This is a genomic window from Anaerotruncus massiliensis (ex Togo et al. 2026), from assembly GCF_900199635.1.
GTDB classification, from domain to species: domain Bacteria; phylum Bacillota; class Clostridia; order Oscillospirales; family Ruminococcaceae; genus Anaerotruncus; species Anaerotruncus massiliensis.
The window spans coordinates 725,172-781,058 of sequence record NZ_LT962687.1 but is presented as its reverse complement, the minus strand read 5'-3'; the positions used below and the strand labels follow the sequence as shown (position 1 = coordinate 781,058).

The window sequence follows — 55,887 nt, the reverse complement described above, 5'->3', positions numbered from 1 at the left end:
GCCTTCTACCCGCGGCTGGCTGGACGCGAGCGGCGGGGGGATTCTCAAGGGGGGCGAGCTTTGCGCCCCCATCTTCTTCAAGTGAGCCCCCCTTGAGCGCCCTTCTTCCGCCGACTTCTTGGGCGCGCAAGAAGTCGGCCCGCCCGCCGGGGCGGGTCCCGGCAATCCCCGCCGCCGAAGGCGGCACATCTGGAGCGCCCCGGAGGGGCACGAAAAAAGCCTCGCCGGGCGAATCGCGGCAAACCCAAAACCATCCCCGGGACGGGCCCGGAAGCTCAAAGAAGCGGCCGCCCGGAAGGGCGGCCGCTTCTTCTCCCTCACGGGACGCGCCCGCGGCAAAACGCCGCGCGACGCCTGAACCAAAGGTTTTGAAAGGATTCTAAAGGAAACCTTTTTCAAAAGGGTTCCTTTAGTCGAGGAAGTCCTTCAGCTTTTTGCTGCGGGAGGGATGGCGGAGCTTGCGCAGGGCCTTGGCCTCGATCTGGCGGATGCGTTCGCGCGTGACGTTGAACTCCTTGCCGACCTCCTCGAGGGTACGGCTGCGGCCGTCCTCGAGGCCGAAGCGCAGGCGCAGCACCTTTTCCTCCCGCGGGGTGAGGGTCTGGAGCACCTCGGAGAGCTGCTCCTTGAGCAGGACGTGGGAGGCGGCGTCCGCCGGGGCGGGCGCGTCGTCGTCGGGGATGAAGTCACCGAGGTGGCTGTCCTCCTCCTCGCCGATCGGCGTTTCGAGCGACACCGGCTCCTGCGCCACCCGCATAATCTCGCGCACCTTGTCGACCGGCATGTCAAGCTCGGCCGCGATCTCGTCGGCAGTCGGCTCGTGGCCGTTCTTGTGCAGCAGCTGGGAGGAGACCTTCTTCACCTTGTTGATCGTCTCGACCATGTGCACCGGGATGCGGATGGTGCGCGCCTGATCGGCGATCGCGCGGGTGATCGCCTGGCGGATCCACCAGGTCGCATAGGTGGAGAATTTGAAGCCCTTGGTGTGGTCAAATTTTTCGACCGCCTTGATGAGGCCGAGGTTGCCCTCCTGGATGAGATCCAAAAACTGCATCCCGCGGCCGACATACCGCTTTGCGATGCTGACGACGAGGCGCAGGTTCGCCTCCGAGAGGCGCTTGCGCGCCTCGACGTCCCCCTGCCCCATGCGCACCGCGAGGTCGATCTCCTCGTCGGCGGAGAGGAGCGGCACCCGCCCGATCTCCTTGAGGTAGACCTTGACCGGGTCGTCGATGCTGATGCCCTCGGCGGCCAGCGCCACGTCGAGGTCTGCGCCCTTGCCGAGGTCCTTGAAGTCCTCCTCGACCGGCGTGACCATGTCCTCGATGATTTCAATATTGTTCTGTTCCAGCAGGTCGTACATCTTGTCGACCTGTTCGACGTCGTAATCCAGTTCCTCGAGCGCGTCGCTGATTTCCTTGGTGGTCAGCTTGCCCTTCGCCTTGCCGCTCTCCAGAAGTTCCTTCAAAACGGCTTTCTTTTCCTGTACACCCATTGCTGTATGTCCCCCTAAATCAGTTTGACTTCTTCTTGGACGCTAACGAGGCTATGTACGCCTTCAGGTCGTCATCCGTCATTGCCGCGACCTCGTCCTGCGACTTGATATTTTTATGGCTGAGGATGGTGTCGATATAACTGTCGACATCCTCCACGCCGAACATCATGCCCGATACGGCGTTGACCAGCTCGGACGCAACGCCCATCTGGTCGACCGTAAGCTGCGCCGACAGCAGGCTGAGCTCCACCGACTGCCCCGCCGCCAGCCGCTCGAAGATCACCTTTGCCAGCTCCCGGTTGCGGTCGGTGACAAAGTCTTCCAGCGTAATCCGGGACGCGGCATGCGCGTAATAATCCGGATTCTTCATGAGGATGCCGAGCAGCTTGTCCTCCGCCAGCGCGAACTTGATGTTGCGCGCCCGCTGGAAATCCTGCCGCTGGCTGGGCGCCTTGACCTCGCTGTAGACCTTGAGCTCGGAGGCGTCCCGCTTGCGGCGCTTGGACGCGCGCTTCTGCTCGAACTTGAGCTGCGTCTCGACCGCCTCCTTGGCCACCTCCAGCTCGGAGGCCACCTTGGAGAGGTAGACGTCCCGCTCGACCGCGTTGGGAATCCCCGCCATCAGCGCGACGAACTCCCGCAGAAAGGCGACCTTGCCGTCGGCGGTGTCGCAGTCGTATTTCTGCCTGAGCTTGGCGATCTCGAACTCGGTGGCGTTCGACGCGCCTTCAAGCAGCAGCGAAAACCGCTCGGCGCCGAATTTCTTGATGTATTCGTCGGGGTCCTTCGCCCCCGTGATGGAGAGCACCTTGATCTTCACGCCGACCTCCCCGAGCAGGCCGACCGCCCGCCGGGTCGCGGCCTGTCCCGCGCCGTCCGAGTCGTAGGAAAGGGTGACGCCCTGGGCATACTGCGCGATCAGCCGCGACTGCTCGGAGGTGAGCGCGGTGCCCAGCGTCGCGACGGCGTTGTCGAACCCCGCCTGGTGCATCGCGATCACGTCCATATATCCCTCGCAGAGGATGAGCCCTTCCCGCTTGGAGGCCTTTGCAAAGTTGAGCGCGAAGAGGTTGCGGCTCTTTTTAAAGACGGGCGTGTCGGACGAGTTGAGGTATTTGGGTCCCTTCGCGTCCCCCATGACCCGCCCGCCGAAGCCGACGACATTGCCCCGCAGGTCGATGATCGGGAAGATCGCCCGGTTGCGGAAGCTGTCGTAGAGGCCGCCGCTCTTCCCCCGGGCCGCCACGGCGGCGGAAACCATCTCGTCGTCGGTAAAGCCCCTGGAGCGCAGGTATTTGCAGGCGGTATCCCAGCTGTCGGGCGCGTAGCCGAGGCCGAACCGGATGATCGTCTGGTTGGTGAGCCCCCGCCCGTGCAGGTAGTCGAGCCCCGGCTTGCCCTGCGGGCCCCGCAGGCAGCTGTGGTAGAACCGCGCGAGGGTGCGGTTGAGTTCCAGCACGCGGGCCTTGAGGCGCGCCATGCCGTCGTCCCGCGTGTCCTCCGGCATCGCCATGCCCGCGCGCTGGGCCAGAAAGCGCACCGCCTCCACATACTCGAGGTTTTCGATGCGGCGGATGAAGGTGATCACATCGCCCCCCGCGCCGCAGCCGAAGCAGTAGAAGCTCTGGTTGTCGGGGTAGACGGTGAAGGAGGGGGTCTTTTCCGAGTGGAAGGGGCAGAGCCCGGTGGCCACCCGCCCCCGCCGCTTGAGGTGCACATAGGAGGAGACGACCTGTTCGATGTCGCTGTAGCTTTTGAGTTCCTGCAGGAAAAGTTCTGAAATCATCGGCGGCCGCCTCCTTTCCGGATTGTTCCAATCAATAGATTTCCCACGGGCGCGGGACGAACAGCCGTTCGTAGGTCGCGACCGCGTAGCGGTCGGACATGCCCGATATGTAATCACAGGCGGCGCGCGCGGCGTCCTCCCGCTCATAGATCGCCTGGTATTCGTCGGGCAGCTCCTGCGGGTGCTCCGCGAAGTGGCGGTAGAGGCTCTTGACGACCTCCTCCGCCTTGCCCTCCTCCCCCTTCGCCACGGGGTTGAGGTAGACCGCTTCATACATAAACGAGTTGAACTGGGCGAACGCTTCGGCGGTCGCTTTGTCCATCCCGACGTCCTCGCCGCTGTTTTCCACCAGCGAGGTGATGAGGGCGGTGATCCGCTGGGATTTGGTGCGCCCGAGCGCGTATTTGATCGTCCAAGGGATGTCGTCCTGCGTCAGCACCTTCGCGCGCAGCGCGTCCTCGAGGTCGTGGTTGAGGTAGGCGATCTTGTCCGCGAAATAGACGGCGCGTCCCTCGAGCGTCCTTGCCCGGCCCTCCGGGGAGGGGTTGGAGTAGGAGTGGCAGCCGATGCCGTTGCGAACCTCCCAGGTGAGGTTGAGGCCAGCGCCGTCGTTTTCGATCCGCTCGACGACCCGCACGCTCTGCTGCGCGTGGGAAAACCCGTGCGGACAGACCTGTGCGAGCGCGCGCTCCCCGGCATGTCCGAACGGCGTGTGCCCGAGGTCGTGGCCGAGCGCGATCGCCTCGGTGAGCTCCTCGTTGAGGCGCAGCGCGACGGCGATCGTCCGCGCGATCTGGCTCACCTCCAGCGTATGGGTCAGCCGGGTGCGGTAGTGGTCCCCCTCCGGGGAGAGAAATACCTGCGTCTTATGCATCAGCCGGCGGAACGACTTGCAGTGGAGGATCCGGTCGCGGTCGCGCGCGTAGGGCGTGCGCAGCGGGCAGTCCTCGACCGGGCGTTCGCGTCCGAGCGAGTTTTGGGAGAGGCTGGCGTATTTTGACAGGGTGCGCGCCTGGATTTCCTGCGTCTGCTCGCGGATCGTCATGCGGTGCCTCCCTCCCGTCAAGCGGCTTTCCATGCCGGTTTGCAGTTTGTTCTACTATATTATACTCCGCAGATAAAAAAATTCCTGCCTGATGCAGAAATTTCTTGCAAAAGGCAGGATGTTCCACCGTTCGACAGGATTCATTCGGGGATGCAGGCGTACCGGCGGTCGACCGCCCGCGGCGTCACCAGCGCGGAGGTGCCCTCCGCCAGCGCCTTTTCAAAGGACGGGACAAAGCAGTCCTTCACCAGCACCTGCAGCCGCACGACCGCCCCAAAGTCGGAAAACGTCGTCTGCGCGTGAAACTGCGGCAGCAGGTAGGAGATCTTCCCGTAGAGGTCGTAGCCGAATTCGAGCGCCAGCTCGGTGCACTCGCTCATCGTCATCCGCTCCGCCGCGTCGACCGCGAGCTTCGCGCCGTGGGAGTAGGCCCGCACCAGCCCGCCCGCGCCGAGCAGGACCCCGCCGAAATAGCGCGTCACCACGCAGACCAGATCGGTCAGCCCCTCCCGCTGGAGCACCTCGAGCACCGGCACGCCCCCCGTCCCCTGCGGCTCCCCGTCGTCCGAGTAGCGGCGGGTTTGGCCGTCGCGCAGGATGTAGGCGTAGACGTTGTGGCTTGCGTCCCAGTATTTGTCGCGGCACTCCGCGATGAAGGCCGCCGCCTCCGCCTCGCTCGCCGCCGGCTTCACATGCCCGATAAAACGGGAGCGCCGCTCGGTGAATTCGTCGCTCGCAAAAGCCTTTATCGTCGTGTATTCGTCCACTGGAGGGCTCCTCTCGGGTTTGCCGCTCGGGGAGCGGCATAGTTGCCGGTGGCCGACCGGCGGCGGTTTTGGGTTTGCCGCTCATCTAGCGGCGCAGCTGCCGGTGGCCGACCGGCGGCGGTTTTGGGTTTGCCGCGCTGCGACGGCCCGCAGGCCTAGTGCCGGAGGCGTGTCCCGCCGACGGCCGCCCGGCGGGGCGTAGACGGGAATTGCCGCTTTCCAAGCGGCAAGAATCACGAGCGCGTTCCGCCGCGCGCCACGGGTTCCTTTTCGGACGGACGAAAAGGAACCAAAAGTCCGCCTAAGAACCCTCCACCTTGGGCGGCCTGCCCGGGCTGCGCCCGGAGCGCGCTACGCGCGACGGCCGCTCGCGGGCGCTCCGCCCCGCGACCCCGGCTTGAGTCCGCTACGCGGACCCGGCCCTGCGGGCCGGAACTCTAAGCGGTATCTCCGGGAGTACCTTTCCATAACCCGCGAACTGCCGCCGCTCCCCGCAGGTGCACTAGCTGAGGGCTCAATTCAGGTTGCGGATGCTCCCAACAATGGAACAGCCCGGCTCGCAAAAAGTTCTTGACTTTTGACCCCAAAAATCTTATAATTGTTTTGGGGTCAAAAGTCAAAGGAGGTGACGCACCTGACCGCCGCAAAAATGGGGCGGCCGACGACCGATCCGAAACCGCATAAGGTTGGAGCGCGTATCAACGACGAGGACTTCAAAATCCTCCTTGATTACTGTACGCGACATCAGAAAACCCAGCCGGAAGCGATCCGGGACGGCATCAAAAGCCTCAAGGAAAAGTGAAGGAAACGGCGATCCCCCAACAAGAAGCCCGCCGTTTCCGACCCACGCACAGGACCTTGCGGACCTCACGCACAAATATTTTACCATGTGCGCATGATTTCTGCAAGTACCTGTGCGGCAATGACAGAAAGGGGCCGTCCATGACCGTCACCCATGACGACTTTGAAAGCTACCTCCACGGGCGTCTCACCGAACAGCGGGACGCACTGCACGATTCCGAAGCCTGTTCCCTGCTTGACGAGCAGGTTGAACAGCTCGAAGCCGCCCTGCCCGGCGGAGAAACATTCGACGATTACCGCCAGGTCCTTCGCACCCGCGCAAACTACGAGGTCGGCTGGGCCTACTGGCGCGGCTATCTCGACTGTGTTTCCCTGCTCAAGCGCCTCACCGTGCTGTAATAAGAAGCGGCCGCCCGATGGGTGGCCGCTTCTTGTTGCGCAGTAAAATTTTCGTTCATTGGGAGCGCCCGCAACCTGAATTGAGCCCTCAGCTGGTGTACCTGTGGGGAGCGGCGGTAGTCTGCGGGTTATGGCAAGGTACTCCCGGGGATTCCTAAGGGACTGGCGGAAGTCCCTTAGGCGGACTTTTGGTTCCTTTTCGTCCGTCCGAAAAGGAACCCGTGGTGCGCGGCGGAACGCGCAAGTAATTCTTGCCGCTTGGAAAGCGGCAATTCCCGCGATAGCCCCGCCGGGCGGCCGTCGGCGGGACACGCCTCCGGCACTAGGCCTGCGGGCCGTCGCAGCGCGGCAAACCCAAGAGGTCAGCAGCAGGGCGTGATCCACCCGAAGGGATCGGGGATGCGCCCCCACTGGATGTCGGTGATCGTATCGTAGAGCTTCTGGCTGATCTCGCCGATCCTGCCCTCGTTGATGATGGTGACGGTGCCGCCGCATTTGAGCTCGCCGATCGGCGAGATGACGGCGGCGGTGCCGGTGCCCCACGCCTCTTCGAGCTTGCCCGCCTTGGCGGCGCTTTCGAGCTCATCGATCGAGAGCTTGCGCTCGGAGACGTTCATGCCCCACGACCGGAGCAGCTGGATGACCGATTTGCGGGTGATGCCGGGCAGGATGCTGCCGTCGAGCTCCGGGGTGACGATCTCGCCGTCGATCTTGAAGAAGACGTTCATCGAGCCGACTTCCTCGACGTATTTGCGCTCGACCGCGTCGAGCCACAGCACCTGGGAATAGCCCTGCCTCTCGGCCTCCTCCTGCGCGATGAGGCTGGCGGCGTAGTTGCCGCCCGTCTTGTAGGCGCCCATGCCGCCCTGGGAGGCCGCGCGGACGTATTTTGTCTCGACGTAGATCTTGACCGGATCGATGCCGCCCGCGTAGTAGGCGCCCGAGGGTGAGAGGATGACGCAGTAGACGTAGTGCGCGGACGGATGCACGCCCAGCACCGCCTGCGTGGCGACGATGAAGGGGCGGATGTAGAGGGAGGTGTCCGGCGCGGAGGGGACCCAGTCCTTCTCGATGGTGACGAGCCGCTTGAGGCCCTCCATCAGCAGCTCCTCATCCATTTTCGGGATGACGAGGCGCTCGCAGGAGGTGTTCAGGCGCTTGAAGTTCTGGCCGGGACGGAAGAACTGGATCTTGCCGTCGGCGGTGCGGTAGGCCTTCATGCCCTCGAAGACCTCCTGCGCGTAGTGCAGGCAGGAGCAGGCCGGGTCCATCGGGATGGGGCCGTAGGGGACGACGCGCGGGTCGTGCCAGCCCTGTCCGTCGTCGTAGTCCATCAGGAACATGTGGTCGGTAAAGATATGGCCGAAGCCGAGGTTGTTCTCGTCGGGCTTCTGCTTCGGATGATCGGTCAGCGTGACCTTGATCTCCATCATAGGTAAACACTCCTTTTTTCTCCCCGGTGATACGGTTTTCTATATGGTTTCCATCATAGCACGGAAGCGGTTCCGTGTCAAAAAAAATCCGTTATTTTCGTCAGATGCCACAAACCTCCGGCGGTATGGAAACAGGCTGCCGGAAAGGAATTCCGGCAGCCTGATCGTTTCTCATCCGCTGTGCGGGACCCGTTTCGCTTAGTAGGCGACGCCCTGCCACTTCATCGCGTCGGCGATCTTCATGAAGCCGGCAATGTTCGCGCCCATTACGAGGTTGCCCTCGGCGCCGAACTCCTTCGACGCATCAAACACGTTGTGGAAGATGTTCTCCATGATGTTTTTGAGCTTGGCGTCGACCTCCTCGGCCGTCCAGGAATAGCGCGCCGAGTTCTGGCACATCTCCAGGCCGCTGACCGCCACGCCGCCCGCGTTGGCCGCCTTCGCCGGTCCGAAGATTACGCCGCCCTTCTGGAAGATCTCGACCGCCTCGGGGGTGCTGGGCATGTTCGCGCCCTCGCAGACCGCCATCACGCCGTTTGCGACAAGCGCCCGCGCGGCCTCCGCGTCGATCTCGTTCTGGGTCGCGCAGGGCAGCGCGACGTCGCACTTGACCGTCCAGATGCCCTTGCAGCCCTCGTGGTACTCGGCGCCGGGCACCCGCGCGGCATACTCCTTGATGCGGGCGCGCTCGACCTCCTTGATCTGCTTGACGACGTCGAGCCTGATGCCGTCCTTGTCGTAGATATAGCCGTTGGAGTCGTACATGGCGACGACCTTCGCGCCCATCTCCTGTGCCTTCTCGCAGGCGTAGATGGCCACGTTGCCCGAGCCGGAGATGACGACCGTCTTGCCCGCGAGGGAGTCGTTCTTCATCGATTTGAGCATCTGCTGGGTGAAGTAGAGCAGGCCGTAGCCGGTGGCCTGCGGGCGGATGAGGGAGCCGCCGTAGGAGAGGCTCTTGCCCGTCAGCACGCCGGTGAACTCGTTGCGCAGGCGCTTATACTGGCCGTAGAGGTAGCCGATCTCCCGCGCGCCCACGCCGATGTCGCCCGCCGGGACGTCGGTGTCCGGGCCGATGTGGCGGTAGAGCTCGGTCATGAAGCTCTGGCAGAAGCGCATGATCTCCCCGTCGCTCTTGCCCTTGGGGTCGAAGTCGGAGCCGCCCTTGCCGCCGCCCATCGGCAGCCCGGTCAGCGAGTTCTTGAAGCACTGCTCGAAGCCGAGGAACTTGATGACCGACGCGCAGACGCTCGGATGGAACCGCAGGCCGCCCTTATAGGGGCCGATCGCGGAGTTGTACTGGACGCGGAAGCCGCGGTTGACCTGGACGTTGCCTTCGTCGTCCACCCACGAGACGCGGAACTGAATGAACCGCTCGGGCTCGACGATCCGGTCGATGATGCCCGCCTTTACAAGGTCGGGGCGCTGGGCCACGACCGGCTCAAACGATTCGAGGACCTCCCTGACCGCCTGCAAAAACTCCGGTTCGTTTGGGTTGCGCTTGCATACGGTGTCGTAGACGCCCTGCAGATATGTACTTTGAAAGGTTGACATGAAAATTCCCCCTTATCGAATTTCATCCATCCGGCCCGTTCGGGCCGCCGCGCCGGCGGGCCGCTTATCAGATATTCTTTATTATAATGAATCATTTGCAGTGATGCAAGATGAATGTTGCAAAAAAATGGTCTTTTTTCAAAGTTTTCACGTTTTTTATATGATCTTTGCAGGATTGACGGACAAGGTTGACGGATTCGTGCGTTTGGCGTATACTTACACCAGTGTAGAGAGCGCGTTGGACAGCGGCGCGGCCCCGCTTTGCGGGGGCGTGAGGAAAGTCCGGGCTTCACAGGGCGGGATACCTGCTAACGGCAGGCCGGGGCGACCCGAGGGAAAGTGCAACAGAAAGATACCGCCATCGCATCACGGGGGCTTCCCCCGCGGACGGTGGTAAGGATGGAAAGGCGAGGTAAGAGCTCACCGGGACGCGGGTAACCGCGCCGCCATGTAAACCCTATCCGAAGCAACGCCAGCTGGGACGATGCGGCGGCCCGCCGGGTCCCGAAAGGCGGCTTGAGCCGCGCGGCGACGCGCGGCCCAGAAAGATCGTTGTCCACGACAGAACCCGGCTTACAGACGCCCTCTCTACGCGCAAAAGAACCCGCAGCACGTGCTGCGGGCTCTTTTTTTGGACATATCCTCCGGCGCGCGGACATATCCTGTAATGGAATCCAAAAGCCCGGAGGTGAAAAATATGGCGCTATCCATCCTGACCGCCGCCGCGGGCGCCGTCTGCCTGATCATGCTCGCCGCCCTGTGGCGTTCCCGGCATTTTCTCCGTTCTCTCTGCTTCTCCGCCCTCACCGGCAACGCCGCCCTCCTTGCCGTCTGCTGGTCCGGGGCCTTCACCGGGATCGCCCTCTCCCCCAACCTCTTCACCGTCGGCGCCGCCACGCTGCTCGGCCTGCCCGGCGTGATTTCCCTGCTCGTCGTCAAGTTGATTTTCGGCGTGTGAGGGCGTATAATGGTCCGGTGAACGTTTCATTTACCGGAGGACGCTATGGAGATTCGATTTTTTGACGGCACGGACAACCTTTCCGACGCGCTGTGGGTGCGCGACGAGGTATTTACGAAGGAACAGGGCTTCACCATCCCCGACGAGGACGAGTTCGACGCGGTGTCGCGGCACATGGTCGTCTACCGGGAGGGCCGGCCCGCCGCCACCGGACGGGTCTACTGCGACGCGGACGGCGAGACCTTCCACATCGGGCGCATCGCGGTGTGCAAGGCCTTCCGCGGCGAGCAGCTCGGGCGGCTGCTGATGGAACGGCTCGAGGCCGCGGCGCGGAAGCGGGGCGCGAAAAAAATCGTCGTGGGCGCGCAGCTCTACGCCATCCCCTTCTATGAGAAGTGCGGCTACCGGCCCACGGGGGAACGGTTCTTCGAGGAATTCTGCGAGCATGAGACGCTTGTCAAGGAGTTTTCCTGAACATCCCCGGCACAAAAAACGCCCGGCCGAACGGCCGGGCGTTTGTCCGCAAATCGCTTATTTCATCGCGTAGCTGATGAGATAGACCGCAAGCGTGATGACCACAAACGCGATCCCCGTATACTTGGTGACGCGGACCATGGTCGCCTGCATCGAGCGGTTTTTGTTCTTCCCGAGATAGGACGATTCATTCGAGCCGGCAAGCGCGTTCAGGCCGTTGCCTTTACCCTCCTGAAACATGACAGTCACGGTAATCACAACGGCAGCAATCATGATCAGGACGCCGCCGATGATTTCAATCGCATTCATCCTTTTTTTACCTCCGATTCCTGAGTACTCCAACTCGTAATATGATAGCATAATCACCCTTTCAATGCAAGGGTTTCAAATAATTTTTTCCGTTTTGCATCTTTTCATCCCCCGGGCGCATACTAAAAACGGTTTTTACCTCGAAATTGCGTTTGCACGGGGCGGAAAACCCGAGCCGGACGGGCCTCCCGTCCGGCTTCTGTTTTTTTTGCCGCTCGGGGAGCGGCGGAGCTTTCACGGGAATTGCCGCCCGTGGGCGGCGGGGCTTTTTAGATAATCCGCGCTGCGCCCGGCGAGGCATTTGATCGCCCTCCTTCGGAGGGCTGAGGGGAGCCGCCTGCGGCGGCATGGATTGCCGGGACCCGCCCCGGCGGGCGGGCCGACTTCTTGCGCGCCCAAGAAGTCGGCGGAAGAAGGGCGCTCAAGGGCCCTCCGCCTTGGGCGGCCTGCCCGGGCATAGATGCGCTCCTCGCCTGCGGCGAGCGCCGCAGAGCGGCGACGCGCATTCAAAGAGGGCCACAGGCGCCACTTGTCCCTTCGGGACAAATGGTGTCCCCATTCGGGCTGTCGCTTCGCGACCCCTTTGGATTCCCCGTAGGGAGTCGCCATGCGACCCGGCCCGAAGGGCCGGAATCCTGAGAGAACGCCTTCGGCGGATGCCCGGAGCGCGCTACGCGCGACGGCCGATCTCCGGCCTAAGAGCCGCCTTCGGCGGTTGGCCTCCGAAACGCGGTCTGCGGACCGCAGTCGCGGGCGCTCCGCCCCGCGACCCCGGCTTGAGTCCGCTACGCGGACCCGGCCCTGCGGGCCGGAACTCTAAGCGGTATCTCCGGAAGTACCTTGCCAGTACCCGCAGGCTACCGCCGCTCCCCACGGGTACACCAGCTGAAGGCTCAATTCAGGTTGCGGGCGCTCCCAACAGATGAAGCTGGATGGCTCGCCGGGGACACACGGCGGAAAACAACGCCCGTTCCGGGCGTTCGCGCGCTCTGCGTGCGTGCGCGGCGTAGCCGCGCAGTTTTCCGCCTCCCCGTGGGCGTTGCGCGCCACGCAAAAGCGGCCGTGCCTCCCCGGAAGCACTTCCGGTACGGTTCCGGAGACTTGCCGGCAGAGGCATTGCGCCCGCGGCGCGGCGGCTGGCGGGATGCTGTACACCCGTCCGCTGATCCGTGAAGAGGGCGCCGCCGACTTTGGCCGCAGGCCAACCGGAGGCGGCGCGGGGGTCAAGGGGGCATGGCCCCCTGCGGCTTCTTTCCCCCATTTCTTGTCCGTACAAGAAATGGGGCCGCCTGCCGGGGCGGGACCCGGCAATCTCCGCCGCCGAAGGCGGCACCTATAAAGCACCCCGAAGGGGCGCGAACAAAAGCCCTCCGCCCGCTGGGCGGAAAAGCCTAAGGGGTCGCCGTCGGCCGACTACCGACAACCTCCGCCGCTCCCCGAGCGGCAAACCTAAAGAATCCTCCCTCGGCGGGCAGCCGAAAACAATTATAAGGTCAGCTGCTCTCCGTAGTCCTCCTCGCGGGGCATCATGCCGGCGGCCGGGAGGGTCTTGGTGCGGAACCGGTGGGGATTCGCGAGCATCCCTTCGCTGAACGGCTTCACCGAGGCAACGCGGTGGTTTTTCTTCTGCGTCATAACCGCGACGCCCTGCGTGGTGCGGGTCGTCTTGGAGGAGACGGCCCCGGCGTTGGCCAGCAGCATCCGCCCGGAGGAGGAGGTCATCAGGAAGTCCTCCCCGCCCTCGATCTGGAAGCAGGCCGCGAGCGGCGACGCGTCGGAATAGGCGCCCAGCAGTTTTTTGCGGTTTGTCTTGGTGGCGTAGCCCGAGAGGTCCACCTTCGCGGCCTTGCCGTTTTCAAAGAAGAAGAGCATATAGCCCGCGTAATCGGCGGTGACCGCCATATAGACGGCGCTTTCTCCCTCGTCCATGCCGAGCTTGGCGGGGATGTAATCGCCCAGCACGCTCGCCTTGCCGTCGTCGAAGTCGCTCGCCTTCGCCTTGTAGACCTGCTGGCGGTCGGTGAAGAAGAGCAAGTCGGTGTTGTTGGTCGCCTCCACCTCGCGGGCGACGGCGTCCCCCTCCTTGAGCTTCTGCTCGCCGCTCATGCGCAGCGACTGGGGGGTGATCTTCTTGAAGTATCCCTCCCTCGTAAAGAAGAGGTGCACCGGATAGTCGGGAACCAGCGACTCAGGCTCCTCCTCGTCCTCGCCCGACGGATAGTAGAGGAGGCTCTTCCGGGGCTTCGCGTACTTCTTGCTGACCGCGCGGAGCTCGTCGATGATGATCGCCCGGACCTTTTTGCGGTCCGCGAGGATCTCCTCCATCCCGGCGATCTCCTTTTTGAGCTGGTCGGTCTCCTCGACCCGCTTGAGGATGTGCTCGCGGTTGAGCTGGCGCAGCTTGATCTCCGCCACATATTCCGCCTGCACCTCGTCGATGCCGAAGCCGATCATCAGGTTGGGAACGACCTCCCGCTCCTCGGCGGTCTCCCGCACGATCCGGATCGCCTTGTCGATGTCGAGCAGGATCTTTTTGAGTCCCATGAGCAGGTGGAGCTTTTCCTTCTTTTTGCCGAGCTGGTGGTAGACCCGGCGCTTGACGCAGCCCTCGCGGAAGGCCGCCCACTCCTCGATCAGCTCCTTAACGCCGCAGACGCGCGGCATTCCGGCGATCAGGACGTTGAAGTTGCAGGAGAAGGTGTCCTCGAGCGGTGTGATGCGGAAGAGCTTGCGCATGAGCGCGTCGGGGTCGGCGCCCCTCTTGAGGTCGAGGGTGAGCTTGAGGCCGGAGAGGTCGGTCTCGTCGCGCATGTCGGCGATCTCGCGGATCTTGCCGCCCTTCACGAGGTCCACGATCTTGTCCATGATCGCCTCGACCGTCGCGGTCGGGGGGATCTCGGTGACGTCGATGCAGTTGTTCGCCTTGTCGTAGCTCCAGCGGGAGCGCACCCGCACCCCGCCGCGCCCGGTCGCATAGATCTTGCGCAGATCGTCCTCGTTGTAGACGATGTAGCCGCCGCCCGGGAAGTCGGGGGCGCGCAGCGTCTCGAGGATGTCGTGGCCGGGGTTTTTGAGCAGCGCGATCGTCGTGTCGCACACCTCGGCGAGGTTGAAGGGGCAGATCGAGCTGGCCATGCCGACCGCGATGCCGATGTTGGAGTTGACGAGGATCGACGGGAAGGTCACCGGAAAAAGGGTCGGCTCCTTCTGGGTGTTGTCGTAGTTGTCGACCATGTCGACGGTGTCCTCGTCGATGTCGCGGAAGAGCTCCGCCGCGATCGCGTCGAGCTTGACCTCGGTGTAACGGCTGGCGGCGTAGGCCATGTCGCGGCTGTACGCCTTGCCGAAATTTCCCTTGCTGTCCACATAGGGATGGAGCAGCGCCTCGCACCCGCGCGACATGCGCACCATCGTCTCATAGATCGCCGCGTCGCCGTGTGGGTTCAGCTTCATCGTCTGGCCCACCACGTTTGCCGACTTGGTCCGCGCGCCGGTGAGCAGCCCCATCTTGTACATCGTGTAGAGCAGCTTGCGGTGGGAGGGCTTGAAGCCGTCGATCTCGGGGATTGCGCGCGAGACGATCACGCTCATCGCGTAGGGCATGTAGTTGCTTTCAAGCGTCGTCACGATCGGCTGCTCGATCATCACCCCGGCGTTCTCGATGACCGCCGAGGAGTTCACCGGTTTTTTCGGTTCCTTTTTGGGTTTCTTTGTTGCCATTCACTGCACCTCAATACTGTTTTGCGCCGGCCTCCGCCGCGGGAGCGCGGGCGCTTATGAGAGGTCCGCCAGCTCCAGATACTGGTAGCCGTTTTCCGCGATGAACTCCTTGCGCCCGGCGAGGTTGTCCCCCAGCAGCAGGTCGAACATGTCGGAGGTCTCCTTCGCCTGGGAGGGGGTCACCTTGATGAGGCGCCGCGTTTCGGGGTTCATCGTCGTCAGCCACATCATGTCCGGCTCGTTTTCACCGAGCCCCTTGGAGCGCTGGACCGTGTATTTCGCGTTGCCGATCTCCTCGAGCGCGTGCGTCTTCTCCTGCTCGGTGTAGGCGAACCAGGTCTTGTCCTTCGTCGTGATCTCGTAGAGGGGGGATTCCGCGATGTAGACATATCCCCGCTCGATCAGCGTGGGGGCGAGGCGGTAGAGCATCGTCAGGATCAGCGTGCGGATCTGGAAGCCGTCGACGTCCGCATCGGTGCAGATGACGATCTTGTTCCAGCGCAGGCCGTCGAGGTCGAAGGAGGAAAAATCCTTGTTCGCCTTGGTGGTGACCTCCACGCCGCAGCCGAGCACCTTGAAGATGTCGACGATGATGTCGCTTTTGAAGATCTTGTCGTAGTCCGCCTTGAGGCAGTTGAGGATTTTGCCGCGCACCGGGATGATCGCCTGGAATTCGCTGTCCCGGCCGAGCTTGCAGGCGCCGAGCGCCGAATCGCCCTCCACGATGTAGATCTCGCGCCGTGAGACGTCCTTGGTGCGGCAGTCGACGAACTTCTGCACCCGGTTGGACATGTCCACCGTGCCGGCGAGCTTCTTTTTGAGGTTGAGGCGGGTCTTCTCCGCGTTCTCCCGGCTGCGCTTGTTGATGAGCACCTGCTCGGCGATCCGCGCCGCCTCGTCGGGATTCTCGATGAAATAGACCTCCATCTGGTGGCGGAGGAAATCGTTCATCGCCTCGTAGACGAATTTGTTGGTGATCGCCTTTTTGGTCTGATTCTCATAGGAGGTCTGGGTGGAGAAGTTGGAGGAGACGAGCACCAGGCAGTCCTCCACGTCCGCGAAGGTGACCTTGCTCTCCCCCTTCTGGTACTTGCCCGCGTTCCGGATGAGGTTGTCGATCATGTAGGTGAACGCGAGCTTGACCGCCTTTTCGGGACTTCCGCCATGCTCGAGCCAGCTCGAGTTGTGGTAGTATTCGCACCGGCTCACCCGGTTGGAAAAGCAGAAGGCCACCGACAGCTTCACCTTGTATTCCGGCTTGTCCTCCCGGTCGCGGCCGCGGCGCTCCGCCTTCCAGAACTGGATGGGGGTGAGCGTCCCGTCACCGGCGAGCTCCGCCACATAGTCGACGATGCCGTTTTCATAGCGGAACTCCGTCTCCTCGAAGCCGGAGTCCGCCTGGTTTCTGAGCAGGAAGGTCACGCCGTCGTTGACGACCGCCTGCCGCTTGATCGTGTCGGCATAGTATTCGAGCGGGATGTCGATGTCGGTGAAGACCGCGAGGTCGGGCCGCCAGCGGATCTTCGTGCCGGTGGCGCGGCGGCGGGTCTCCTCCTTTTGAAGGCCGCCGACATTCTCCCCGTGCTCGAAATGCAGGGAGTATTTAAAGCCGTCGCGGTAGATCTCCACGTCCATGTATTCGGAGGAATACTGGGTCGCGCAGAGCCCCAGCCCGTTGAGGCCGAGGGAGTATTCGTAGCTCTCCCCCTCGTTGGTCTGGTATTTGCCGCCCGCATAGAGCTCGCAGAAGACGAGCTCCCAGTTGTAGCGCTCCTCCCGCTGGTTGTAGTCCACCGGGATGCCCCGGCCGAAATCCTCGACCTCGATCGACTGGTCGCGGTAGCGGGTGATGAGGATCTTGTCCCCGTACCCCTCGCGCGCCTCGTCGATCGAGTTGGAGAGAATCTCAAACATCGCGTGCTCGCAGCCCTCCAGCCCGTCCGAGCCGAAGATTACCCCCGGGCGCTTGCGTACCCGGTCGGCGCCCTTGAGGGAGGAAATACTCTCGTTGCCGTAATCGGCGGTCCGTTTTTTTGGCATCTGCCTGCCTCCGTCTTTCTGTAATGCGGGAAATTCGCCCAGACGCAAGTTGTACGCCCGCTACGGGCGTACAACCTCGTAAAATCCAGCTTTTAGTTTACCCGTTTTTGCCGCGTTTTGTCAAGCGCGCGGCGGGCGCAGGCGCGCCATGTAGTATTCGTCGGCGTACTCCCCGTTCCGGATCGCCCCCATCCGCTTGGTGCCCTCGATCTCGAAGCCGAGCGACTTGTAGAGCCCGATGGCGCGGGCGTTGTCGGTGAACACGGTGAGCTCGACGCGCGTGAGCATGAGCCAGTTGTCCGCCACGTCGAGCGCCGCCTCCATCAGCGCGCGCCCGACGCCCCTGCCCTGCCAGTCGCGGTGGACCATGATGCCGAACCCCGCCGAATGGCGCATCCGGCCGGGATAGACCTGGAGGCCGGCGGTGCCGACGATCTTCTCCCCGCCCCCCGGCAGCGGCACGGCCGCCGCGAACTGGTGGTCGTCGGGGCCGAGGCCGTTTAAGTATGCCTCGCAGAACCCGAGCCGCTCGGAGGGAAGGGCGAGGATGTTTTCGCGCACGCCCTCCATGACGCGCAGCGCGTGGATGCCCTCCGCGTCGGACGGCCTGCATGGGCGTATGATAAATTCGGACATGGCGTTTCCTCCCGTCATTTGTGGAACAGGGCGCGGATCTTATCCCACAGCCCGCGCCTGGGGGCCGCCGGGGCCACGGGCGCCGCCTGCGGCTGCGCCGGGCGCATCACCGGCTGCACCGGGCGGGAGGCGCGCACCCGCGCCGACTCCTCCGCGCGCATGTAGGCGAGCTTGAAGAGGTCGATCTGGCTGTCGATCGGGGGCTTGTCGTTCTTGACCGGCTCGTATTCCCCGTCGGAGAGCAGCCGCTTGGCCTTGACGTTGTCGGAGAACTCGAGGTCGAGCAGGTTCATGATCCGCGCCTTGAGCTTCTCGTCCCGGATGGGGGCCGCGACCTCCACCCGGCGCTCCATGTTGCGCGTCATGAAATCGGCGGAGGAGATGTACATCCGGCTGCGCTCGGGCGTGCCGAACACGTAGATGCGCGAATGCTCGAGGAACCGCCCGACGATGCTGACGACCTCGATGTTGTCGGTATGGCCCGGCACCCCCACCCGCAGGCAGCAGATGCCGCGGATGATCATGCGGATTTTGACCCCCGCCATCGACGCCTCGGTCAGCTTGTCGATCACGTCCTTGTCGGTGAGGGAGTTGATCTTGACGGTGATCGCGGCCGGGCGGCCCTCCCGCGCGGCGATGATCTCCTGCTCGATGAACCGCAGCACCATCGGCTTCATCGAGACGGGCGCGGCCACGAGGTATTTGGTGTCCCCCACCGGGTTGCCGGTCAGGATGCCGTTGAAGATGCGGGTGCCGTCCTCGCCGAACTCACGATCGGCGGTCATCAGGCAGAGGTCGGTATAGAGCCGCGCGGTGCTCTCGTTATAGTTGCCGGTGCCGATCTGGGTGATGAAGCAGATCTTTTCCTCCACCCGGCGGGTGATGACCAGCAGCTTGGAGTGGACCTTGTATTCGCCCAGCCCGTAGACGACGTTGACCCCCGCCTCCTCGAGCCGCTTGGACCAGATGATGTTGTTCTCCTCGTCGAACCGCGCGCGCAGCTCGACGACGACGTGGACCTCCTTGCCGTTCTCCGCCGCCTTGATGAGCGCCGAGACGATCTGGCTCTCCCGCGCGACCCGGTAGAGGGTCATCTTGATCGACAGCACGGTCGGGTCGTCCGCCGCCTCGAGCAGCAGGGAGATGAACGGCTTCATGCTCTCGAACGGATAGGAGAGCAGGATGTCGTGGTCCTCGATCTGGGGGATCATCGGCCTGCCGGGCGTGACCAGGGAGGAATCCTGCGGCGTGAGCGGCGGGTAGAAGAGCCCCGGAAGCCCGCGGCGCTCCATCTTGGAGCAGAGGGTGAAGCCGAAGCCCATGTCGAGCGGAGAGAGGTTGAAGAAGACGCGGTCGCGGGTCAGCTCGAGCTTTTTGCAGAGCTGGTCGATGATCGCCTCGCTCGCCTCCCCCTGGAACTCGACGCGCACCGGCATCAGCTTGCGGCGGTTCTTGACCATCTCCTCCATGACGCTGCGGTAGTCCATGTCGTGGTCGTACATCGCCTCGTCGACGTTGATGTCGGCGTTGCGGGTGACGCGGAAGATCGTCTTGGCCACGACGACATAGCCCTGGAAGATGTGCTCGCAGTAGCGCAGCACGAGCTCCTCGAGCAGCACGAACTTGTTCTTGTCGAACGGCAGGTAGACGATCCGGTCGAACCCGGTGGACACGGGGATGATCGCCAGCTTGACGAACTCCCCCTTGGTTTTGAGCTGGGTGCAGATGTAGGTCTCCTTGTTGCGCAGGAAGGGGAAGGGATGGTGCTTGTCAATGATCTGCGGGGAGAGCATCGGCAGGATCTCGCCGCGGAAGTAGTTCTCCAGAAAGACGGTCTGCTCCTCGGTGAGCATCGAGAGGTCGAGATGCTCGATCCCCTCCCCCGCCATATCCGCCGAGAGGCGTTTGTAGGCGGCGTCCTTCTTTTCGATCAGCGCGCGGGTGTCCGCGAAGATCGCCTCGAGCTGTTCGGCGGGGCTCATGAGGGACTTGTTGTCGATCGCGTCCGGATCGAGCAGCGACGCGTCGGTCAGGGTGCCCACCCGGATCATGAAGAACTCGTCGAGGTTGCTGCCGAAGATCGAGAGGAACTTCAGCCGCTCGAGCAGCGGAATCGACCCGTCGCACGCCTGTTCGAGCACGCGCAGGTTGAACTTCAGCCAGCTGAGTTCGCGGTTCTGGTAGAGGATCGGGTTCGTGTTGTCGTTCATATTGCGTCCCCCCGTGACATTTTACAGGTTCTTTGCAGAGAAAACAGGGAGTATTGCCAATCCGGCAATACTCCCTGTTACAGATCAGTTCTTCTTGTTATTGAATATTGACAGAATGTCGAAGAAATTATCGTCGTCGTCCCCGCCGGCCTCGGTCGCGGGAGCACCGGGCTCCGCCTTGCCGTCGGTCTTTTTGCTGAAGCTGTAGTTGGGGAGGGTGAAGTTGCGGTCGCTGTCGAAGCCGGTGGCGATCACCGTGACCTTCATCTCATCCTGAAGCGAATCGTCGAAGGTCGCGCCCCAGATGAGGTTGACGTCGGGATGCGCGGCCTCGTGGATCATCGAGGAGGCGACGTCGATGTCGTCCAGGTCGATGTCGGGGGAGGCGGTGATGTTGACGATCACGCCCTTCGCGCCGTTGATCGAGGTTTCAAGGAGCGGGGAGGAGATCGCCGCTTCGGCGGCCGCGCGGGCCTTGTCCTTGCCCGAGGCGCTGCCCACGCCCATGTGGGCGTAGCCCGCGTCCTTCATGATCGCGGTCACGTCGGCGAAGTCGAGGTTGACCACGCCGGGGATGTTCACAAGGTCGGAGATCGACTGGACGCCCTGCTTGAGCACGTCGTCCGCCGCGGAGAAGGCGTTCTGGAGGGTGATCTTCTCCTCCGAGATCAGCTTGAGGCGCTCGTTGGGGATGACCAGCAGCGCGTCCACATGCTCGCGCAGCGCGGTGACGCCCATCTCCGCCTGCTCCATGCGGTGCTTTCCCTCAAAGTTGAAGGGCTTGGTGACGATGCCCACGGTGAGGATTCCCATCTCGTGGGCGACCTCCGCCACGACGGGCGCGCCGCCCGTCCCGGTGCCGCCGCCCATGCCTGCGGTGATGAAGACCATATCGGTGCCCTTGAGCGCCGAGGCGATCTCGTCGCGGCTCTCCTCGGCGGCCCGCTGGCCCTTTTCGGGGTTGCCGCCCGCGCCCTTGCCGCGGGTGAGCTTGTCCCCGATGTGCAGCTTGTATGTAGCATGCGAGCGCAGAAGCGCCTGGTTATCGGTATTGATCGAGATGAATTCCACACTCTTCATCCCCGACTGCACCATGCGGTTGATGGCGTTTCCGCCGCCGCCGCCGACCCCGACCACCTTGATCGAGACAACGTTCTCACTGTCACTGGCCATGTCGAAGTTCATTAACATCGCGGTTCCCCCTGTGCAATTCTATAAAATGGAATCCTGCAAGTCCCTTATCATCCAAACGCGCAATTCGATATACTATTAAATATTATCTTATCAGATTCAGCCTGATAAATCAATAGCAAACGCGCCCGGCAAGGCAAAATGTAATATTTCCCTCACGCCGCCGGAGAGGCCGGCGGGGAGCTTTCCGGAGCGGCTTCCGACGGCGCCGCGGAGGACTCCTCCGGCGCGGACGAGGGGGCCGTGCCCGGGATCGTCGCAAAGAGGTCGTCCTGCGGCGAGGCCGAGGACGCCGCCTCCTCCGAGGAGGAGCCCGCCGCCTCCGCGCCGCTCGAGGGCGCGGTGCCCGGGATGACCGCGAGGTCGGGGTTGTCCGAATGGACGGTGGGCTTTTTGTCCCCCTCCCCGGCCTGCGCGGCGGCGGTGAGCCGCCGTTTTTCCAGCTCCTGCCGGATGTCCCCCGGCCAGGAGTAGATCTCGTTCGTGGTGGGCGCGAGCGACACGTCCAGCCTGCCCTCGAAGGTGTCGGACAGCTCGTCCTCGATCACCTTCTTCGCGAAGCGCAGCTTGTAGGGCAGCTCGGTGCCGCCGCCCAGGTCGATCAGCAGGCGGTTGTCGTAGACGAGCATCATGTCGAGCTGGTTGGAGAAGTCCACGAGGGAGACCTTGCCGAAATCGGTCTCCTCGACCGCGTCCATCAGCCGGGAGAGCAGCAGGAAGCCGTACGCCTCCTTATCCGCCTCGTCCGTTTCCTCCTTGGTGTAGCCCTCGCCCAGCTTTTGGCCCACCTTGGGGTCGTAGAGGTACATGCCCGTGACCGTCATCACGTCCTGCGGCACCGACGCCGCGCCGATCTCCAGCACACGGCCCGTCTTGCCGATGACCACGTAGCCCGCCGCCGTGGATACCGCGCCGAGCGGCTTTGCCTGCGCGATCTCAAGGGTGAGGGTCGCGGGCAGCGTCCGCCTGAGGGCCACCCCCTCGACATAGGGGAACTGCTGGGTAAGCTTCTTTTCCACCCTGCGCGCGTTCACCCGGAAGAGGTTGTCCCCCACCTTGACGCCGCTGGCCTCGAGGATCTCCTCCGCGGCGTACTTGGTGACGCCGGTGACCTCGAGCTTTTCGATCCGGAAGAAGACGGTCAGCGACAGTACGGCCACGACCGCCGCCGCGACAAGCAGGATCAGCAGATAGTAGAGCGTCTGGCGGCCGGTGCGCTTCCTGCGCCGGCGCGCGCCCGCGGCTGCCGCCGCCTGCGCCCGGTCGGGCGCGCGGGGCGTTCTGCCGCCGAATGAAAGGAGCTTCTGCTTCATGACGTCCTCCGTGTATCATAGTCCCCGGCAGGCCGGATACCAGTATACCGCGTATCCGCCGCGGATGCCTGCAAATCCTGTCGAACCGCCGCGCGGGACCTGATTTTCACTTCCCGCGGCCGCCCCAAAAGGGGCCGGCCGTCGGATTTGGCCGCGCGGCCGCCGCACGGCCGGGATGCGGCCGCGGCAGGGAAAGCCGCGTGCCCGCCCCCGCGGGCGCGGGCGGCGGTGCCTGGAAACGTGCTTATTATACCACGCGGGAGGCGTTTCGCGCAATCGCGGCGGCGGGGCAAATTTTCCCACCCGTCAGGGGACCCTGCGGATCGCCGCGCCGATCCCGCGCAGGTTCTCCTCGAAGTTCTCATATCCGCGGTCGATGTGGCCGATGTCCAACAGCTCCGTCTCCCCCGCGGCCGCCAGCGCCGCCACCGCGATGGCCGCGCCGCCCCGCAGGTCGGTGCAGTGCACCGTCGCGCTGTGCAGCTCCTTCACCCCGTGGACGAGCGCCACGCGCCCCTCCACCTTGATGTCCGCGCCCATGCGGATGAGCTCGGGCACATGCTTGTAGCGGCTCTCGAAGATGTTCTCCACAAAGATGCTGCTCCCCTGCGCCACGCACGCCGCCGCCATCAGCGGGGACTGCGCGTCGGTCGGGAAGCCCGGATAGGGCATCGTGCGCACCATGCTCATCGCGCGCAGCGGGCGCGCGGCGGTCAGGCGGATCTCCTCCGGCGCGGTTTTCAGCCGGCAGCCCATCTCCTCGAAATAGGGCAGCACCGCCGCCAGGTGTTCGGTGCAAACGCCGTCAAGCGTCACGTCTCCCCCCGTGACGGCCGCCGCGGACAGGTAGGTCGCCGCCGCGATCCGGTCGGGGATGACGCTGTGCTCGGCGGGGTGCAGGGACTTGACGCCGGTGATGTGCAGGTCGCCGTCCGGCGTGGTGCGCACCCTGGCGCCGCAGGCGTTGAGGAAGGCCGCCAGATCGGAAATCTCCGGCTCGCGCGCCGCGTTTTTGATGACCGTCTCCCCCTCGGCGAGGGAGGCCGCGATCATGATGTTTTCGGTCGCGCCCACGCTGGGGAAGGGCAGCGGAATGCTCGCGCCCCGCAGGCGGTCCTTCACCGCGCAGTTGAGGTAGCCGTGGTCCTCCTCGATCGTGACGCCGAGCTTTTCAAGCGCGGCCAGATGCAGATCGATGGGACGGGGCCCGAGCTCGCACCCGCCGGGAAGCGAAATGCGCGCGTGGCCGCATTTGGCCACGATCGCCCCGAGAAAGACGATCGACGAGCGCATCCGGCGCATCAGCTCGTCTGGGATGCAGCAGCAACAGGAATCGGCGGCCCCGACGAGGATGCTGTCCCCTTCGCGCCGCGTTTCGGAACCAAGATGCTGGAGGATGTTGCAGGCGGCGTCGACATCCGTCAGGCGGGGGCAGTTATGTATCACACAGTCTCCCGACAGCAATGTCGCCGCCAAAATCGGCAACACGGAATTTTTCGCCCCGTGGACCCGCAACCGACCCTCCAGCCTTTTTTCACCTTCAATTAGCAGTTTCGGCATCTTCACGCACCCTTTCGCTTTTCGCAAGGGTACGGGAAGCCCTTGCAAAACCATACTATGCCGCATGGTCCCGCCGGGTGAAAGGGCAAATACGTGTAAAAGGGGACGCTTTCGCGTCCCCGGCGAAAATTACGCCTTGTAAAGCGCCATGATTTCCGAATAGATGCGTTCGTTCGCGTCGATGATCGCCATCGCCTGGGCGTTGCGGCCCAGCCGCCGCAGGGTCTGCGGGTTCCGGCAGAGCTCCTCCACCCGGCCGCTCAGCCGCTCGGGGGTCAGGTCCTTTTCCTCGATGACCACCGCCGCATCGTGCTCCGCCAGCACCATCGCGTTGTGGTACTGGTGGTTCTCCGCGACGTTCGGCGAGGGGATGAGCACCGACGCGGTGCCGCTCGCCTCCAATTCGGAGAGGGTCATCGCGCCCGAACGGGAGATGACGAGGTCCGCCGCCGCGAGGCAGTCGGGCATGTCGTCGATATAGGTGCGGATGTCGAGGCCGGGGGCGCAGGGGTCCACCCCGGCGGCGGCCAGCATCTGCGGGAAGCGGTCCTTTTCGATCGAGCCGGTCGCGTGGATGTGGAAGACGCCGCCGCGCCTCTGCTCCCACGCCATCAGCCCCGCGACCGCCTCGTTCAACCGGCGGGCGCCGAGGCTTCCGCCGAAGGAGACGATGCACACCCGGTCCCCCACGCCGAACTTTTTGCGCGCCTTCTCCCGGTCGGCAAAGAGAATCTCCTCCCGCACCGGGTTGCCGGTCACGATGTATTCCCTGCCCCGCGGCAGGTATCGTTTGGCCTCCTCGACCGAAATCAGCACCTTATCCGCCGTGCGCGCGAGCACCTTGGTCGTCACGCCGGGAAAGGCGTTCGACTCGTGGGTGACCGTCTTCACCCCCAGCTTGGCCCCCTCCCGCAGGATCGGCCCGCTCACATAGCCGCCCGTGCCGACGATCATGTCGGGGGCAAAATCGCGGATGAGCTTTTTCGCGCGGCCCCACGAGAGCATGAGGCAGCCCACCGAGCGGAAGTTGTACCTGACGTTGAACCAGGTGAGCTTCCTCTGGAAGCCCATGATCTCGATCGGCGCGAAGGCGAAGCCCGCCTTCGGGACGAGGCGCGCCTCCATCCCCTTGGGGTTGCCCGCAAAGAGGATCTCCGCCTCGGGATGGCGGGCCTTGATGAAGTTGGCCACGGCGATCGCGGGGTTGATGTGACCCGCCGTCCCGCCGCACGCAAACAGAATTCTCATGTTGTCAGAGCCCTCCCAATCATCCCATATCCCGTCCCCTCGAACGGCTCGCAGGCCGCCATGACTCCTCCGCCGAAGGCTCCTCTTAAGGTTCCGGCCCGCAGGGCCGGGTCGCAAGGCGACACCTCGCGGGGGATCCAAAGGGGTCGCGAAGCGACAGCCCGAATGGGGACACCATTTGTCCCGAAGGGACAAGTGGCGCGTACCGCCCCCTTTGACTGCGGCCCGCAGGCCGCGTTTCGGAGGCCAACCGCCGCAGGCGGCTTTTGGGCCGGAGATCGGCCGTCGGCGAAGCCGCTCCGGCCAAAGGCCGGGCAGGCCGCCATGATTCCTCCGCCGAAGGCTCCTCTTAAGGTTCCGGCCCGCAGGGCCGGGTCGCAAGGCGACACCTCGCGGGGGATCCAAAGGGGGCGGGGCCCCCTTTGAGCGGCCGTCGGCGAAGCCGCTCCGGCCAAAGGCCGGGCAGGCCGCCGCTACTCCTTCTCGAGGTTGGTCTGCCGGGAGACGGACAGGATGACCCCCATCTCCGCCAGGAGCATGACGAGCGCCGTACCTCCCGATGAGAAGAAGGGCAGGCTGATGCCCGTGTTGGGGATCGTGTTGCTGACGACGGCGATGTTTAAAATCGTCTGCACGCCCACCTGCGTCGTGAGGCCGATGGCGAGCATCGAGCCGAACCGGTCGCGGCAGCGCATCGCGATGACATAGCCGCGCCAGATGAGCAGCACGAAGACGAGAATGATGAGCGTCGCGCCGATGAAGCCGAGCTCCTCGCACACGACCGAGAAGATGAAGTCGTTCTGCGGCTCGGGCAGATAGAGGTGCTTCTGGCGGGAGTTGCCGATCCCGACGCCCATGAGTCCGCCAGATCCGATCGCGTAGAGCGACTGGATCGTCTGGAAGCCCTTGCCCTGCGGGTCGATCCACGGGTCGCGCCAGTGCTGGATGCGGCTCATCGCGTAGGGGATGACGCCCGGTATTAATACGATGACGACGACCGCCGCCGCCAGCAGCAGGCCGCCGATCATGAACCATTTCAGGTCGGTGCCGCCCACGAACATCATGATGATGCCGATCGACAGGATGAGGATGGTGCCGGACAGGTGCGGTTCGAGCAGCATGAGCAGGACCACGATGCCCATCAGCGCCAAAAACGGCCAGACGCCGTATTTGGGGTCCTTCATCCTGTCGTAGTTGGTGGAGATGAGGTGCGCGAAGATCAGCACGACGGCGAACTTCGCGAGCTCGGACGGCTGGAAGGTCGTAAACCCGAGCGGGATCCACCGGCGCGCGTCCTCACGGGTATGGACAAAGAGCACGAGGATGAGCAGGAAGACGGTGCCGATGTAGATGAGGAAGGCGAACCGGTGCAGGATGTGGTAGTCGATGTTGGCGACGACGAACATCCCGATGATGCCGACGATCGCGAAGAGCAGCTGGCGGGAAATGTAATAGAAACTGTTGCCCGTCTCGTAGTAGGCGGACGCGTAGCTCGCCGAAAAGAGCATGATCAGCCCGATCGCAAGCAGAATCAGCACAAGGAACATGAAGGTCAGGTCGATGCCGCCCTTCTCTGCCCGGATGCGTTTTTTACGGGTTTTCCCCGCAGGCCGTGCCGCTTCCATCGGCAAGCACCTCTTTTCCGTTGGATTGATTTCGGCCGGGGCCCCGCGTCACAGCAGGAGCACCGACCAGACGGCCAGCGCGCCGCCGAGGAGTCCCACGAGGGCGAAGACCGAGACGATCTTCACCTCGCTCCATCCGCACATCTCGAAGTGGTGGTGGATGGGGCTCATCTTGAAGAGCCGTTTGCCGTGGGTGGCTTTAAAGTAGCAAACCTGGATGATGACCGAAAAGGCCTCGCACCAGAAGACGACCCCCGCGAAGACGAGCAGCAGCGGCATCCCCACCTGGAAGGCGAGCGCCACCACCAGGCCGCCCAAAAAGAGGGAACCGGTGTCCCCCATGAAGACCTTGGCGGGATAGAAGTTCCAGACGAGGAAGCCGAGCGTGCCGCCCGCGAGAGCGGCGGCGATCACGCTCGCCTGGCCGAACTGGAGAATCCCCGCGATGACGAGGAAGACCACCGCATAGACGAAGGTGACCGACGAGGAGAGCCCGTCGAGGCCGTCGGTGAGGTTGACGGCGTTGACGAAGCCGGTGATGATGATCATCGCCAGCAGGTAGTAGAAGGGCCCGAGCTCCAGCGTGCCCAAAAAGGGCACCGCGACCGCCGTCGAGCGGTCCCCCGCGATGTAGAGCATCACGAGGTAGAAGACCCCGATGACCAGCTGCATCAGGTATTTCTGGCGCGCCGTCAGCCCGAGGTTGCGGTGCTTGACCACCTTGATGTAGTCGTCCAGAAAACCCACCGCGCCGAACGCGAGCGCCATCGCGACCCCCGCAAACAGCTTTATATTACCCCGCGGGTCGCCAAGATATCCCTGCGCCGCGGGCGAAAGCCAGAGGGTCGAGACCCCGATCACGACCGCCGCCGTGATGCCGATGATGAACATGACGCCGCCCATGGTGGGGGTGCCCTGCTTCTTCTTGTGCCAGGCGGGGCCGATGTCGAGGATCGTCTGGCCGAACTTGAGCTTGTGCAGGAAGGGGATCATCACGAACCCCAGCAGGGCCGTGACGGCAAACGCGACCAGCGTGATCAGGATGAGGGTCATGCCGCTATTCATTCACAACTTCTCCCTTATACAGTCCTTCGAGGATCTCCTCCATGCGCATGCCGCGGCTTCCCTTGACCCATACGGCGTCGCCCGGGCGGATCTCCTCCCGCAGGCGCGCGAGCAGCTCCTCCTTATCGCCAAAGAGCTCGACGGGGATGCCCCCCTCCGACGCGCCCTGTCGATAATAGCACGCATCGCCGCCGTATGCAAGCAGCAGGTCGATCCCCTTTTCGGCGGCGAACGCCCCGATTTCCCGGTGCGCCCGCTCCGAGATCGCGCCCAGCTCGAGCATCCCGCCGAGCACCGCGATCCGCCTGCCCGTGCAGGGATGGCCCGCCAGCGTCTCGAGCGCGGCCCGCATCGAGTCGGGGGAGGCGTTGTAGCAGTCCTCCACCACCGTGATCCCCCGCCAGTGCACCACCTTCTGGCGCATGCCGGAGGGCATGTATTCGCGCAGCGCCGCCGCGCATTTTTCGGGCGGGATATCCAGCGCCAGCCCGGCGGAAAAGGCCGCGAGCGCGTTCAGGACGTTGTGCCGCCCCGCGCAGGGGATCGTCACCGGCAGCTCGCCGAATTCGCCGCAGAGGAGGAAGGAGGTCTCCCCCTCCCCCTCGCGGAGGTCCTTCGCCCGCAGGCCGCAGGCGGGGTTTTCAATGCCGTAGAAGCGCACGTCGAGGCGGGGGATCCGCACCCGCGAAAGCAGGTCGTTGTCCCCGCAGAGGAGGAGCGGCGCGCCGTCGGGCAGCGCGTCGGCCAGCTCCAGCTTGGCTTTCAGGATGTTTTCGCGGGAGCCGAGCCGCTCCAGATGGCTCACGCCGATATTCGTGATGACGCCGACGTCCGGCCTTGCCACGCCGGCCAGCGCCGCGATCTCCCCGAGCCCCTGCATCCCCATCTCGACGACGGCCGCCTCGGTCGTGCGGTCGAGGCGGAAGAGGGTCTTGGGGAGCCCGATCTCGTTATTGAGGTTGCCCTCCGTCTTGAGGGTCCGGTAGGCGCAGGAGAGCACGTCGGCGATCATCTCCTTGGTGGTCGTCTTGCCGACGCTTCCGGTGACCCCCACGCAGCGGATGGAGAATTTGGCGCGGTAGGCCTTCGCGATCTCCATCAGCGCGCGCTGGGTGTTCTTCACGTAGAGCACGGTGCCGGGGCCGTAGTCGCGCCGCTCGTGCGCGACTGCCGCCGCGGCGCCCGAACGCAGGGCGGCGGGGATGAAGTCGTGCCCGTCGAACCGCTCCCCCTCGAGCGCCACGAAGAGGCAGCCCTCCGGCAGGCTCCGGGAGTCGGTCGAGATCACGTCGACCGCGCCGGGATAGCTCCCGGGACAGCCGACCGCCCGCGCGATCTCATCGATCGTCATGCGTTCCATTGCGTCACCCCTTTCGTCTTGCCAGCAGATCCAGCACAATCTGTTTTTCGTCGAAGCAGATCGTCTCCCCCTTCAGCACCTGGTAGTCCTCGTGGCCCTTGCCCGCCAAGATCAGCACGTCGTCCGGCTGTGCGTGGTCGAGCGCCCACTCGATCGCCGCGTAGCGGTCGGGGATGATTTCATACGGGGTGTCCGGGTGCTCGAGCAGGCCGGGCTTCGCGTCCTCGATGATCTGCAGTTCGTCCTCGTCGCGCGGGTTATCCGACGTGAGGATGACAAAGTCGGAGAGGCGCGCCACGATCTCCGCCATCTTTTTGCGCTTGGTCCGGTCGCGGTTGCCCGCGCAGCCGAAGAGGGTCACGACCCGCCCCACGGCGAACTTCTGCATCGTCGTGATGATCTTTTCGAGCCCGTCGGGGCTGTGGGCATAGTCGCGGATGACGGTGTAGGGGGTGCCGGTCGGGAGCACCTCGATGCGCCCGACCACGCCCTTGCAGCTGCACAGCCCCGCGGCCGCCGCCTCCACCGTGAGCCCGGCCGCGATGCAGCTGCACGCGGCGGTCATCGCGTTGGCGACCGAGAAATCCCCCGGGATCGGCAGGCGCACCCGCGCGATCTGCCCCTTCCCCACCAGCATGAACCGGCTGGAATCGGGCGCGGGGCGGATGTCCTTGGCGGTGTAGTCCGCCTCGTCCGACTGGGTGGAGAAGGTGATCTTCGGGCAGGTAATCTCCTCCGCGAGCCGCTGGCCGTAGGCGTCGTCGACGTTGACGACGGCGGTGCCGCACATCGAAAAGAGCTTCTTTTTGGCGTGGTAGTAGTTTTCCATGTCGTGGTGGTAATCGAGGTGGTCCTGCGTCAGGTTGGTGAAGGCCGCCGCCTCGAAGCGGAGCCCCGCCAGCCGCTGCTGGTCGAGCGCGTGGGAGGAGCACTCCATCACAACGTACCGGCACCCCGCGTCCGCCATGCGCGAAAGCATCCCGTGCAGCGCGAGCGCGTCGGGGGTGGTGTGCTTGGCGGGCAGGACGATGTCGTCAATCTCGTTGTGGATGGTGCCGATGAGCCCCACGCGGGCGCCAGTGGTTTCCAGAATGTGCTTGACCATGCAGGTGACCGTCGTCTTGCCGTTGGTGCCCGTCACGCCGATGAGGCTCAGCCGCCGCGCGGGGTTGCCGTACCAGTTGCCGCAGAGCAGGCCGTAGGCGAGATGGGTGTCCGCGCAGAGGATCTGGTTTTGAAGCCCCAGGTCCCGCTCGCACACGACCGCCGCCGCGCCCGCCTCGACCGCGCCCTTCGCGTAGCCGTGCCCGTCGGCGCGGGTCCCGCGGATGCACACGAAGAGCATCCCCGGCTCCACCTGACGCGAATCGGAGGTGACGCCCTTTATTTCACAGTCCTTGACGGAGCCCTCGTATTCGACTCCCTCGAGCAGCTTGGAAAGCAGCATGTTGTGGACCCCTTTCAGGAAAAGATGCCGGCCGTCATTCGGTGACGGGAGCGGTGCTTTCAACGCACTGAATGGTGACGACCGTCCCGGCCTCCACCTGCTCGCCCGCGGCGGGCGTCTGGGAGGACACCACCTGGTGGGTGCCCTCGATCTGCTCGCCCGAAATCGAGATGTTGAGCCCCGCGCCCACGATCGAGCGGTTGGCCTCCTCGACCGTCTTGCCGACCACGTCGGGCACCGGGATGAGGTCGCCCGCGCCCTCCTCCTCGGTGTAGAGGACGATGGTGCCGCCCTCGGGGATCGTCTCGCCCGCCTCGGGGATCTGGCGGAGCACCTTGGTGCCGTTTCCGACGACGCGGTATTTCAGCCCGCTGACGCGGCATTTGTACTGGGCGTCGTGCAGGTCGAGGTTGATGAGGTATTCCGCCTTGGTGGCGACGTTCGCGAGCTCCTCCTCGGTGTACTGCGGCTCGATGCCCATGTAGGGCAGGGTGTCCGCCAGCACCGCGCCGACGATCGGCGCCGCGACGGTGGAACCGTAGGCGTTGTAGATGTCCGGGTCGTCGATCAGCACGAGGCAGGCCACCTGCGGATCCTCCACCGGCGCGAAGCCGAAGAAGGAGAGGGTGTTCGGGGTGCGGCCCTCCGACTTGAGCTTGGGGCTGTCGAGCTGCTCGGAGGTGCCCGTCTTGCCGCCCACGCGGTAGCCGGGGATCTGCGCCTGGCGGCCGGAGCCGTTGGCGACGACCTGCTCGAGCATGAGGCGCATCTCCTTGGAGATGTCCTCCGAGACGACCTGCCGCTTGACGACCGGTTCGGTGTTGGAGATGACGTTGCCCTCCGCGTCGACGATCTGCTTGACGATGTAGGGCTGCATCAGCTTGCCGCCGTTGACCGCCGCGCTCGCGGCGGTAATCAGCTGGATCGGCGTGACCTTGAAGGTCTGGCCGAAGGAGCTGGAGGCGAGGTCGTTGATGGTGTAGCGCGCGTGGTAGATGCTCGTCGCCTCGCCGGGCAGGTCGATGCCCGTCTTCTCGGTGAGGCCGAAGTTGGAGAAGTATTCGGCGAAGTTCTGCGCGCCCATGCGCTGGCCGATATCGATGAACGCCGGGTTGCAGGAGTTCATGATCGCGTGCTCGAGGTCCTGCTGGCCGTGGCCCTCGCCGCGGCTCGCCCAGACCCAGCAGTGGTAGGGGGTGCCGTTGACCGTCGTGGCGCCCGAGCAGTAGAAGGTCGACTGCCGGGTGACCGCGCCGCATTCCAGCGCGCCCGAGGCGGTGATGATCTTGAAGACCGAGCCCGGCTCATAGGGGTCGGAGATCGCGTAGTTGCGCCACTGGGCGTACCATGCCTCCCGCAGCGCCTGGTCGTACTGCTCCTTGGTGGCGACCGTCTTGAGGTTTTCGAGCTCCTCGCGCTTTTTGTCGTCGAGGATCTCGTAGGGGTTGTTGGGGTCGAAGTCGGGCTTGGAGGCCATCGCGAGCACCGCGCCCGTCTTCACGTCCATGACGACGCCCGTCACCCGGTTGCGCACCTTGTGCTCGGGCAGCGCGATCTCGAGGTTCTTTTCGAGGAAGTGCTGGATCGTCTCGTCGATCGTCAGCACGAGGGAGTCCCCGTCCTTGGCGGCGTACTCCTGCGAATATTGCAGGTCCATGTCGACGCCGCGGCTGTTCTTCATCGAGACCACGCGCCCCGGCGTGCCGGCGAGCACCTTTTCGTAGTAGCTCTCCAGCCCGTAGGCGCCGTGGTTGTCGTCGTTGGCAAAGCCGAGCACCGCCGAAGCAAAGTTGCCGTAGGGATAGTAGCGGCGGGTGTCCTGCTCGAGGAAGATGAGCCCCGTGAGGCCGTTCTCGCTGACAAAGGTCATCAGCTCATCCGCCTGCGGCTTCTCCACCTTGGTCTTGACCACCTGGTAGAGGGTGCCCTTGAGCGCGAGCTTCTTCTGGATCGACTCCTTGTCGAGCTCGAGAAACTTCTCGAGCGCCGCGGTGACGTCCGACTCCTTTTCGGGGGTGTCGATCAGCCCCGGCGCGACGCACACCGACCAGACGGTCGCGCTCTTGGCGAGCGGGTTGCCGTTGGTGTCATAGATCGTGCCGCGCTTGGCCCCGATGCGCTCGCTGCGCAGCTGCTGCTGGAGCGCGCGCGCCTGGAGGGCCTCGCCCTCGACGACCTGCAGCTTGAAGAGCTGGTGCAGAACGACGCAGAAGCCGAAGACGATCATCGCCACCAGTACGACGATCATCCGGCTTCTCATATGATAGGTTGGAGGCTTTGCCATCTTAATATACCAGTCCTTTGCAAAAGTTACGGGCGCGCAGCCCCGCGAACCGGCGGGATTGCCGTCGAAAAGGGCGCAAAATGCGAGGAAAGCAAGAAGTACGGACGGGTACGCGGTCCCTCCCTCAATCCTTCTTGCTTTTCGTGCCACTCTATATTTATGGATGCGCCATCCGTTTTAGTCCTCGCCAAGCCGTTCCTTGACGTTGATGATCGCCAGCTCGACCTTGTCGAACAGCGACTGCTTGGGCGATTCGCTTGTCAGTTCGATCTTTTCCCCCTCGCTCAGGTCCACGTAGGTGACCTGGCTTTTGTCCACCGGGAACATGCCGAGCGTCTGCGTGGCATAGTCCTCAACGTTGCGCAGAGAAATTTTGGCGTCCAGTTCCGCCGTCAGGCGGGTGTATTCGCTCTGCTCCTTTTCGAGCAGCGAGGTCTGATGGGCGATCTGCTGGCTCAGCTCGGTGAGCACCGCGCGGCTGTAAAGCATCGTGACCACGATCCCCACGACCACCGCGGCCGCCGCCACAATGCCCAGCACGGTGGCCGTCCGGCGGCGCGCACGCGCCTTGACGCCGGGGTTCGCCACGACCAGGGTCGGCCTTTTCACCCGCATCCGCGGCTTTGGCTGGAACCGGTCCAGATCGTAGGCAACGCTGCCGTTCCCGGCGTATCGCGTCTGCATGGCGCCTTCCCTCCTTCTATAGTTTCTCAATGATGCGCAGCTTGGCGCTCTTGCTGCGGCTGTTGGCCGCGAGCTCCGTTTCCCCCGCCTCGATGGGTTTTTTGTTCACGAGTTTCCCTTTGGGCCGGTTGCCGCACACGCACACCGGAAAGTCCGGCGGACAGGTGCAGCCCCTGCAAAGCGCCGCATACCGCTGTTTGACCATGCGGTCTTCCAACGAATGGAAGGTGATGATTGCCATGCGCCCGCCGGAGCGGAGTCTTTCAAACGTTTCGCCGAGAAAAACAGACAGGCTGGAGAGTTCCCCGTTTACCTCAATTCGGACCGCTTGAAAGACGCGCTTTGCAGGATGCCCGCCCTCGCGTCTCGCCCTTGCGGGGATCGACGCGCTAATCAGTGTTGCCAGTTCTCCGGTAGTGGCAATGGGGCGCTGCGTTCTGGTATGCAAAATATGTTTAGCGATCATCGGCGCGAATTTCTCCTCGCCGTAATCGCGGAACACCCGGCACAGTTCCTTGAAGTCATAGCCGTTGATCACGTCGTAGGCGCTCAGCCCCGACTGGGACATGCGCATGTCGAGCGGCGCGTCGTGCATGTAGGAAAAGCCCCGCTCGGGGGTGTCGAGCTGGTGGGAGGAGACCCCCAGGTCGAGCAGGATGCCGTCCACCCCGTCGATCCCCAGCCGGTCGAGCACGCCGTTCATCTGGGAAAAATCGCTCTGCACGACGACGGCGCAGGGATAGGGCGCGAGCCGTTCGGAGGCGGCCTTCACCGCGTCGGGGTCCTTGTCGAGCGCGACCAGCCGTCCGGTGGTCAGGCGCTTTGCGATTTCGGAGGAGTGCCCCGCGCCGCCCGCCGTCCCGTCGACATAGATGCCGTCCGGGCGGATGGCCAGGCCCTCGATGCACTCGTCCAGCAGGACGGGGCGGTGTGAAAATTCCGCCATCGCCTAGAACCCCAGCTCGTCCATCGCGGTCGCGATGGACTGGGCCGTAAGCTGCTCGTTCTGCTTCTCCCAGCGCTCGCTGTCCCAGATCTCGGCGCGGTTGGAGACGCCCGCGATCGTGACGTCCCGGTCGAGCCCCGCGTATTCCCGCAGGTGCGCCGGCAGGAGCACCCTGCCCTGCTTGTCCGGCTCCGCCTCGGCGGCTCCCGCGAAGAAGAACCGGTTGAGGGGGGCGGATTTGCTGATGGGCAGCTCGTGCAGCTTTGCCGCGAGCTGGTCCCACTCGTCCACCGAGTAGACGAAGAGGCAGTTGTCGAGCCCGCGCGTGATGATAAAACGCTCGCCCAGCTCCTCGCGCAGCTTCGCGGGGAAGTTCACCCGGCCTTTCGCGTCGATGCTGTGGGTGTACTGTCCTGTGAGCATTTTATCACCTCCCTCCGGGCTTGTCCGCCACTTGGGTGGCGATTCCTCCACTTTTAACCACTTTTCACCACTTTTACCTCTTTATTATACTTGCCGCAGATAAAAAATGCAAGTGCTTTTCTTTTCCAGCAAAAAAAAGACGCCGAAATTTTCGGCGTCTTTTTGTCGAATTTAGCCTGTTTTATCCCCTCAAAGCCCCATTCGGGAGCGGGTTTCCAGCATTTGGCCGCCGCGCGGGAACTGTCGAAACTTTCCAGCGGAAACAGGGGCCGGAAGCACCTTCGCGCGCGCGATGGAAAAGAAGTGCCCGGACGGCTCAATCGTCCGCGTCCTCCCCCCACGGCGCCGGTTCCGGGGCGCGCCGCTCGCGCTCCGCATTCTGCTGCAGCCTCCAGTCGGCGACCAGCGCCGCGTCCCGCTGGGCGTCCAAGACCTGCACCTTCCCGTCGCACCCCATCGCCTCCGCGAGAAGCCGCAGCAATTGCAGCGCGCTGGTGAAGGAGACGCGCACGTTCCTGCCCACCCACGTCAGAAAGCCCTGCCAGCTGTCGTTCTGCCGGTAGATCACCTGCACGACGAAATCGTACGGCTCCTGCATGGTGGTTTCCAGCTCCCGGCGCCGCTCATACCGGAGCGTGTCCAGCGGAACCGGCTGGCGGTTCGCCTGGAGCTGGCGGCGGCTGCTGAAATAGCGGACATCCCTGTCCGCGCATGGAAACCGGAGGTAACGGTAGATCGCGTCCAGTTCCAAAAAGAGATCCCCGAGCCCGTAGAAGCTCACCGGCTCCGGGAGGTAGACGTTGCTCAACGTCCCGGCGGGCTGTCCCTCCGCCTCCCGGCTCAGGCGGATCAGGACGATCTCCGCTTCGGTCCCCAATTGGCCGTAGTTGACTTTCATGACCTTCCATCCTTTCGCAAAAGAAAAGCTCCGGCCCCGGAATACGGCCCGGTTTGCAACATAATGCGTATTATGTTGCAAACCGGGCCGAAAAATGGTCATATCAGGCATAAAACAGCTCCGCCGGCTTTGGACGCGCGCCTGTCAGGGGTATTTGGCCTGCACGAAAGCACATCAGCGGCGAGGGACCGTTGACGCGCATTTTCGGCATACTCCCGGGCGGCCCCAAACGGCGAAAAATCCGGGCCGCCTATTGCGAAGATTGCCATTTTGTTGCATAATAAGGGAAGATTATGTAGCCTAAAATAGAGCGAGGTTTTAAAACTGCAACATAATACGCATTATGTTGCTTTTTTGTTTTCCGGGCCTTTTCTCAGGGCACAAGGCCCAGCCGGTTGATGAGGCCGGCGTACTCCGTCTCGTTCGTCGCCGTGTAGATCCGGGTGGTTTCGGTGCTGGCGTGGCCCAAAAGGGCCGCCAGTCCGGCGATGTCCCGGCTCTGCCGGTAATAGGTGCAGGCGAACAGGTGGCGCAGGTTGTGGGGATAGACCTTTCGCGGCTGCACCTTCGCGTCCGCGCTGAGGCTTTTCACCGTGCGCCAGACGGTCGACCGGTGCATGGGCCTGCCGCTGCGGGTGACGAAGACCGGGCCCGACGTGATCCCCCGCTCCCCGCAGTAGCGCAGGAGGATGCGCCGGAGGCGGTCGGGCAGGGGTACGACCCGGCATTTCCCCTTGCAGCGGATGGCCGCCCGGCCCTCCAGCACCGCCTCCTTCGTGATGAAGGGCAGCTCGCTGACGCGGATCCCGACGCCGCACAGGGTTTGCAGCAGCGCCTCGGCGCGCGGCTTTTTCCGGCTGCGCGCGGTCTCAAGCAGGCGCAGGTAGTCCGCCTTCTGCAATTCGCGAGACCGGTCCCGGAACGCCTGACGCTGGATTTTTAACAGCCGCACCCGGCAGTCGGGAAGGCCCAGGTAGGACAACAGGGCGTTGACGGCCGCCAGCATGGAATTGACGGAGGACGCCTTATAGCCCTCGCCGACCAGATAGCGCTTGTAGGCCACCACCGCCTCCCTGTCCAGCGCCCGGCCCTCCGCCAGGAACCGGCCGAAGCGCGCGATATCCCGGCGGTATTTGCTGACGGTGTTTTCGCTGCGCTCCTCGAGATAGAGGTTCCTCAGGAAGCCGTCGACCTCCGCCTGTTCCAGTTGTTTGACACTGCTCATATGCTTCTCTCCTTCCGTGATTGCCATAAGTATACCCATTTTTTCCGGGAGTTCGGCATACGCACGGAAGTTCCGGAACTATAATTTCCACTGAAATTTTTGGCGCGTTTTTGTTGCTTTCCACCTAATTTCGCGCCGCGAACCAGAGTCTGGAAGGCGGTTCCCAGCATCTGGCCGAATCACGGGAAAGGCCCGGGGATTCCGGGATTTTCCCGCCTCCTGAATTTTCCTTCCCGGCGCGCAAAAAAAGCGGGCGCGGCAGATGCCGCGCCCGCTGTTTCATTATTTCCGCTCCTGGCCGGTCAGTCCTCGTCGGGCTCCTCCGGCTGGTCCCAATTGTGGTAGACGTTCTGCACGTCGTCGTTGTCGTCGAACATGTCGAGCAGCTTCTCCATCTTCTGGGCGAGCTCCTCGTCGTCGATCTTCACCTTGGTCATCGGAATGTACTCGACCTCGGCGGAATCGTAGGTGTAGCCCATCTGCTCGAGCGCGCCCGCCACCTTCGCCACGTCGTTGGGCTCGGTGTAGATCTCGATCACGTCGTCGGAGCTGTAGTCATAGTCGGCCGCCCCGCACTCGAAGCAGTCGTCCATGACCTTTTCCTCGTCGTATTTGCCCTCCTCGTTGTCGATGACGATGACGCCCTTCTTTTCAAACAGGAAGGAGACGCTCCCGTTCTGGCCGAGGTTGCCGCCGCATTTGTCGAAGTAGTGGCGCAGATCGCCCGCCGTGCGGTTGCGGTTGTCGGTGAGGGTTTCCACGATGACCGCCACACCCGAAGGACCGTAGCCCTCGTATGTAATCTCCTCGTAGTCCTCCTTGCTGTCCCCCGCCTTTTTGAGCAGGCGCTCGATGTTGTCGTTCGGGACGTTGTTCGCCTTCGCCTTCGCAATCAGCGTCGCCAGCTTGGAGTTGTTCGCCGGGTCGGCTCCGCCCTCGCGCGCCGCAACGGTGATCTCGCGCCCGATCTTCGTAAAGATTTTCGCGCGCGCGCCGTCGGTCTTTTCCTTTTTGCGTTTGATGTTTGCCCATTTGGAATGTCCGGACATATCCTTCAACCTCTCTTTGAAATCATGGTTTGGCGGTGTTACACCCATTCTTTCTTTTTTCCTGAAAAAGAAAGAACCAAAGAAAAATCGCTTACGGCAGGGCCTGCGGGCCCGGGTCAAGGGCTCCGCCCCCGGCGAAAGCCTCCGGCTTTCGCCTCACCCGCGGCTTTTGAAAAAGCCGGCAAAACGTTTGATGATATCCTGTGCGGAGATGGGCACGGCCGTCAAATCATTCCGTTCCCTCGTTCTCCCCCGCAACCCTCCGGCGCAGCCAAGCGCCGGGCGGCACGGGAAACGGGCAGGGGATGCGGTAACGCCGCATCGGGTGGCAGGCCGTCTCCACGGCGCCCTCCCCGACGTCCTCGACCGCCGTGACGGAAAGGGGGCGCGGGCTCTCACGCGGAAGCAGCAGCTCCGCCTCCTCGCCGCGTGAAAAGCGGTTGCGCAGGCTCACTTCGAGCACGCCGTCCGACCAGCCCTCCGCCATCGCGAGCACCTCCCAGCCGCACAGGGAACCGCCGAATGCGGCGTTCTGGCCGGGCGCGCCGAAATAGAAGCCGGTCGAATAGGGCCGGTGGCTCACCTTCCCCACCTCTTCGAGGGCCCAGGGCGGAGGCTCCCCCCTCTGCATCCACGTGTCGAGCGCCGCCCGGTAGGCGGCGGTGACCGACGCGGTGTAGTAGGACGATTTTGCGCGCCCCTCGATCTTGAAGGAGGAGACGCCCGCTTCCGCCAGTTCGCCGACGTGTTCGATCATGCACAGGTCGTTCGCGTTGAGGATGTAGCTGCCCCGCCCGTCCTCCCCGATGGGAAAGTACTGGCCGGGGCGCTTCTCCTCCACGAGGCGGTAGCTCCAGCGGCAGGGCTGCGCGCAGGCGCCGCGGTTGGCGTCCCGGCCGGTGAGGTAGCTGCTGAGCAGGCAGCGCCCCGACACCGACATGCACATCGCGCCGTGGACGAACGCCTCGAGCTCGAGCCCGGGCGGGGTATTCTCCCGGATGCGGCGGATCTCCGCGAGCGAAAGCTCGCGCGCCAGCACGACGCGGGAGGCGCCGAGCTCATGGAGCGCGGACGCGGTCAGGTGGTTGACGACCCCCGCCTGGGTGGAGACGTGCAGCGGGATTTCCGGAACGATGCGGCGCGCGAGCGCCATCACGCCGAGGTCGGCGGCGATGAGCGCGTCCACGCCCGCCGAACGCGCCGCGCTTAAAAAGTCCGGCAACGCGTCCGCCTCCTCGCAGGAGGGCAGGGTATTGCACACGAGATAGACGCGGACGCCGTTTTCATGCGCGAAGGAGACCGCGCCGGCAAGCGCGTCCGGCCCGAGGGAGGCCGCGGCGCGCATGTTGAACCGCCCGGAGCCCAGGTAGACCGCGTCCGCGCCGAAGCGCACGGCGGCTTCCAGCTGCTCCCGGCCGCCCGCCGGAGAGAGTAGTTCTGGCTTTTGCAAGGGAACGCTCCTTTTTACTGCTGCGGCTCGCTGTCGCCGCCCTCGCCCGGCATCGTGATGCCGTGGTCGACCCCGATGCCGGCCGCCGCGATATTCGCTGCGTGCTCCTCGATCGTGGCCGCGTAATAGAACTTGCCGTCCTTGTCCGCGAGGAAGTAGTAGTAGTCGGTGTTCTGCGGATAGATCGCGGCCTTGATCGCGTCGACGCCCGGGTTGGAGATCGGCCCGACGGGCAGTCCGTCGCACACATAGGTATTGTATGCGTCGTACATCGGCTGATTGACCGGATCGTCCGGGTTTTCAAGATAGGGCTTGATGTCGTTTTCGACGTAGAAGATCGTCACGTCCGACTGGAGTTTCGGGAACTGCGCGGGATTTTCGAGGCGCTTGTGGAAGATGGAGGAGACCATCTTCATGTCGTCGGTGCGGCCCGCCTCCTTCTGGATGACCGACGCCAGCGTGATCGCCTGGTCGAGCGTCAGGTTCTGCGCCTTCATCTGCTGCTGGAGCTCGTCGGTGTTGACCATCTGGTCAAAGCGGTTGAAGAACTTCTGCACCACGGTGCCCAGATCCTCGCCCACGTAGAAGTCGTAGGTGTCGGGGAAGAAATAGCCCTCGTAGCGGCGGTAGCGGTTCGCGTCGTCGGGGATGTCGGCCAGGAAGGGGTATTTCTCCTCAAACGCCGCGCCGTTCTCCTCGAGGTAGCGGAAGAGGTCCTCCTTCTTGCAGACGCCGTTCTCCTCGAGCTTGTCCGCGATATCCGAAAGGGTCCAGCCCTCGTAGAAGATGAGGGTGACCTGCTCCGGCCCGGTGCCCGAACGGAAGGCGACGAAGATTTCATCGTAGCTCATGTTGGTGTTGAGGGTGTAGTCGCCGGGGAAGAAGGAGTCCGGGGAGACCTTCTTGAGCGTCGCGTAGAGGCGGAAGGTCAGCGGCTGGGTGACGATGCCCTCCTTCTGGAGCATCGAGGCGATCTCGGAGATCGAGAGGTCCTCGTCGGGCAACTCGAAGCTCACCTCGCCCTCCGGCTTATTGAGGCCGAACATGTCGCTCGCGCTCTGGAGCGCGAACATCGCCAGAAAGACCGAAAGCCCGAGCACGACGACCAGCACGAGCAGCGCCTTGAACCAGCGGCCGGCGCCGCCGCCCGAATGGCGGTCCCCGCCGTCGCCGCCGCCCGACCGGCCGCCTCCGCCCCCGCCGCTCCTCGGCGGGCGCGGCGACGAGGTCGACGGCTCGTAGAATTCCTCGTCGTCGATCTGCACCTTGAATTCGCGCCTGCGCGCGGTATTCGGGCGCACGGCGTCCGCGCCGCCCGCCTGCGCGGCGGGCGCGCGGTACTCGGGCGGGGGCTGCATCCGGCGCGCGGGGCGTTCCCGCACGGCCGCCGCGCCGGCCGGCCGGCGCTCCCTGGAAGCGCTGTAGCGCTGGTTATCCTCTTCAAAGTCAAAAGCGGGGCGGCGGGGCGGGGGCGTCTGCGCGGGCGCGGGGTCCTCGACGTCGTCCAGCTTAAAGTTCTTGATCAGGTCTTCAAACTCGTCCCGGTTGCTCATGTGTCCTCCTATCCTCCACCCGGCGGGAAGCCTTCCCGGGCCTGTGGCGGAAAAACCCAATGTACAATATATAATACCTCAATTCGGCATAATAATCAAATCTTTTAACGAGTTTCCCGTACAAATTTTTTCACCGCGCGCCCCGGGCGGACGGCAAAAAATTTCTCTTTCCGGTTGATGTAACCCATTTGCCGCTTCAGACATAGTATGAAACAAATCATCAACAGCGAGGTGTCAACTTATGTGTAACAACAATTGCTGCGGGTGCGGCATGCAGAACTGTGGATGCGGATGCGGTGGAAACGGCGGTTTCGGTTATGGCTACGGCAGCTGGATCTGGATCATCATCATCATTATCCTCCTCTGTGGTTGGGGCGGGTTCGGCGGCGGCTGCTGCTAATCCAAACAGACTCTACATCGACAGACTGTAACCACCTCCCCGCCCGGCGCGGGGGCAACGAAAATGACGGTTTCGGGCTTGCCCGAAACCGTCATTTCTTTTTTTTGCGTTCCGCCCCCGCCGCCTGCGGGACAAAAAGGCGCGCCTCGGTGACGATCAGGTCGACCGGCACGTCGTACCGGCCCTTCCACAGGCTCCTGCGCAGGTTCTGCGCGTAGACCAGCCCGATCTTCGGGCCGGGATAGACCGACAGGAACCGGTCGTAATACCCCGCGCCGTACCCCAGCCGGTACCCGGCGCGGTCGTAGGCGAGCGCGGGCACGAGGCAGACGCTCCCCGAAAAGTCGGTGAGCCGGCGGCACCGCTCCCGCACCGGCTCGAGCACCCCAAAGGTCTGGCGCGCGAGGTCGTCCATCGAGGAAATTTCGTAGAATTCCATCTCGTGGGTGCCCTCGACGCAGCGGGGCGCGGCCACCTTTTTGCCGTCCGCGAAGGCGTGGGAGATGAGACGCAGCGTGTCCACCTCGATGGGCAGCGAGACATAGGTCAGCAGGGTGGAGCACGCCGCGTATTCCCGCAGCGCGAGCACCCGGGCACAGATCTTTTCATCCGCGGCCGCCTTCCAACTGGGCTCCAGCGCCCGCCGCCACGCCTTGATCTCCCCGCGCAGCCGCATTTTGAGCGGCCGGATGTCTATTCCCTGCATTGGATCGACCCGCGGATGGCGTCGGACGCCTCTTTCCCGGCGAGCAGCTCGACGAGCTTGAGCCCGAACTCCACGGCCACGCCCATGCCCCGCCCGGTGACGTACCTGCCGTCCACGCAGACGTAGGCGTCCGCCGGGATATTCGCGCCGCGCAGCTCCTTCTGGAAGGTCGGGAAGGAGGTCGCCGTGCGCCCCTCAAGCAGGCCGCGGTGGCCCAGGATCGAGGGCGCCGCGCAGATGGCGGTGATCCACCTGTCGTGTTCGGCGGCGTAGGTGATGCAGTCCTGCACCTCTCCGCTCGCCTCGAGGTTGGGGGTTCCGGGGATGCCGCCCGGCAAAAAGAGCAGCTCCATCGCCTCCTTGTCCACCTCGCCGGCGGTGACGTCGCACACGACGGGCACGCCGTGCGCGCTCGTGACGGTCCTGCCGCCCACCCCCGCCGTGCGCACCTCCAGTTTGGCGCGCCGCAGCACGTCGACGACGGCGAGCGCCTCGACCGTCTCAAATCCATCGGCCAGAAATACATAGATCATCTGTCAGCACCTCGATCGGTTAAAATATGGATACCGCCCGGCGGGCGGCGCGTTCAGTCGAGCACCAGGTTCAGGTAGGGCGCCCCGCCCCCGCCGCCGAACACCCGCTCGCGCGCCTCGGGGTCGTACCAGCAGGTTACGCCCGCCGGCACCCGCTCGAGCGGATAGGGGCAGTCGAGGTCGAGCGGCAGGCGCAGGTGGTACTCGTCGGCGCCGAACTTGTGCTGGAGCACCGAGAGCGCCGTGCCGGCGGCCATCCCGTCGAGCGCGAGCTCCTTGACGTTCACCCTGCCGCCCTCCATGTGGCAGACGGCGATGGCCCGCGCGTCGCCGATCGTGATCGCCAGCGTCTCGCCGCCGCCAAAGGCCGTCTCGGTCATCCGGTAGGCGAGCGCGTCGCCGTCCCAGCGCACGAACATCGTGCGCCCGGCGAACGCCCGCTCGCGGATCTGCATAAACTCCAGGGGGTCGGCCTCGCTGATGAAAAAGCTGCCCGCAAAGGGCGCGATCTCCTCCCGCCCGACGACCGCCAGCCCGGAATAGAACTCAGTGTCGAACCCGCGCTTGCCGTAGAAGTTGTAGAGCGCGGCGCTCGAGGGCACGAGCACCGACAGCTTGACCCCCTCGGCGCGCAGCACCCTGTGGGCCGCCTCGAGCATCCGCGTGCTGATCCCCCGCCCGCGGTAGCTCTCCTTGGTCGCCACCGCGTAGACGTACCGCGCGGGCAGGATGCCCGCCCGCGTCACCACCGTCATCGGCAGCAGCGAGAGCATCGAGACGGGGTTCTCCCCGTCCATGAAGACCATCGTGTGCCGCGCGATGTCGTGGCTCGCGAAATAGAGGTCGACATACTCGTTGCTGTCGCCGAAGCATTCGCGCCACAGCTCTTTCAGCCGGGCGCGCATTCCTTCCTCCGCAAACCGGATCATACCGTCACCTCCCGCCCGAGGGTTCTTTCAGCACGGCTTCAAACTTTTCGAGGAGGATGGCGGGCCTGTAGGAGAGCTTCGCCTTGCGCAGCCCCTCGTCCCCCACGTCGTCCTCCCGGTTGACATATTTGTAATCCGCGCAGTTGTGCGCGGCGAACTGCTGATTGATCATCGGATAGGCGCCCGCGATCGACGCAAACGCCTTTTCGATGTGCACGATGAAGGTGTCCGAATTGAGCGGCAGGCCCATCGTATAGGCGATCACCCCGCCGTCCAGCCGGAGCAGCCCGCCCCGGAGCCCCAGCGCGGTAAAGTTGTCGAAGCAGTTTTTGACCGCGCAGGTCTCCTCCGCCAGGCTCGGGTCCTCGCCGCAGCCGTTCTCCGCGCACCACGCCACATTCATCCGCCAGCATTCGGGCAGATTTTCGGGCGTGACCGCCTCATAGGCCCAGCGGCCCTCGTTCTCCGCCAGAAAGCGGTTGACGAAATTCCGTTTGCCGTGCAGCTTTTTGCCCGACAGGGTGATGAGCTTTTCACTCTCGTAGAGGTAGTCGAAGTTGTCGCGCGCCTCCGAAAAGGCAAACCGCCCGGGAAAGAGGGCCTCCAGCGCGGCGGTCCCCTCGCGGGGAACGCCGTTCATGTGGAAGGGGACCCCGAGCTCCGCCGCGTCCGCGACGAGCGCGTCGACGACCGGCCTGAGGTCGCCGCTGCCCGCCGGGTAGAGGTAGGAGTACGCGCCGCCCTCCCGGTGGGAGCGCACGAGGTAGTAGTCGTTCATCCGCGCGACCTCGATGTGGTAGATCGTGCGGTAGATGAAATTGTTGGTAAAGGTGTATTCGCTGCCCCTCAGGTTCCCCATCCGGAGCAGCGGGTCGATCCATTCCTTGTCCGCAAGGGTGATTCTTCTGAAATCCGGCATAGCTTATAAGGACCTTTCTGTTGGGTTGACCGCCCGCCGGACCTCCTCGGCGATCTCCTCGACCGGGAAGGCGCGGCGCTCGTCCGAGCAGCGCACCACCCGCCAGCCGAAGTGTTCGGCGGCGTAGAGCGCGCAGACGCGGCACCGCCGCATATAGGCGAAATTCGCCTCGTGGATGTCCCGCTTCGACTCGTCCCCGTGGTAGCGGCCCGACAGCAGCGCCCGCGAAACGTCGGGATGCATGTCCAGGTAGACGACCGCGTCGGGGCGCGGGAGGCCGAGCTTCCCGTATTCAAAGTCCTCCATCCACGCGTGGAAGGCGGGCCATTCATCGGGGGGCAGCTTGGACATCTGGTGGATGAGATTGGAGGTCGCGTAGCGGTCGGCGACAATAGTATGCCCCGAAAGGTAGTCCGCCTTCCAGAACCGCTGGTAGCTCGCGTAGCGGTCGACCGCGTAAAAGCTGCTCGCGGCGTAGGGGCCGACGTCGTCGGCCTGTCCGAATTCGCCCGAAAGGTACATCTTGACGAGCGCCGACGACGGCTCGGCGTAGTCGGGGAAGCTCACCGCGCGCACCGGCACGTTCTCCCGGCGCAGCCGGTCGCAGAGGAGCTTTGCCTGCGTCTGCTTGCCCGAGCCGTCCAGCCCGTCGATGACGATCAGCCTGCCGGTCACGCCCGTCCCCCCTGCTTGAGCTTCGCGATGTGCCCGCGCACCTCCTGCGGCTTTCCACAGCTCATCTTGCCCTCGCGGCAGCCGCCGCGGCAGCAGGACGGCCCCGCGCCCGAAAAGAGAGTCGGCGCGACCGCGCTCACGAGCGCGAGCATCTGGTCGGCGACCGCCCGGATCTCCCACTGGGCGCGGTTGCAGCAGCGGTGCGCGAAGAAGTTATAGAGGCTGCGCGCGTTCATCGTGACGATCATCTTGGTGTCGCACGCGTTGGGCAGCACGAAGCGGGCGTCCTCGATCGCCAGCTTCTCCGCCTTTTTGGCGGCTTCCTTCTCCTCCATGCCCTCCGCGACGAGCGCGGCGGCGCGGCGTTTTTTGAGGATCGCGGCGATGCGGTCGTAGCTCTCCTGCGCCGCCTCCATCGCCTCCTCGAACTCGGAGAGCGCCTCGTCGTCCGCCTCGATCTCGGGCGGCAGGACGTAGTCGAACGCCTTCTCCCGCACGTACCGCTGGCTCTGCACGCTGTAGGAGGCCATGCGGTGGCGGGTGATCTGCGCGAGGAAGGCGCGCGAGACCCCTTCGATGCCGAAGGTGAAGCTCGCGTGCTCGATCGGGCTCTCATGGCCGATCTCCGCCAGCATCTGCACGAAATCGGACGCCTTTTCCTCGGTGAGGTTGTCCATCAGATCGCCGAGGGACGCCGAGGAATAGCACAGCTTGGCCGCCGAGGCGACCGTCTTTTCCGGGTTGGGGGTATGGCTTAAAAGGGTGACTTTGGGCTGTACCTTTGGCATTGCGCATCCTCCTGTTTTTAAAAAAACGTCCGCGTCCGGCGGGGCGGAGCCCCGCTTCACAGGGGTTCATCCGCCCGCGCCGGACGATATCCGTCGCCGGGTTTTCGGTTTAAAGCTGATCCGCTTCGGAGAGCTTCGGCGGGAAAAACTGGTTGAGGGGGAATTTGATCTTGCGGAAGACCTCGCAGGGGTCCTCGGTGGAATTGCTCGTGCTCTCCTTATCCGGCACCGCGTAGTCGTAGGCCGGGATCATCATCTGCACGCTGCGCTCGAGCTGGACGATGGTGAACAGCCCGATCGTGATAAGTACCACCTTTTCCGGCTTGCAGACCGCGAAGTCGCCGTCGAACAGGTTGCAGATCGAACCGGGCAGGGTCACGCCGGACTCAAACGCACGGCCGCAGCCGCACTCGACCAGCTTGCTGTCGAGGCACATCGGGTCGACCACATGGACGCTCGCCTTGGGCATGTTGGTGTTGTCGTGGTCGATGCCGCCGCGCGGGTCGGTCGAGTTGTAGACCTTGACGTTCCCGTCGGAGCCGTAGAGGATGACCTTCTTGGAGAAGGCCGCGATTCCCACCACATTGGCCGGAGGGGCCACCGGGGAGGTGTAGGCGCTGACCGTCACTTTGAAGAAGAAGGTGAGATCGACCGAGTAGAAGCCCTTGTTGAAGGGCACCGGCTCGACGTCGAGGTAGACGGTGATGATTTCCACGTCTTTGCATTTGATGCTCATCGCGCTGTCGATCACCGGCTGGGCGCGGTCAGTAAAGAATACCTGCAAATCCGTCAGGCAGTCCTTATCGGTGCAGGAATCATAGATCCTGCCGGCATCTATGCATACTGCTTCCTTGAAACAGTTTGCTCCGGTCGCGGTAACAGGAGCTGTTCTTTGCTCTGCCATATGAATCCTCCTAGTTATGTTTTGAGCTGTACTCAATACATTTTATGAGCGATTCGTCTTTTTGTGCATCGGCAGAGAAATTTTCGTTCCGTCCCTATTTTATCATGCCAAAAGACATCCGTCAATTTACCCTTCCCGCGCTTTTGGGCTGTCCGGATTATCTCCCCCTTCGGCGTAAACCGGCGTTTTTCCCCTGTTTGGGAGGGCCGTTTTCTTGATAACAACCATAGGTTGTGATACAATAAAATTGCAGGGAACGATAAAACCGGTCAAGAAGGGGGAATCTGATGAAAATCAATTGGGCCGTGCGGTTCCGGAATCCGCTCTGGTGGGCGCAGGTCGCATGTGCCGTACTGCTGCCCATCCTCGCCTATTTCGGCCTTTCGTGGGAGGACATGACGCGCTGGGCCGCACTCGGGGCGCTCTTTGTGCGCGCCGTGCAGAACCCCGTCGTCGTGGTGTCGGTGCTCGTGAGCGTCTTTAACGCGGTGGTCGACCCGACCACCGCGGGCGTCGGGGACAGCCGCCTCGCGATGACCTACGCGGCCCCGCGCCGGGACCGCCGGACGGATGGGAGGGAAGCGCGATCGTAAAAATCTGCCTTGACCCGGGGCACGGCGGCGCCGACCCCGGCGCGGTGCTCAAAAGCCGGTACGAGAAGGACGACGTCCTGCGCCTCGCGCGCGCCCTCAAGCCCCTGCTGGAGGCGCAGGGGCTCGGCGTGGTGCTCACCCGCGATTCGGACGCGGCCCTGCCGATCGCCGAACGCTGCCGCATCGCCAACGAGGCGGGCTGCGCCTACTTCTTGAGCCTCCACCGCGACGCGGCGGGCCCCGCCGCGCGGGGCGTCGGCCTGTGGGTGCACAGCGGCGCCGACTGGCCGACCGTGCAGAAGGCGCAGGACATCCTGACCGAGCTGCTCGCCGTCACGCCGGTGCGGGACCGGGGGGTGCGCAAGGGGACCCCGCAGAACTACCGGGATTTCGGCGTCAACACGGGCACCGTCATGGCTTCCGCGCTGCTCGAGCTGGGCTTCCTCACCAACGAAGAGGACAACACCCTGTTCGACCGCTATCTCCCGCAGTACGCCGAGGCGGCCGCGCGGGGGCTCTGCCGGGTGGTGGGGATCGCCTACCGCGCCCCCTCGGCCGGGGACGTGCCGCGGGACCCGGCGCGGGAGACGGTCCGGGCCGCGCTCGACGAATTGGCCGCGGCGCTCGAAAACGCGCGCCGCAGACTGGGGGTGTGAGATGGACTGCTCCAAGAACCAGCCGTGCGAATCGCTGCGCGCGCTGGAACAGAAGGTCGACGGGAAGTTCCGGGAATACGACGAGCGGCTCGGGGACGGCGAGGTGAGCTTCGCCGTCATCAAGACCAAGCTCAACCTGATCCTCGGCATCCTCGCCGCGATCGGTGGGTGCCTCGTCCCGGTCCTGCTCAACCTGATCTTTTCATAAGGCGGGGAGCGGTCTCCTCCCTCCCCCGCCCGGCAAAAAACCGGGGCCGCGTTTTACGCGGCCCCGGTTTTTTCTTCATTGAACCATATGTACCCGTTCAGGCGCTCACCAGCGAATCGCCCATCAGCTCCCGGTAGCGCCGCTCCATCTGCCTGGCCTGGTAGCCGAGCAGGGCGGTCTCACCGTCCAGCCGGACAAGCGCGGGAGAGCTGTAGGGCTCGCCGTTTTCCAGCAGAGCGCCCATCTTCCTGCGGTTGTTCCCGATCTTTTTCCACCTGTTCTCGATTTGGACCGCGAGGATCCATTTTTTGATTGCGTTCATCTGTTATCCCGTCCTTGACTTTTTTCGACAGCGTTATCTTTCGTTCGCTGCAATTACATTATACGCTCTGTAATTGGCGGAATCTGTCGAATCGGAGAAGGGCGTTTTTAACAAATCGTGAACATTCGACCAAAAAACCCGTTAAACCTTCTTCAGGCGGGCGAATTTCGCCATAACCTTCTTGGTTCCGACACCGTCGAACGCCACCTCCACAAGGTGGTCGTTGCCCATCGGCGTGACCGAGATCACCATGCCGCCGCCGAACACCTTGTGTGTGACCCCGTCCCCCGGCCGCAGGTCGAAGCCCTCGTCGGGCGCGGGCTGGCGGCCCACCCCCAGCATCCGGTCGCTCTCGGAGTAGCGGGGCTTTTTCGCCGGCATGGCGGCCGCCTGCTGGCGGCGGAGCAGCGTCTCGTCCTCCGACTCGCACAGCTCCGGCGGAATCTCCGCCAAAAACCGCGAGGGGCGGTTGCGCATCGTCTGCCCGAAGAGCATCCGCTGCGCCGCGTCGGAGATGTAGAGCTGCTTTTTGGCGCGGGTGATCGACACGTAGGCGAGCCGCCGCTCCTCCTCCACCTGCGCGGGGTCGTACATCGCCTGCACGCCCGGAAAAATCCCCTCCTCCGCGCCCGCGATGAAGACGGTGTCGAACTCGAGCCCCTTGGCCGAGTGCATCGTCATCAGCACCACCGCGTCGTCGTTCGGGTCGTATTTGTCGATGTCGGTGTAGAGGGAAATCTCCTCCAGGAAGCCGGAGAGGGAGTGCTCGGCGTTCTCCTCCTCATAGCGGTTCATCGTGCTCTTGAGCTCCTCGATGTTCTCGATCCGCGTCTGGCCCTCAAAGCCCTCCGCTTGGAGCATCGCAAGGTAGCCCGTCCGGTCGAGCAGCTCGTCGAGCAATTCGCCCAGCGGCAGCGTGTCCGCCGCCTCCATCAGCCCGCGCATCATCGCCGCGAACGCCATGAGGTCGGCGGTCTTGCGCCCGAGGGAGGCGTATTCGTCCGCGTGCTCGAGCACGTCGAACATCGCCGCGCCCGTCCCGGCGGCGATCTCCGCCACCGCGTTGACCGTGCTGTCTCCGATCTTCCGCTTGGGCTCGTTGATGATCCGCCGCAGCCGCAGCGAATCCGACCGGTTGCTCAGCACGCTCAGATAGGAGACGATATCCTTGATCTCCTTGCGCTCGTAAAAGCGCAGCCCGCCGATGATACGGTAGGGGATGCCCGCCTTGACCATGCCGCGCTCGAGCATCTGCGACTGGGCGTTCATGCGGTAGAGCACCACATGGTCGGAATACTTCGCGCCCGCCTGCACGTTGGCCTGGATCGTGTCGCAGATGAACTGCGCCTCCCCGTTTTCGTCGGCGGCGCGGTGCACCCGCACCTTGACCCCCTCCCCGTTCTGGGTCCAGAGGGTCTTGCCCTTGCGCTCGGTGTTGTTCGAGATGACCGCGTTGGCCGCGTCGAGGATCGTTTCGGTGCTGCGGTAGTTCTGTTCCAGCCGGAAGACCTTCGCGCCGGGGAAGTTGTCCTCGAACTGGAGGATGTTTTCGATCGTCGCGCCGCGGAATTTATAGATGCTCTGGTCGTCGTCGCCGACGACGCAGAGGTTCCCGCTCTCGGAGGCGAGCAGCCGCACAAGCTCGAACTGCGCGCGGTTGGTATCCTGGTACTCGTCCACCATGATGTAGCGGAAGCGGTTGCGGTAGTAGTCGAGCGCCTCGGGGAACTCCTTGAAGAGCCGCACCGTCAGCATGATGATGTCGTCGAAGTCGACCGCGTTGGCGTCCTGGAGCTGCTTCTGGTAGATCGCGTACACCTTGGCGACGACCTGCTTGTAGTAGTCGTCCCCCACGCCGGCCTCGTAGCCGCCGGGGGTCAGGAGCTCGTCCTTCGCGCGGCCGATCGCGGAGAGCACCCCCTTGGGGGCGAACCGCTTGTCGTCGATGTTGAGCTCCTTGAGCGCGCCCTTGATCACCCGCAGCGAGTCGTCGGTGTCGTAAATCGCAAAGCTGCGCCCGTAACCGAGCCGCTCGATCTCGCGCCGCAGGATGCGCACGCACGCCGAATGGAAGGTCGAGGCGCCCACGTCGTCCGCCGTCCGCCCGAGCATCGCCGAAAGCCGCTCCCGCAGCTCCCCGGCGGCCTTGTTGGTAAAGGTGATCGCGAGGATGTTCCAGGGCATGACGGTGTGGCTGCGGATGAGCGTAAAGGCGCGGTCAGAGTCCCAGCTCTCCCCGTCGGCGTACTCCTCGAGGAAGGCGACGTCCTCCGCCGTGACCTGCTCGGGCATCCAGGTGCTGTGATAGGCGTCCCCGAAGAGCACCATGTTCGCGATGCGGTTGATGATGACCGTCGTCTTCCCGCTGCCCGCGCCCGCCAGGATCAGCACCGGGCCGTTCAGCGTGTAGACCGCCTGCTTCTGCATCGGGTTCATCCGGGAAAAGAAGTCGTCGATGATGCGGCGCCGCGCCGCTGTGTAACGGTCTTTCAGCGATAAATCCATTGCGTTTCCCCACACATTCCGTTGTTTGGCCGGGCGCGTCCCGCGCCCGCGGCAACTACAGTATACCACATTTCCCGACCCGTGGGAACGTAAAAAAAGGCGGCCCGCATGGGCCGCCTTTTTATCGATATCGAACATTACTTGAGGATGGAGAGCAGGACGCCCGCGGCCACGGCGGAGCCGATAACGCCGGCGACGTTCGGACCCATCGCATGCATGAGCAGGAAGTTGGTCGGGTTCTCCTTCTGGCCGACCTTCTGCGAGACGCGCGCCGCCATCGGGACGGCCGACACGCCGGCGGAACCGATCAGCGGGTTGATCTTGCCGCCCGAGAGGACGTACATCAGGTCGCCGAGCAGCACGCCGCCCGCGGTACCGAACGCGAACGCGATGAGGCCGAGGACGATGATGCCGAGGGTCTGCGGGGTGAGGAACCGCTCCGCGCTCGCCGTCGCGCCGACGGTGACGCCGAGGAAGATGGTGACGATGTTCATCAGCTCGTTCTGCGCCGTCTTGTTGAGGCGGTCGACCACGCCCGACTCACGGAAGAGGTTTCCGAGCATGAGCATGCCGATCAGCGGGGCGGTGTCGGGAACGAGGAAGGATACCAGGATTGCAACGAGGATCGGGAAGACGATCTTCTCGAGCTTGGAGACGGGGCGCAGCTGCTCCATCCGGACGGCGCGCGCCTTCTTGGTGGTGAGCAGCTTCATAATGGGCGGCTGGATGATCGGGACCAGCGCCATATAGGAGTAGGCCGCGATGGCCACCGAGCCGAGCAGGTGCGGAGCCAGCTGGGTCGTCGTAAAGATCGCCGTCGGGCCGTCCGCGCCGCCGATGATGCCGATCGAGCCGGCCTCGGCGGGAGTAAAGCCGAGCGCCAGCGCGCCGAAGAAGGCGAGGAAGATGCCGAGCTGGGCGGCCGCGCCCATGAGGAAGCTCTTCGGGTTCGCGATCAGCGGACCGAAGTCGGTCATGCAGCCGACGCCGAGGAAGATCAGCGGCGGGTAGATGCCGAGCTTGACGCCGAGGTAGAGGTAGTCGAGCAGGCCGCCGCCGTTGGCGAGCATCTCCCACGCGATATGCCCGGTGTCGTTGATGAAGATTTCAGGGTGGTACATTCCCGCCATCGGCAGGTTGGTCAGCAGCATGCCGAACGCGATCGGCAGCAGCAGCAGCGGCTCGAAGCCCTTGCGGATCGCAAGGTACATGAGCACGAAGGAAACCAGGATCATCAGGGCCTGCCCGCCGGTCAGGTTCAGGAAGCCCGACTTGGACACGATCGTCTGGACCGAGTCCGCAAAAATTTCAAACATTGTCTCTGCCCTCCGTCAATCAAAAAGGTTGGGTGTTCTGCATCATGCCGGCCTGCGCCCAGGAGGTGCGCTCCCGTGCGCGGCGGATGCTGCGCAGGACAAAGCCGCCCTCAGCCGCGGGCTGGCCGCTTTCGCCGCCGCCGAACATCGAGGCGACCGCCGCCGAAATCACCGCGATGATATCGTCTCCGATACCCTCCTCGACGATCGGCTGGATCACCATGGTGGAGGCCGGAGCCGGAGCCGCCGGCGCGGCGGGCGCCGGAGCCGGGGCCGCCGCCTGCTGCGGGGCCGCCTTGGGTGCCGCCGGTGCGGCGGGCTTGGGGGCCGCGGCGGGCTGCGCCGGTTTCTTCGGCGAGCCCAGGCCGGTGGAGACGAAGAGCTTTCCGATCAGCCAGACGATCAGCGAAAGACCGATCAGCGCCACAAAGACGACCACCAGACCCGTGATGATGACTGCGCCCGCAAGGGTAAAATCAATATTCATGCCCATTCTCCTTGCTATATATTTGGTAAAATGATACAGGAAATTGGTTTCTACAAAAAATCGAAACCAGAACTAAGTATACTATATCTTGCGGGTATTTGCAACGCCTTTACGCCGCAATTTTGAAAAAATTTTAACAAACATTTCATGAAAAATCCATCTCCCCCGCCCAAAAAGACAAAGCGGCCGTCCTCCCGGGCGGCCGCTTTGTGGGAGCTCCACAAGCGCTTATTTGAGGGTGTCCATATACCGCCCGTACGCCTCGCGAAGCTCGGCGGCGGTCTCCTCGGGACGGGTCGGGTTGCAGTGCGCCCACGCGCCCGTTTCGCTCGAGGCGTTGAATTTGACCTTGTCCGCGCTGCGCATCGGCGGGAAAAACTCGATGTGGAAGTGGTAGCTGTCCTTCACATCCGGGCCGTTCACCGGGGCGTTGTGCATACACATCATATAGGGGAACTTGTAGCCGAAGAGGCTGTCGAGCATGCCGACCGTGTGCTTGATGGTGACGGCAAGCGAACGGCGCTCCCCGGGGGTGAACTCGAGGAGGTTCGACTTGTGGGAGTTGGCGAAGATGTACACGCCGTAGGGGTACTCGGTGAAGAAGGGCAGGAAGACGGTAAAGTGCTCGTTCTGGAAGATCACCCGCTGGCCGAACTTTTGCTCCTCGGCGAGCATGTCGCAGAAGAGGCATCTGCCCTTTTCGGCGTAGTATTCGCCCGAAGATTTGAGCTCGAGCTGGAGCTTCTTGGGCACGAAGGAGTAGCCGTAGATCTGGCCGTGCGGATGGGGCATCGTGACGCCCACCGCCTCACCGCGGTTTTCAAAGATGAAGACGTATTTGATCTTTTCGTCCTGCGAGAGCTTTTCGAACCGCTCGCACCACAGGTCGACCAGCTTCGCCATATGGTCGTCCGACAGTTCGGGGACCGTGGTCGTGTGCCCGGGCGAATAGAGGATGACCTCGCATTTGCCGTAGGCGGGCGCGGTTTTGAAGAAGTCGTTCGCCACGTCGTCCGGCTCGGGGGGCGTCTGGCTCAGCGCCGGGAAGTCGTTGTCGTATTCGAGCACGTCGTAGTGGTCCGGCACCTTGCCCGAGCCCGGGCAGAAGGGGCACCAGTCCTTGGGCATCTGCGGGCGCGCCTGCCGGTGGGAAGCGATCATGACCCAGTCCTGTGTCAGGGGATGCCATCTTAATTCAGCCATTCTGATTCCTCCTGTATGTATCTGATCGGTGTGTCGTTTCCTGTTAACCGGGCGCGCCTTACAGGGCGCAGAGGTCCACTCCGCCGACCGGGCGGATGGAGAGCACGTGGCAGTGGTTCGCGCCGAACACCGCCTCCATCGCGGCCTTGTAGCCGTCGAGCAGGTCCTCGGGGACGAACGCCTGGATGGTCCCGGCGAAGCCGCCGCCGTGGACGCGCCACGCGCCGCGGCCGGCCAGCAGGTGCTCGCTCATCGCGAGCGCGAGGGAGAGGCCCTGCTCGTCGGGGTTCTTGCAGGTGTAGACGTTTTGCAGGTACATGTAGGAGGAGCGCCCGCTCTCGATCACAAGGCGCTTGAATTCCTCAAAGTCGCCCGCCCTGAGCGCGGCGACCTGCCTGGGCACCCGGTCGTTGTCCGCGTAGAAGTGGAAGGCGCGCAGCAGGGCGCGGTCGGTGCACTTGCCGCGCAGCGCGGGCAGCGCCGCGTAGAAGGTCTCCGGCGCGACGTCGCGCAGCACCTTCCCGCCGAGCGCCTCCGCCACCGCGCGCATCTCGACCGGCGCGGCGGCGTAGTCGCCGGTGAGGTCGGCGTGGTTGCCGCCCGTGTCGACGACGCAGAGCTTGTAGCCCGAATGGGCGAAGTCGAAGTCCACCTTTTCAACGACGGGCTTCTCCGGGTTTTGAAAGTCGATCGTGATGAAGCCGCCCACCGAGCAGCCCATCTGGTCCATGAGGCCGCTCGGCTTGCCGAAATAGGCGTTTTCGGCGTACTGGCCGATCTGGGCGATCTGCACCGGGGTCGCCGCGCCGCCCGCGTAGAGGCAGTTGAGCATCGTGCCGACGATCGTCTCGAACGCGGCTGACGAGGAGAGGCCGGAGCCCTTGAGCACGCTGGAGGTGGTGTAGGCGTCGAAGCCGCCGATGCGGTAGCCGAGGGCGACAAACTTGGCGGCCACGCCGCGGATGAGGGAGGCGGCGGTGTTCTTTTCACACTCCCGCACCGACACGTCGGAGAGGTCGATGGTGTCCATCGGGAAGCCCGCCGACTGAATGCGGATGACGTTGTCGTCGTTCCTGCCGGCCACCGCGATCACGTCGAGGTTGACGCCCGCGGCCAGCACCCGTCCCTGCTGGTGGTCGGTGTGGTTGCCGCCCACCTCGGTGCGCCCCGGGGCGCTGAAGAGCCCGACCTCCCGGCCCGCGCCGAAGAGCTTTTCAAACTCCCCCACCGCGGCCTCATAGCGTTCCCGCTGTAGCGGCGCCTTTTCGCTGTAGAGATAGTCGAACGCCCGGTCCAGCCCGCCGGAAGTGATCCTGGATCGCATCTCCTGTGTCTTCATACCATTTCCTCCATCGTTTTGTCGTGTCGCCGGTCCGTTTCCGATGGGGCCCCGCCGCGCGCGGGGCCCTCTCAATATCTGTAATTTTAGCTTAACGCAAATTGTACGGAATTTCAACACAAAAAAGTCCCATTTTTATGGACGATTGTTGCAGTAAATCGCCTTTTTGATTATACTAATTAGGAGACGCAAAATAAAGGGGGCCTTCCAATGGCAGACGGTATCTTCAAACACTCCTATAAGACCAAAACGCGCGAAAGCCTGCCCATCGCCATCTATAACGCCGGCGTGCAGCAGTGCGAGCCCTCCCACACCTGGGGGCCCGGCCTGCGGGACCACTTTCTCGTGCACCACGTCATCTCCGGGCGCGGCAGCTACACCGCCGGCGGCGTCACCCATGAGGTGGGCGCGGGCGACACCTTCATCGTCTACCCCTCGGTCATCGTGACCTACCGC

Annotated in this window: 51 protein-coding genes and 1 other RNA gene (1 of these 52 cut by a window edge); 10 read left to right on the top strand and 42 right to left on the bottom strand. The window is 63.9% G+C overall.

Going from position 1 to position 55,887, the window contains the following annotated elements:
* Nucleotides 1-409 precede the first annotated feature (409 nt).
* From rpoD to C1A13_RS04260, 4 genes are all read right to left on the bottom strand, one after another.
* Nucleotides 410-1,495 (bottom strand): RNA polymerase sigma factor RpoD, encoded by a 1,086-nt coding sequence (gene rpoD / locus C1A13_RS04275; RefSeq protein ID WP_101549428.1) that lies wholly within the window; start codon nt 1,493-1,495, stop codon nt 410-412.
* 19 nt (nt 1,496-1,514) lie between these two features.
* Nucleotides 1,515-3,281: a DNA primase gene (dnaG, locus tag C1A13_RS04270; protein WP_172439161.1), complete on the bottom strand. Its 1,767-nt coding sequence runs from the start codon at nt 3,279-3,281 to the stop codon at nt 1,515-1,517.
* A 31-nt stretch (nt 3,282-3,312) separates the two neighbouring features.
* Nucleotides 3,313-4,326 carry a deoxyguanosinetriphosphate triphosphohydrolase gene (locus tag C1A13_RS04265; protein ID WP_101549425.1) on the bottom strand — a complete coding sequence of 338 codons (1,014 nt, stop codon included), beginning with the start codon at nt 4,324-4,326 and terminating at the stop codon, nt 3,313-3,315.
* A gap of 140 nt (nt 4,327-4,466) precedes the next feature.
* The gene (locus tag C1A13_RS04260) at nt 4,467-5,093 is read right to left on the bottom strand and encodes an IMPACT family protein (RefSeq protein ID WP_101549423.1); all 627 of its coding nucleotides are present in this window, start codon (nt 5,091-5,093) and stop codon (nt 4,467-4,469) included.
* Between the two features lie 625 nt (nt 5,094-5,718).
* Between C1A13_RS04260 and C1A13_RS14840 the strand changes: the two genes are divergently transcribed.
* Entirely contained in the window at nt 5,719-5,895 is a 177-nt protein-coding gene (locus C1A13_RS14840) for a hypothetical protein (protein WP_172439106.1), read from the top strand.
* Between the two features lie 140 nt (nt 5,896-6,035).
* Complete coding sequence (locus C1A13_RS04255; RefSeq protein ID WP_101549421.1) at nt 6,036-6,293, top strand: hypothetical protein; 258 nt, start codon at nt 6,036-6,038, stop codon at nt 6,291-6,293.
* Between the two features lie 362 nt (nt 6,294-6,655).
* Here the strand turns inward: C1A13_RS04255 and C1A13_RS04250 are convergent, their stop codons facing one another.
* Together C1A13_RS04250 and gdhA are read right to left on the bottom strand one after the other, a co-directional pair.
* Complete coding sequence (locus C1A13_RS04250) at nt 6,656-7,723, bottom strand: branched-chain amino acid aminotransferase (RefSeq protein ID WP_101553176.1); 1,068 nt, start codon at nt 7,721-7,723, stop codon at nt 6,656-6,658.
* 201 nt (nt 7,724-7,924) lie between these two features.
* Nucleotides 7,925-9,280 (bottom strand): NADP-specific glutamate dehydrogenase, encoded by a 1,356-nt coding sequence (gene gdhA / locus C1A13_RS04245; RefSeq protein WP_101549419.1) that lies wholly within the window; start codon nt 9,278-9,280, stop codon nt 7,925-7,927.
* A gap of 230 nt (nt 9,281-9,510) precedes the next feature.
* Between gdhA and rnpB the strand changes: the two genes are divergently transcribed.
* The 3 genes from rnpB to C1A13_RS04230 all read left to right on the top strand — a co-directional run bounded on the left by rnpB (nt 9,511) and on the right by C1A13_RS04230 (nt 10,712).
* Nucleotides 9,511-9,872, top strand: an RNA gene (rnpB, locus tag C1A13_RS04240) — RNase P RNA component class A.
* Between the two features lie 105 nt (nt 9,873-9,977).
* Complete coding sequence (locus tag C1A13_RS04235) at nt 9,978-10,238, top strand: pro-sigmaK processing inhibitor BofA family protein (protein WP_172439160.1); 261 nt, start codon at nt 9,978-9,980, stop codon at nt 10,236-10,238.
* Between the two features lie 45 nt (nt 10,239-10,283).
* Entirely contained in the window at nt 10,284-10,712 is a 429-nt protein-coding gene (locus C1A13_RS04230; protein ID WP_101549415.1) for a GNAT family N-acetyltransferase, read from the top strand.
* Nucleotides 10,713-10,769: 57 nt separating this feature from the next.
* Here C1A13_RS04230 and secG read toward each other — a convergent pair whose 3' ends face one another.
* The 23 genes from secG to mltG all read right to left on the bottom strand — a co-directional run bounded on the left by secG (nt 10,770) and on the right by mltG (nt 40,948).
* Entirely contained in the window at nt 10,770-11,021 is a 252-nt protein-coding gene (gene secG / locus C1A13_RS04225) for a preprotein translocase subunit SecG (RefSeq protein WP_101549413.1), read from the bottom strand.
* A gap of 1,485 nt (nt 11,022-12,506) precedes the next feature.
* Nucleotides 12,507-14,741: a DNA gyrase subunit A gene (locus tag C1A13_RS04220; protein ID WP_101549411.1), complete on the bottom strand. Its 2,235-nt coding sequence runs from the start codon at nt 14,739-14,741 to the stop codon at nt 12,507-12,509.
* 54 nt (nt 14,742-14,795) lie between these two features.
* Complete coding sequence (locus C1A13_RS04215) at nt 14,796-16,781, bottom strand: DNA gyrase/topoisomerase IV subunit B (protein ID WP_101549409.1); 1,986 nt, start codon at nt 16,779-16,781, stop codon at nt 14,796-14,798.
* A gap of 120 nt (nt 16,782-16,901) precedes the next feature.
* On the bottom strand, nt 16,902-17,417 hold the full coding sequence (locus C1A13_RS04210) for a GNAT family N-acetyltransferase (protein WP_101549406.1): 516 nt from the start codon (nt 17,415-17,417) through the stop codon (nt 16,902-16,904).
* Nucleotides 17,418-17,431: 14 nt separating this feature from the next.
* On the bottom strand, nt 17,432-19,627 hold the full coding sequence (gene ppk1, locus C1A13_RS04205; protein ID WP_101549404.1) for a polyphosphate kinase 1: 2,196 nt from the start codon (nt 19,625-19,627) through the stop codon (nt 17,432-17,434).
* A gap of 84 nt (nt 19,628-19,711) precedes the next feature.
* The gene (gene ftsZ / locus C1A13_RS04200; protein WP_101549402.1) at nt 19,712-20,818 is read right to left on the bottom strand and encodes a cell division protein FtsZ; all 1,107 of its coding nucleotides are present in this window, start codon (nt 20,816-20,818) and stop codon (nt 19,712-19,714) included.
* Between the two features lie 155 nt (nt 20,819-20,973).
* Nucleotides 20,974-22,131, bottom strand: a complete 1,158-nt coding sequence (locus tag C1A13_RS04195) for a cell division protein FtsQ/DivIB (protein WP_101549401.1) — start codon at nt 22,129-22,131, stop codon at nt 20,974-20,976.
* 306 nt (nt 22,132-22,437) lie between these two features.
* Nucleotides 22,438-23,691, bottom strand: coding sequence for a UDP-N-acetylglucosamine 1-carboxyvinyltransferase (gene murA / locus C1A13_RS04190; RefSeq protein ID WP_101549399.1), 1,254 nt, complete (start codon nt 23,689-23,691; stop codon nt 22,438-22,440).
* Nucleotides 23,692-23,820: 129 nt separating this feature from the next.
* Complete coding sequence (locus tag C1A13_RS04185; RefSeq protein ID WP_101549397.1) at nt 23,821-24,939, bottom strand: UDP-N-acetylglucosamine--N-acetylmuramyl-(pentapeptide) pyrophosphoryl-undecaprenol N-acetylglucosamine transferase; 1,119 nt, start codon at nt 24,937-24,939, stop codon at nt 23,821-23,823.
* 473 nt (nt 24,940-25,412) lie between these two features.
* Nucleotides 25,413-26,564, bottom strand: a complete 1,152-nt coding sequence (ftsW, locus tag C1A13_RS04180; protein WP_101549395.1) for a putative lipid II flippase FtsW — start codon at nt 26,562-26,564, stop codon at nt 25,413-25,415.
* Between the two features lie 48 nt (nt 26,565-26,612).
* Complete coding sequence (gene mraY, locus C1A13_RS04175; protein WP_101549393.1) at nt 26,613-27,629, bottom strand: phospho-N-acetylmuramoyl-pentapeptide-transferase; 1,017 nt, start codon at nt 27,627-27,629, stop codon at nt 26,613-26,615.
* Nucleotides 27,622-28,989, bottom strand: a complete 1,368-nt coding sequence (locus C1A13_RS04170; protein ID WP_101549391.1) for a UDP-N-acetylmuramoyl-tripeptide--D-alanyl-D-alanine ligase — start codon at nt 28,987-28,989, stop codon at nt 27,622-27,624. Before C1A13_RS04170 ends, mraY begins: the two co-directional genes overlap by 8 nt.
* A gap of 4 nt (nt 28,990-28,993) precedes the next feature.
* Complete coding sequence (locus C1A13_RS04165) at nt 28,994-30,436, bottom strand: UDP-N-acetylmuramoyl-L-alanyl-D-glutamate--2,6-diaminopimelate ligase (RefSeq protein ID WP_101549388.1); 1,443 nt, start codon at nt 30,434-30,436, stop codon at nt 28,994-28,996.
* Between the two features lie 34 nt (nt 30,437-30,470).
* The gene (locus C1A13_RS04160) at nt 30,471-32,684 is read right to left on the bottom strand and encodes a penicillin-binding transpeptidase domain-containing protein (RefSeq protein ID WP_172439159.1); all 2,214 of its coding nucleotides are present in this window, start codon (nt 32,682-32,684) and stop codon (nt 30,471-30,473) included.
* A 213-nt stretch (nt 32,685-32,897) separates the two neighbouring features.
* A complete protein-coding gene (locus C1A13_RS04155) occupies nt 32,898-33,404 on the bottom strand; it encodes a cell division protein FtsL (protein WP_101549386.1) in 507 nt (168 codons plus the stop codon).
* 16 nt (nt 33,405-33,420) lie between these two features.
* Nucleotides 33,421-34,350, bottom strand: coding sequence for a 16S rRNA (cytosine(1402)-N(4))-methyltransferase RsmH (rsmH, locus tag C1A13_RS04150; RefSeq protein ID WP_101549384.1), 930 nt, complete (start codon nt 34,348-34,350; stop codon nt 33,421-33,423).
* Nucleotides 34,351-34,353: 3 nt separating this feature from the next.
* Complete coding sequence (gene mraZ, locus C1A13_RS04145) at nt 34,354-34,773, bottom strand: division/cell wall cluster transcriptional repressor MraZ (protein ID WP_101549382.1); 420 nt, start codon at nt 34,771-34,773, stop codon at nt 34,354-34,356.
* A 53-nt stretch (nt 34,774-34,826) separates the two neighbouring features.
* Nucleotides 34,827-35,093, bottom strand: a complete 267-nt coding sequence (locus C1A13_RS14615; protein ID WP_146021680.1) for a hypothetical protein — start codon at nt 35,091-35,093, stop codon at nt 34,827-34,829.
* Nucleotides 35,090-35,671: a hypothetical protein gene (locus C1A13_RS04140; protein ID WP_101549380.1), complete on the bottom strand. Its 582-nt coding sequence runs from the start codon at nt 35,669-35,671 to the stop codon at nt 35,090-35,092. The genes C1A13_RS14615 and C1A13_RS04140 overlap by 4 nt, the downstream gene beginning before the upstream one ends.
* A 373-nt stretch (nt 35,672-36,044) precedes the next feature.
* On the bottom strand, nt 36,045-36,896 hold the full coding sequence (locus C1A13_RS04135) for a tyrosine-type recombinase/integrase (RefSeq protein WP_101549378.1): 852 nt from the start codon (nt 36,894-36,896) through the stop codon (nt 36,045-36,047).
* 302 nt (nt 36,897-37,198) lie between these two features.
* Entirely contained in the window at nt 37,199-37,945 is a 747-nt protein-coding gene (locus C1A13_RS04130) for a YebC/PmpR family DNA-binding transcriptional regulator (RefSeq protein ID WP_101549376.1), read from the bottom strand.
* 229 nt (nt 37,946-38,174) lie between these two features.
* Nucleotides 38,175-39,395, bottom strand: coding sequence for a peptidase U32 family protein (locus C1A13_RS04125; protein ID WP_101549374.1), 1,221 nt, complete (start codon nt 39,393-39,395; stop codon nt 38,175-38,177).
* A gap of 14 nt (nt 39,396-39,409) precedes the next feature.
* Entirely contained in the window at nt 39,410-40,948 is a 1,539-nt protein-coding gene (gene mltG / locus C1A13_RS04120) for an endolytic transglycosylase MltG (RefSeq protein WP_101549372.1), read from the bottom strand.
* Nucleotides 40,949-41,189: 241 nt separating this feature from the next.
* Here mltG and C1A13_RS14835 point away from each other — a divergent pair, with 241 nt between their 5' ends.
* Nucleotides 41,190-41,348 (top strand): hypothetical protein, encoded by a 159-nt coding sequence (locus C1A13_RS14835; RefSeq protein WP_158595633.1) that lies wholly within the window; start codon nt 41,190-41,192, stop codon nt 41,346-41,348.
* Nucleotides 41,349-41,439: 91 nt separating this feature from the next.
* Here the strand turns inward: C1A13_RS14835 and C1A13_RS04115 are convergent, their stop codons facing one another.
* The 7 genes from C1A13_RS04115 to C1A13_RS04085 form a co-directional block, all read right to left on the bottom strand.
* Complete coding sequence (locus tag C1A13_RS04115) at nt 41,440-42,054, bottom strand: 5-formyltetrahydrofolate cyclo-ligase (RefSeq protein WP_101549370.1); 615 nt, start codon at nt 42,052-42,054, stop codon at nt 41,440-41,442.
* Nucleotides 42,042-42,587, bottom strand: coding sequence for a DJ-1 family glyoxalase III (locus C1A13_RS04110; protein ID WP_101549368.1), 546 nt, complete (start codon nt 42,585-42,587; stop codon nt 42,042-42,044). The genes C1A13_RS04115 and C1A13_RS04110 overlap by 13 nt, the downstream gene beginning before the upstream one ends.
* A 53-nt stretch (nt 42,588-42,640) precedes the next feature.
* Nucleotides 42,641-43,516: a GNAT family N-acetyltransferase gene (locus C1A13_RS04105; protein ID WP_101549366.1), complete on the bottom strand. Its 876-nt coding sequence runs from the start codon at nt 43,514-43,516 to the stop codon at nt 42,641-42,643.
* A 4-nt stretch (nt 43,517-43,520) separates the two neighbouring features.
* Complete coding sequence (locus C1A13_RS04100) at nt 43,521-44,435, bottom strand: DUF2156 domain-containing protein (protein ID WP_101549364.1); 915 nt, start codon at nt 44,433-44,435, stop codon at nt 43,521-43,523.
* Between the two features lie 3 nt (nt 44,436-44,438).
* The gene (locus C1A13_RS04095; protein WP_101549362.1) at nt 44,439-45,110 is read right to left on the bottom strand and encodes a dTMP kinase; all 672 of its coding nucleotides are present in this window, start codon (nt 45,108-45,110) and stop codon (nt 44,439-44,441) included.
* Entirely contained in the window at nt 45,107-45,898 is a 792-nt protein-coding gene (gene thyX / locus C1A13_RS04090) for an FAD-dependent thymidylate synthase (RefSeq protein ID WP_101549360.1), read from the bottom strand. Before thyX ends, C1A13_RS04095 begins: the two co-directional genes overlap by 4 nt.
* A 109-nt stretch (nt 45,899-46,007) precedes the next feature.
* Entirely contained in the window at nt 46,008-46,802 is a 795-nt protein-coding gene (locus C1A13_RS04085) for a hypothetical protein (protein ID WP_101549358.1), read from the bottom strand.
* A 287-nt stretch (nt 46,803-47,089) separates the two neighbouring features.
* Between C1A13_RS04085 and C1A13_RS04080 the strand changes: the two genes are divergently transcribed.
* The 3 genes from C1A13_RS04080 to C1A13_RS04070 are packed head-to-tail and all read left to right on the top strand — an operon-like array spanning nt 47,090 to nt 48,259.
* Nucleotides 47,090-47,395 carry a phage holin gene (locus C1A13_RS04080; RefSeq protein WP_101549356.1) on the top strand — a complete coding sequence of 102 codons (306 nt, stop codon included), beginning with the start codon at nt 47,090-47,092 and terminating at the stop codon, nt 47,393-47,395.
* A complete protein-coding gene (locus tag C1A13_RS04075; protein ID WP_101549354.1) occupies nt 47,389-48,051 on the top strand; it encodes an N-acetylmuramoyl-L-alanine amidase in 663 nt (220 codons plus the stop codon). Before C1A13_RS04080 ends, C1A13_RS04075 begins: the two co-directional genes overlap by 7 nt.
* A 1-nt stretch (nt 48,052) precedes the next feature.
* Nucleotides 48,053-48,259, top strand: a complete 207-nt coding sequence (locus C1A13_RS04070; protein ID WP_101549352.1) for a hypothetical protein — start codon at nt 48,053-48,055, stop codon at nt 48,257-48,259.
* Between the two features lie 97 nt (nt 48,260-48,356).
* On the opposite strand, the gene C1A13_RS04065 is transcribed toward C1A13_RS04070, so the two are convergent.
* The 6 genes from C1A13_RS04065 to C1A13_RS04040 form a co-directional block, all read right to left on the bottom strand.
* Entirely contained in the window at nt 48,357-48,581 is a 225-nt protein-coding gene (locus C1A13_RS04065) for a hypothetical protein (RefSeq protein WP_101549350.1), read from the bottom strand.
* A gap of 141 nt (nt 48,582-48,722) precedes the next feature.
* Nucleotides 48,723-51,086: an ATP-dependent helicase gene (locus tag C1A13_RS04060; RefSeq protein WP_101549347.1), complete on the bottom strand. Its 2,364-nt coding sequence runs from the start codon at nt 51,084-51,086 to the stop codon at nt 48,723-48,725.
* A 137-nt stretch (nt 51,087-51,223) separates the two neighbouring features.
* Nucleotides 51,224-52,402 carry a sodium ion-translocating decarboxylase subunit beta gene (locus C1A13_RS04055; protein ID WP_101549345.1) on the bottom strand — a complete coding sequence of 393 codons (1,179 nt, stop codon included), beginning with the start codon at nt 52,400-52,402 and terminating at the stop codon, nt 51,224-51,226.
* Between the two features lie 19 nt (nt 52,403-52,421).
* Nucleotides 52,422-52,889 carry an OadG family transporter subunit gene (locus C1A13_RS04050; protein ID WP_101549343.1) on the bottom strand — a complete coding sequence of 156 codons (468 nt, stop codon included), beginning with the start codon at nt 52,887-52,889 and terminating at the stop codon, nt 52,422-52,424.
* Nucleotides 52,890-53,117: 228 nt separating this feature from the next.
* Nucleotides 53,118-54,092 carry a galactose-1-phosphate uridylyltransferase gene (galT, locus tag C1A13_RS04045; RefSeq protein ID WP_101549341.1) on the bottom strand — a complete coding sequence of 325 codons (975 nt, stop codon included), beginning with the start codon at nt 54,090-54,092 and terminating at the stop codon, nt 53,118-53,120.
* 58 nt (nt 54,093-54,150) lie between these two features.
* Complete coding sequence (locus tag C1A13_RS04040) at nt 54,151-55,431, bottom strand: galactokinase (RefSeq protein ID WP_101549339.1); 1,281 nt, start codon at nt 55,429-55,431, stop codon at nt 54,151-54,153.
* A gap of 210 nt (nt 55,432-55,641) precedes the next feature.
* Here C1A13_RS04040 and C1A13_RS04035 point away from each other — a divergent pair, with 210 nt between their 5' ends.
* Nucleotides 55,642-55,887 carry the 5' end (the start) of an AraC family transcriptional regulator gene (locus C1A13_RS04035; protein ID WP_101549337.1) on the top strand. It continues 606 nt past the right edge of the window, so only the first 246 of its 852 coding nucleotides appear in the window; the start codon lies at nt 55,642-55,644; the stop codon falls past the right edge of the window.

What these genes read in the sequence shown, in the direction of transcription:
- gdhA (WP_101549419.1), bottom strand. Translation starts at nt 9,280, where the DNA reads ATGTCAACCTTTCAAAGTACATATCTGCAGGGCGTCTACGACACCGTA.
- C1A13_RS04195 (WP_101549401.1), bottom strand. Translation starts at nt 22,131, where the DNA reads ATGAAGCAGAAGCTCCTTTCATTCGGCGGCAGAACGCCCCGCGCGCCC.
- C1A13_RS04230 (WP_101549415.1), top strand. Translation starts at nt 10,284, where the DNA reads ATGGAGATTCGATTTTTTGACGGCACGGACAACCTTTCCGACGCGCTG.
- C1A13_RS04140 (WP_101549380.1), bottom strand. Translation starts at nt 35,671, where the DNA reads ATGAAAGTCAACTACGGCCAATTGGGGACCGAAGCGGAGATCGTCCTG.
- rpoD (WP_101549428.1), bottom strand. Translation starts at nt 1,495, where the DNA reads ATGGGTGTACAGGAAAAGAAAGCCGTTTTGAAGGAACTTCTGGAGAGC.
- C1A13_RS04110 (WP_101549368.1), bottom strand. Translation starts at nt 42,587, where the DNA reads ATGATCTATGTATTTCTGGCCGATGGATTTGAGACGGTCGAGGCGCTC.
- C1A13_RS04070 (WP_101549352.1), top strand. Translation starts at nt 48,053, where the DNA reads ATGGACTGCTCCAAGAACCAGCCGTGCGAATCGCTGCGCGCGCTGGAA.
- C1A13_RS04105 (WP_101549366.1), bottom strand. Translation starts at nt 43,516, where the DNA reads ATGATCCGGTTTGCGGAGGAAGGAATGCGCGCCCGGCTGAAAGAGCTG.
- C1A13_RS04085 (WP_101549358.1), bottom strand. Translation starts at nt 46,802, where the DNA reads ATGGCAGAGCAAAGAACAGCTCCTGTTACCGCGACCGGAGCAAACTGT.
- C1A13_RS04250 (WP_101553176.1), bottom strand. Translation starts at nt 7,723, where the DNA reads ATGGAGATCAAGGTCACGCTGACCGATCATCCGAAGCAGAAGCCCGAC.
- rsmH (WP_101549384.1), bottom strand. Translation starts at nt 34,350, where the DNA reads ATGGCGGAATTTTCACACCGCCCCGTCCTGCTGGACGAGTGCATCGAG.
- mltG (WP_101549372.1), bottom strand. Translation starts at nt 40,948, where the DNA reads ATGAGCAACCGGGACGAGTTTGAAGACCTGATCAAGAACTTTAAGCTG.
- C1A13_RS04165 (WP_101549388.1), bottom strand. Translation starts at nt 30,436, where the DNA reads ATGCTGCTTTCCAAGCTGCTCGAGGGAGTCGAATACGAGGGCTCCGTC.
- C1A13_RS04055 (WP_101549345.1), bottom strand. Translation starts at nt 52,402, where the DNA reads ATGTTTGAAATTTTTGCGGACTCGGTCCAGACGATCGTGTCCAAGTCG.
- ppk1 (WP_101549404.1), bottom strand. Translation starts at nt 19,627, where the DNA reads ATGAACGACAACACGAACCCGATCCTCTACCAGAACCGCGAACTCAGC.
- C1A13_RS04235 (WP_172439160.1), top strand. Translation starts at nt 9,978, where the DNA reads ATGGCGCTATCCATCCTGACCGCCGCCGCGGGCGCCGTCTGCCTGATC.
- C1A13_RS04080 (WP_101549356.1), top strand. Translation starts at nt 47,090, where the DNA reads ATGAAAATCAATTGGGCCGTGCGGTTCCGGAATCCGCTCTGGTGGGCG.
- C1A13_RS04210 (WP_101549406.1), bottom strand. Translation starts at nt 17,417, where the DNA reads ATGTCCGAATTTATCATACGCCCATGCAGGCCGTCCGACGCGGAGGGC.
- C1A13_RS04265 (WP_101549425.1), bottom strand. Translation starts at nt 4,326, where the DNA reads ATGACGATCCGCGAGCAGACGCAGGAAATCCAGGCGCGCACCCTGTCA.
- ftsZ (WP_101549402.1), bottom strand. Translation starts at nt 20,818, where the DNA reads ATGTTAATGAACTTCGACATGGCCAGTGACAGTGAGAACGTTGTCTCG.
- C1A13_RS04040 (WP_101549339.1), bottom strand. Translation starts at nt 55,431, where the DNA reads ATGAAGACACAGGAGATGCGATCCAGGATCACTTCCGGCGGGCTGGAC.
- murA (WP_101549399.1), bottom strand. Translation starts at nt 23,691, where the DNA reads ATGCCGAAACTGCTAATTGAAGGTGAAAAAAGGCTGGAGGGTCGGTTG.
- C1A13_RS04115 (WP_101549370.1), bottom strand. Translation starts at nt 42,054, where the DNA reads ATGCAGGGAATAGACATCCGGCCGCTCAAAATGCGGCTGCGCGGGGAG.
- C1A13_RS04050 (WP_101549343.1), bottom strand. Translation starts at nt 52,889, where the DNA reads ATGAATATTGATTTTACCCTTGCGGGCGCAGTCATCATCACGGGTCTG.
- C1A13_RS04100 (WP_101549364.1), bottom strand. Translation starts at nt 44,435, where the DNA reads ATGCCGGATTTCAGAAGAATCACCCTTGCGGACAAGGAATGGATCGAC.
- mraZ (WP_101549382.1), bottom strand. Translation starts at nt 34,773, where the DNA reads ATGCTCACAGGACAGTACACCCACAGCATCGACGCGAAAGGCCGGGTG.
- thyX (WP_101549360.1), bottom strand. Translation starts at nt 45,898, where the DNA reads ATGCCAAAGGTACAGCCCAAAGTCACCCTTTTAAGCCATACCCCCAAC.
- C1A13_RS04155 (WP_101549386.1), bottom strand. Translation starts at nt 33,404, where the DNA reads ATGCAGACGCGATACGCCGGGAACGGCAGCGTTGCCTACGATCTGGAC.
- C1A13_RS04130 (WP_101549376.1), bottom strand. Translation starts at nt 37,945, where the DNA reads ATGTCCGGACATTCCAAATGGGCAAACATCAAACGCAAAAAGGAAAAG.
- C1A13_RS04215 (WP_101549409.1), bottom strand. Translation starts at nt 16,781, where the DNA reads ATGCCAAAAAAACGGACCGCCGATTACGGCAACGAGAGTATTTCCTCC.
- C1A13_RS04060 (WP_101549347.1), bottom strand. Translation starts at nt 51,086, where the DNA reads ATGGATTTATCGCTGAAAGACCGTTACACAGCGGCGCGGCGCCGCATC.
- C1A13_RS04065 (WP_101549350.1), bottom strand. Translation starts at nt 48,581, where the DNA reads ATGAACGCAATCAAAAAATGGATCCTCGCGGTCCAAATCGAGAACAGG.
- secG (WP_101549413.1), bottom strand. Translation starts at nt 11,021, where the DNA reads ATGAATGCGATTGAAATCATCGGCGGCGTCCTGATCATGATTGCTGCC.
- C1A13_RS14835 (WP_158595633.1), top strand. Translation starts at nt 41,190, where the DNA reads ATGTGTAACAACAATTGCTGCGGGTGCGGCATGCAGAACTGTGGATGC.
- C1A13_RS04185 (WP_101549397.1), bottom strand. Translation starts at nt 24,939, where the DNA reads ATGAGAATTCTGTTTGCGTGCGGCGGGACGGCGGGTCACATCAACCCC.
- C1A13_RS04255 (WP_101549421.1), top strand. Translation starts at nt 6,036, where the DNA reads ATGACCGTCACCCATGACGACTTTGAAAGCTACCTCCACGGGCGTCTC.
- C1A13_RS04135 (WP_101549378.1), bottom strand. Translation starts at nt 36,896, where the DNA reads ATGAGCAGTGTCAAACAACTGGAACAGGCGGAGGTCGACGGCTTCCTG.
- C1A13_RS04170 (WP_101549391.1), bottom strand. Translation starts at nt 28,989, where the DNA reads ATGGAACGCATGACGATCGATGAGATCGCGCGGGCGGTCGGCTGTCCC.
- mraY (WP_101549393.1), bottom strand. Translation starts at nt 27,629, where the DNA reads ATGAATAGCGGCATGACCCTCATCCTGATCACGCTGGTCGCGTTTGCC.
- galT (WP_101549341.1), bottom strand. Translation starts at nt 54,092, where the DNA reads ATGGCTGAATTAAGATGGCATCCCCTGACACAGGACTGGGTCATGATC.
- ftsW (WP_101549395.1), bottom strand. Translation starts at nt 26,564, where the DNA reads ATGGAAGCGGCACGGCCTGCGGGGAAAACCCGTAAAAAACGCATCCGG.
- C1A13_RS04220 (WP_101549411.1), bottom strand. Translation starts at nt 14,741, where the DNA reads ATGGCAACAAAGAAACCCAAAAAGGAACCGAAAAAACCGGTGAACTCC.
- dnaG (WP_172439161.1), bottom strand. Translation starts at nt 3,281, where the DNA reads ATGATTTCAGAACTTTTCCTGCAGGAACTCAAAAGCTACAGCGACATC.
- C1A13_RS04160 (WP_172439159.1), bottom strand. Translation starts at nt 32,684, where the DNA reads ATGATCGTCGTACTGGTGGCGATGATCGTCTTCGGCTTCTGCGTCGTT.